We start from the raw sequence: 56,756 nt of genomic DNA, 5'->3' as shown, positions 1-56,756 counted from the left end.
CTTGCGAGATTTTCTTCTCTGCCATGCCCTAGCCTCCTGCTTCCACGATCACCGCGCCAAGCGCGATCAGCGCCATCAATGTCAGTCGGCGCGGGCCGACCTTTTCCCCCAGTACCAGCCAGCCGATCAGGGCGGCAAACACGGTCGAGGTCTCGCGCAATACCGCAGCCTCCCCTACATTGTCGAGCCGTGTGGCCATCATGATTGCGCCAAACGAGAAAAACGCCACGAACGCGCCCAGCACACCCCGCCGCATCAGCGGTCCCAAGGTAGGGCGGTCCGCCATGTGCCACCAGCGGATTGCGGCGATGGGCGGGATGAAGAACAACCCGTCGATGAAGAAGAACCACGCAAGGAAAGTGAACGGGTCCGCCGTGGCGCGGATGCCGTAGGCGTCATAGGTGGTGTAAAGGGCGACGAACATCCCCGTGGCCACCGCCAGCCACAGCGCCGAGACCAGCGTGTCGCGGTTCACCGTGATGGTGCGCAGATTATACACCGCCAGCCCGTAAATGCCCGCCAGCAAGGTGGCGACGCCAAGCCATTGAACGAGGTTGAAGGTCTCGCCAAAGAAGAAATACGCGGCGATGACGGCGAAAAGCGGGCCGGTGCCACGGACGACCGGATAGACGACGGTATAGGCGCCGCGGCTATAGGTGAAGGCTTGCAGAACCTTATAGACGGAATGGATCACGAAGGCGGTGGCGAAGATCAGCCACATATGCGGTTCGGGCCACGGGACGACGAACAGCGCGAAAGGCGCGGCGATGAGGCCGTAGCTGAAGTCGATGGCCCCGCGTGACAGCCACGGATCATGACGGCCCTTTTGCAGCGCGCCGAAAATGGCGTGCAGGAGTGCGGCCATCAGGGCGAGGATCAGAGCAAGCTGGTGTCCGGCCTCGGTGCCTTCCAGCGAGAGAAGCCAGGCGCTCATCCGGCGCGGTCAATGCGGTTTGGCAAGGCGACCCTCCGGGGGGAATATTTTTGCCAAGATGAAACCATGGGAGCGCGTTAACCTTAATGCGGAGTTATTCGGCGGCAGCGCCGGTCAGGGCTTGTGCGAATTCCTCGGGGTCGAACGGCGCGAGGTCGTCGATCTGCTCCCCCACCCCGATGGCGTGGATCGGCAGGCCGAACTTGTCCGCAAGCGCCACCAGCACGCCGCCCTTGGCAGTGCCGTCGAGCTTGGTCATCACAAGGCCCGACACGTCGCTGATCTGGCGGAACACATCGACCTGATTGAGCGCGTTCTGCCCTGTGGTCGCATCGAGAACAAGTAGCGTGTTATGCGGCGCGGTTTCGTCCTTTTTGCGGATAACGCGGACGATCTTGGCAAGTTCTTCCATAAGATCGGCGCGGTTTTGCAGGCGGCCAGCGGTGTCGATCATCAAAAGGTCCGCGCCATCGGCCTCGGCCTTGGTCATCGCATCGAATGCGAGGCTGGCAGGGTCCGAGCCCTCCGGCGCGGTCAGAACCGGCACGCCCGCCCGCTCGCCCCAGACTTGCAGCTGTTCGACCGCCGCCGCGCGGAACGTATCGCCCGCCGCGATCACCACCTTCTTGCCCGCCTGAGAGAATTGCAGCGCCAGTTTGCCGATGGTCGTGGTCTTGCCGGAGCCGTTGACGCCCACCACCAGCACCACCTGCGGGCGCTTGGGGTAGATCGGCATCGGCTTGGCCACCGGCTCCATGATCTTGGCTATTTCGGCGGCGAGCAGATCCTTGATTTCCTGCGTCGACAGCTTCTTGCCGAAGCGCCCTTCCGCCATGTTTGCCGTGACGCGCAAGGCGGTATCCACGCCCATGTCCGACGCGATCAGCAGCTCTTCGAGCGCTTCCAGCATGTCGTCGTCCAACTCGCGGCGGATAACGGTCTTTTGCTCCTTGCGCCCCAGAAGGCGGCCAAAGAGGCCCGGCTTCTTCGGCTCGGCGGCGACCGCGGCCTCGACCGCCGTAGTGATCGGCGCGGCGGTGGCTTGCAGCGGGATCGCCTCGGGCGTCAGGGTTTGTGGCAGTTCCGTCGGCGGCTCGGGCTGGATTTCAGGGTCGGAGTCCGGTGCGGGCACTTCTGTGGGCGGTGCGGGTGGTACTTCGACCTGCTCGGGCTTTGGTACCTCCACGGGGCGCGGCTCCGGCACCTCCACGGGGGATGGCGACGCAGGCGTAGGTTCGCGGGTTGGCTCTGGCTCTGGCTCTGGAGCAGGGTCCACATCCGGCGCGGTTGCAACCGTTTCTTCCACATCCGCAAGCTCTTCCTCTACGCCGCCGTCTTCGACGATCGCATCCAGCCCTTCCTCCAGTTTGGAGGATGATTTGAACAGCTTGCTTTTGAGCTTGTTGAAAAACGACATGTCCGGTGCGGGCACTTCTGTGGGCGGTGCGGGTGGTACTTCGACCTGCTCGGGCTTTGGTACCTCCACGGGGCGCGGCTCCGGCACCTCCACGGGGGATGGCGACGCAGGCGTAGGTTCGCGGGTTGGCTCTGGCTCTGGCTCTGGAGCAGGGTCCACATCCGGCGCGGTTGCAACCGTTTCTTCCACATCCGCAAGCTCTTCCTCTACGCCGCCGTCTTCGACGATCGCATCCAGCCCTTCCTCCAGTTTGGAGGATGATTTGAACAGCTTGCTTTTGAGCTTGTTGAAAAACGACATGAGGGTCTGCAAAGCCTTGATTGGTGGGACTCTGCCTCACCTAAACCTTCATGATGGCAGATGGAAGGTCCGTTGCCCTATAAGCGCGGCCATCAATGCGACCTGCCCTGTGTAGTAGAGCACCCATAGCGCAATCTGACGCGGGGCGGAGGGGGCTCTTGCGCGGAACAGATGCCACGCCAGAATGACGTCGGAGGCAATGAACAGGCTGGCGCCCATGCGCAGCAGCCAGTTGCCGTCATGCCCCCAAGCCGCAAGCCCCATGGCCGTTATGAGCAAGACATAAATTGCCACAGGCAAGCGGAGCGGGCCTGTGTAGGGCAAGAGCCACCACATGCTGGAAAGCGCCAGGAGGCCCAATGTGATTATCGCGGCAAGCGGAGGCATTCCCGCGCCCGCCATCAGCGCGATATAGACCGCATGGGCCAGCGCGAAGGCTGTCAGTCCGACCATGAACCAACGCTCGCCCTTGCGCGACAGGGCGAAGTCGCCCGCCGCGGAGAAAGCAAGCGCCAATGTCAGGCCGAAATTCAGCGATGCAAAGGCGATCAGCGCCAGAATGGCGGTGGATGCAGTCTTGGTGACACCGCCGGCCCAATGCGGCTCGCGGTAGCAGAACAGCGCCGCGTAAACCGCTGCGCAGAGAATAGAGACATTCAATAACAGCGACTTACACCTCGTCGTTGAAGTGCTTTATCACCAGCCGGATTGGATTTGGCGCGGCTTGACCCAACCCGCAGATTGACGCGTCGGCCATGGCCGTGCACAGCTCCTCCAGCAGCGGCTGGTCCCATGTATCGGCCTGCATCAGCTTCACCGCCTTCTCGCAGCCGACGCGGCAGGGGGTGCATTGCCCGCAGGATTCGTCCTCGAAAAACCGCAGCATGTTGAGCGCCGCCGCGCGGGCGGAGTCCTGATCCGACAAGACCACCACCGCAGCCGAGCCGATGAAGCTGCCCAAGGGTTGCAACGTGTCGAAATCCAGCGGCACGTCGTCGATGCTGGCGGGCAGCAGGCCGGAGGACGGCCCGCCCGGCTGGTAGGCCTTGAACACATGGCCCTGCGCCATGCCGCCCGCCGCGTCAATGATGTCGGTGATGGTCGAGCCCGCAGGCAGCAGATACACGCCCGGCTTGGCAACGCGGCCGGAGACGGAGTAGCTGCGCAGGCCGGTGCGCCCGTTCTTTTCGGTGGCGTTCAAAACCTCCGGCCCCTCGCGGCAGATGCGGGCGATCCAGTGCAGGGTTTCAACGTTGTGCACCAGCGTCGGCTGCCCGAACAGGCCCACCTGGGCCACGTATGGCGGCCGATGGCGCGGCAAGCCGCGCTTGCCTTCGATGGATTCGATCATCGCGCTTTCTTCGCCGCAGATATAGGCGCCTGCGCCGCGGCGCAGGTCGATATAGCCTTCCGGCACCAGCCCCGCCTGCTCCAGCGCCGTGATCTCGCGGCGCAGGATTTCCAGAACGGCGGGATATTCGTCGCGCATGTAGATGTAGCAGCGGTCGGCCTCGACGGCCCAAGCGGCGATCAACATGCCTTCAAGGAACAGATGCGGGGTGCGCTCCAGATAGTAGCGGTCTTTGAAAGTGCCGGGTTCGCCCTCGTCGCCATTCACGGCCAGATAGCGGGGGCCTGCATTGCCGCGCACGAAGCCCCATTTGGTGCCGGACGGGAAGCCCGCGCCGCCCAGCCCACGCAGCCCGCTTTCCTTGACCTGCACCTGCACCTGCTCCCAGTCGCCGCCTTCTCGCAACTTCAACAGCGCATCGTAACCGCCCGATTCTTGGTAACTTTTCAGAGTTTCATAATCAGGAATATGCGCGTGCGTATTGCCTGCGGAAATCGCGGCTTCCACCTTCTCGACCGTCGCGTGGTCCACATGGTTATGCCCCAGCTCCAGCACCGGCGCGGTGTCGCAGCGGCCCATGCAAGGCGCGCGCAGCACGCGCACCTGTGACGGGTCCAGCCCGTCTTCCAGAGCGGCCTTGAGCGCCTGAGCGCCCGCCAACTCGCAAGACAGCGAGTCGCAAACACGGATCGTCAGCGCGGGTGGCGGGGTTTCGCCTTCCTTCACCACATCGAAATGGGCGTAGAACGTGGCGACTTCGTAGACCTCTGCCTGCGACAGGCGCATCTCCTCGGCCAGCGCGCGCAGATGCGCGGCGGACAGATGACCGTGCTTGTCCTGAACGAGGTGCAGGAATTCGATCAGCAGGTCGCGGCGGCGCGGGCGGTCGCCCAGCAGCGCCTGCACCTCGGCCAGAGCGGCGTCGTCATACTGACGGCCCTTGGTGAACTTGCGCCCCCGCCCCTTGCCCGATTTCCACACGCCCTTGCGTTCATCCAGCGCCATGATGCTCTCCCGATCCTGCTTGCGGCAAACCTATGTCGGGAGCACCCAAAGCGGATAGGCAAAAACGACCTCCGGATGCATGTCCGCGCAGCCTTGGTCGCAAATCTGCGGAGAATTTCCATGATTTGGGCACATTCCTGTTATTTAGCGGTATAACTCGCGCCAAATCAGGGACCAATTGCCTAATGCCACGCTCGTTTCTGGCCTTCACGCTGGCCACATTGTTTCCGCTGCCGTTTCTGGTGGCAGGTGCGCTGTTCGGCGGCTGGGCAAGCTATGTGGCGCTGCTCTATATCACCTTGTTCGTCGCAGGCGTGGACGAGTTCATCCCCGCCCTGACCCGCGACGGCGAAGCCGCCGAAGACGAGGAGGCCGATCTGCTGTCGCTGATCCTTGTGGGTGCGCATTTCGTTTTGCTGTTCCTCATGATCTGGTCGCTGTCCGGCAAGGGCACGGGGCTGCTATCGGTCAACGGGCTGGCCCTGTTTGCCGCCACGGGCCTGTTCATGGGGCAGGTCAGCAATTCCAACGCCCACGAGCTGATCCACCGCGGCACCCGCGGACTGAGGTGGGCGGGCAAGTGGGTCTATATCTCGCTGCTGTTCGGACATCATGTCTCGGCCCATCCGCTGGTGCACCACACCCATGTCGGCACGCCAAACGATCCGAACACGTCCCGTATGAACGAAAGCTTCTACCGCTTCGCCCGCCGCGCCTGGGTCGGCAGCTTCAAGGCGGGCCTGCGCGCCGAGCGCAAGCGTCTGGACCAGATCAGCGCGGGCCGCTGGGACCGGCGCAATCCCTATCTGCTCTATGTGGGCGGCGCGGGGCTGATGCTGCTGCTGTCGTTCCTGATCGCGGGCTGGCGCGGGGTTCTGGTGCATCTGGCGCTGGCGGGGTTCGCGCAAACGCAACTGCTGCTGTCGGACTACGTGCAGCATTACGGGCTGGAGCGCTCCCGCCGCGGCGATGGCAGCTTCGAGCCGGTAGACGCCCGCCATTCATGGAACGCCCCGCACTGGCTGTCCTCGCTGTGGATGCTGAACGCGCCGCGCCATTCCGACCATCACGCGCACCCCGCGAAACCCTACACCGCGCTGGAGATCCCCGCCCGGGGCGAGGCCCCGATGCTGCCCCACGCGCTTCCGGTCATGGCCTGCATCGCGCTGTGGCCGAAGCTGTGGAAGAAAGTGATGAACCCTCATGCCCAGGCGTGGCGAAACGCTTGACGCAAGACCGCGCTGCCCTCATCGTAGTCGGATGAAATGGTTTGCCTTTCTCGCGCTGCTCGCCCTGCCTGCCGGGGCCGAGACCAAGATGTCCGCGGCGCAGTTCGACGCATTCACCAAGGATACTACCGTGTTTTTCAACCGCCACGGCGCACCTTACGGGGCCGAGCAATATCTGAGCGACAGGCGGGTTATCTGGAGCTTTCTGGACGGCACCTGCCAGCGCGGCATCTGGTTCGGCGAACGCGACGAGATCTGCTTTCTCTACGACGACCAGCCCGATGCGCTGTGCTGGTATTTCTTCGATGACGGCACCCGCCAAACTGCGCGGGTTGTGGGCGACGATCCGGCGGACGATCTGGTGGTGGTCGGCAAAAGCCCCGAGCCGCTGGTCTGCCCGGGGCCGGATGTAGGGGTCAGTTACAGGCCTTGAGTTGCGCCTGCCTGCGGCAGTCGCCAGAGCGGGGGCCAGCCCCCGCACCCCCGACTCTAGTGGGGCGCTGCCCCACACCCCGAGGTATTTTTGAAGCAATGATGGGGGTCAGTCGTCGAACAGGCTCGGTTGGCCGGATTTCGGGGGCTTTGGTTTTGGTGCGGCTTTGGCCGCGGCGCCCACAGGGATGCGAGCATCCTTGAATTGCACCTCCAGCATCGTGGCCTTCTTTGCCGCCTTGCTGTCGGTAACGACGGTGTCGCCATCCCACACGACGGCGTAGCCGCGCTCCAGCGTGGCTTGGTAGCCCAGCGTTTCGCGCAAGCGGTCGAGCTTTTCGAGATGGTCGCGCCATGCCCTCACCTGAGCACCCGCCACCTGGGATGCGGCGCGGGTCGTGCGACTCAGGCGGTCGCGTTCAGATGAAAGGTTACGGGCGATGCCCTTGGTCGTAAGCCCTGCCGCGATGCGGTCGAACTTCGCGCGGGAGCGTTCCGCCCTGCGGTCCAGCGCGATATCGAGACGCCCCGCGATCTGGTCCAGCCGCGCCTGCATCCGGTCGCCCTGCCGCGCCAGTATCGACGGGCGCAAGGGCGCGGCCGCCTTCTCGAAGGCCAGCCGCTTGGCAGCTGTCCCGGCCTTCAAAGAGGTATCGAGCCGACTGCCCGCGATGTCGTAGCGCTGCCGCGCGATCTGTGTCAGCTCGCCCGCCCGTGGCAAGGCGCGCGACAGGTCCGCCAGCCGTTGCTTGCGGGCGCTGACCGCGCCGCTGAGCGCCTGCGCCATGCGTGCGCCGTAGCTGTCGACGCCTGCCAGCAGATCCAGCCGCACCGGCACGGCAATCTCGGCGGCGGCGGTCGGCGTCGGTGCGCGTATGTCGGAGACGTAGTCGATAAGGGTCGTGTCGGTCTCGTGGCCCACCGCCGAGATCAGCGGTATATCCGACGCCGCCGCCGCGCGGGCGACGCTTTCCTCGTTGAAACCCCACAGGTCTTCGATGGAGCCGCCGCCGCGGGCGACGATGATCAGGTCGGGGCGCGGCAAGGCACCGCCTGGCGTCATTGCGTTGAACCCTTCGATGGCCGCCGTCACCTGCGGCGCGCAGCCCTCGCCCTGCACCGCGACGGGCCAGATCAGCACCTTGCGCGGGAAGCGATCGCGCAGGCGGTGCAGGATGTCGCGGATTACCGCTCCTTGCGGCGAGGTCACCACGCCGATGATCTCCGGCAGGTAGGGAATGGGTTTCTTGCGGGCGGGGTCGAACAGACCCTCGGCCTCCAGCGCCTTCTTGCGCTTCTCCAGCATCGCCATAAGCGCGCCGACACCCGCAGGGCGGATATCCTCGATGACCATCTGGTATTTCGACTGGCCCGGGAAGGTGGTCAGCTTGCCGATGGCCACGACCTCCATCCCTTCTTCGGGCTGCACCGCCAATTTGGCCGCCTGCCCTTTCCAGATGATCGAAGCCAGCACCGCGCGGTCGTCTTTCAGGTCCAGATAGACATGGCCCGAGCGCGCGATCATCACCCGACCGACCTCGCCCTTGATGCGCACGCGGCCGAACTCGCCCTCGATGGTGCGTTTCACCGCGCCGGAAATTTCCGAGACCGTGTATTCCGGCTCGTTGCGCCCCGGTTGATCGTCTTCCAGAAGGTCCATGTCGTCGCTCTTGTGATGCCTGCCCGCCCAGCTTAGAACGCCCCAAACCGGAGGGAAAGCAGCGATGAACATATTGATCCTTGGAAGCGGCGGGCGCGAGCATTCTTTGGCGTGGGCCGTGATGCAGAACCCCAAATGCGACCGGCTGATCGTGGCTCCGGGAAATGCCGGGATCGCAGCCATCGCGGAATGTGCGACGCTTGACCTGATGAACCCCGACGCGGTGGTGGATTTCGCCCAGAACCATTCGATTGATTTCGTCATCGTCGGCCCAGAAGACCCGCTGGCCGCAGGGGTTGCAGACGCGCTGCAGGATGCTGGTTTGTTATGCTTCGGCCCCACAGCTGCGGCGGCGCGGCTGGAGGCCTCCAAGAGCTTTACCAAGGAAATTTGCGATGCGGCAGGCGCGCCGACCGCGGGCTACGCCCATTTCACCGATCTGGAGGCCGCAAAAGCCTATGTCGCAGCCCAAGGTGCGCCAATTGTGATCAAAGCCGACGGGCTGGCCGCAGGTAAGGGCGTTGTAGTAGCGATGGATCTTCCCGAGGCGTATGCGGCCTTGGACGACATGCTGGGCGGCGCTTTCGGCGCGGCGGGCGCCGAGGTGGTGGTCGAGGAATTCATGGAGGGCGAAGAGGCCTCCTACTTCCTGCTGTCAGACGGCAAGACCGTGCTGCCTATCGGTACCGCGCAGGACCACAAACGCGCCTTTGACGGTGACGAGGGCCCGAACACCGGCGGCATGGGGGCGTATTCCCCTGCTCCGGTGCTGACCGACGAGATTGCCGCCAAGGCGGTCGCCGAAATCGTACAGCCGACGATTGACGAGATGGCGAAACGCGGCACCCCCTATCAGGGCGTTCTCTATGTCGGCCTGATGATCAAGGATGGCCAGCCACGGCTGGTGGAATACAATGTGCGCTTCGGTGATCCGGAATGTCAGGTGCTGATGATGCGTCTTGGCGCGCAGGCGCTGGACCTGATGCTGGCCTGCGCCGAGGGGCGTCTTGACCAGACGCGGGTCAACTGGGCCGACGATCATGCGATCACGGTGGTGCTGGCGACAAAGGGCTATCCGGGGGCGTATGGGAAAGGCTCCGTCATCGGCGGGCTGGATGATCTGCCCGAGGACAGCGCCAACATGGTGTTTCATGCGGGAACGAAGCTCAGCGGCGGTCAGGTTACGGCCGCGGGCGGACGGGTGCTCAACGTGACGGCCCGGGGCGCGTCCCTGAAGGACGCGCGGGAGCGGGCCTATGCAATGGTGGAACGGATCGACTGGCCGGACGGGTTTTATCGCACCGATATTGGCTGGCGCGCGCTTTAGGCGTGTGGTGGAGGGGGCTCTGCCCCCGCCTGCGGCCCCCCGGAATATTTTTGCCAAGATGAAGCGCAAGCTTAGTTACACGACAGTGCGGCATTCAGAGACTGGCGGCTTTTATGTGGGCCCAGATCGCGAACGGTAAAGGCCGTGCCGTCGAAGCTCGTGGCAATGACGCGGGTCCAGTCGGCGGAGGCGGTGATCATTTCGGGCGTGTCGTCGCACAGGCGCAGGCCGCCGCCGATGTCACGCTCTCCGATGCGATGGTTGGTCAGGCCGGGCTGGTCGGCGACATGCATCAGAGCGCCATCGCGGAAGCGCCAGATGCGCAAGGTTTTCGCCAGATGCGGGCGGTCGATATAAGCCAGCTCGACAAAGCCGTCGCCGTCCAGATCGGCCACTCCGACAGGCGCGAGCCAGCGGTTCGCGCGGCCGATATGGGGCGTGGCGGCAATCTTGCCGGTCTCATCGTAGATCGCCAACTGCGCGCCGGTGTCGATCTGCGTCTCCACCACCACCACTTCGGGGAAGCCGTCGCCGTCGACATCGGCAAGTCGCGGGGCCACGTCTTCAAACACGCGATCCTTCGGCAGACGGATTTTCAGCGTGGTTCTGTTCGCCGCGTCCTCGATCACCAGCTCTAGCGCGCCCCACTCAATTGCATCACCAAGAATGCCATGGGCGTAGCGCGTGGTGGGCTCGGCGTAGCGCGCCTCGACTATTGTCTCAGCCGCGGCAGCCCCGCTTACAACAAGGCACGCGGCCAGCCACGCGCGGCGCACGAGACGGGGCAGCAAGCGCGACGGGAGACGCCGCGCCATCGCCTAGATCTGCTTTTCAGGCATGCGCACCACAAGACCGTCCAGCGCGTCGGAGACTTTCAACTGGCAGGTCAGGCGGGATTTCACCTCGTCCGGCTCGTAGGCGAAGTCGAGCATGTCCTCTTCCATCGCCTCCTTGGCCGGCAGTTTCGCCACCCAGGCCTCGTCCACATAGACGTGGCAGGTCGAGCAGGCACAGGCACCGCCGCAATCGGCCTCGATGCCGGGAATATTGTTGTCGCGGGCGCCTTCCATGACGGTCAGTCCGTTGGCCACATCCACGACATGCTCGGTGCCGTTATGCTCGATATAGGTGATTTTTGCCATCTGTCGGCCCCTGTCTTAGCGTTTGGTCAACAGCCATGTAGTGCAAGTATCACGGTTTTGCCAGACCCCGCGTCGCATGGCCCTGCGACCCGAAAGCCGCAATGATCCGCCTGCCGCCGCATCGGCGCTTGGCGCGCGGGGATAAGATGCGCTAACTTGCGTCAAACGCGGCGCAAGACCGCACCAATATAGGGCCGAGCAGCCATGTCCCGCATAATCCAGTTCCGCAGCCTTGCCGCTGCCCTTTTGCTTGCCGCACTCGCGGGCTGTGCGCCCGGAAACCCGGGGCCCGACGTGACCAAGCTGATATCGCCTACCCAGATCTTGGCGATCGACATGAAGCCCCCTGCCGACATGCCCGGCGTGTGCTGGGGGCATGTGCCGGGACCACAGGTGACCGAGATCGTGTCCGATATCGTGCTTGCCACGCCCGCCAAGATCGGGCCAGACGGCAACGAGATCGCCCCCGCCATCTACCGCGAGGTTACCCGCCCGCAGACCTTCAACGAGGGTGACGGGCGCTGGTTTACCCGCACCTGCGACGCCGACATGACGCCGGAATTCGTGATGACCTTGCAGCGGGCCTTGGCCGCACGCGGGCTATACAGTGGCGCGGTCAACGGCGTGATGGACCAGCGCACCCTGCGCGCGGTGCATGACTACCAGACGCCACAGGGTCTCGACAGCGCGATCCTGAGCCTGAGCGCCGCACGCCAGCTTGGACTGATCGCAGTGGAGCTGGAGGCCGGGCAAGACGCAGGCTAGAGCGGGTCAGGCAGTCGCCTGCAGCGCGTCATTGTCCGACGGGACGCCACATGCCCCGCAATACTTGTAGAACGAGTTTTCGCGTGTCCCGCAGCTGGAGCACCGGCTGAACAGGCAAAACCCGCAATGGACGCAGTAATCTTGGTGGGCTTCTGGCTGACTATCGCGCCCGCGCGGTTGCTTGGGGCCGAACTGGCGGTCGCAACTGGGACAGATGCCGCCGGAGATCTTCTTCACCGCGGTCTCGTATTCGATCAGCTGGCGCTTCTCGTTCTCGGGCCGTTGCTCCTCGGTCTTCTTGTTTTGCAAATAGCGCGTCATGCCCTTGATGGCGAAATGTGCCACCAGCAGGGCGAGAGCGATGCCCACCCCATACCTGACATAGCCGCCATAGGACGGCAGGTATGGCACCAGTTCGACGAAAAAGGCGAACAGCGAGAAGATGATAAAGCTGCGGTAGACCGGCCAGTAGCTGGACCCGCGTTTCTTCAAGATCAGCCATGCGGAAATCAGCAGCAGCGGCAGGGTCAGTGCCAATCGCAGGGCGAATACCTTCAAGACCTCAAGGTTGCGGGCCTGTTCATATGGGGCGATGGCGTCGGCACGGATGTCCTGTCGCTGCGCCCGCAGGTCCTGCAAGGCCCGCGTCTGCTCTGTCCTTGTTTGCTGAAGCTCCTCGATCACCCTTTGCGCCTTGCGTTCTTCGAGCTTGAGCAACTCGATGGCCTGCACCCGCTCGATCACCTCGGGGTTTTGCGCATCCGACCGGGTCGCGGAGCGGGTCTTGATCCAGTTCTCGAAATTCGCGCGCTGGTTCTGGTAGTCCAGCGTGCGGGAGTCGAGCCGGAACCGCGCATCCTCAAGGTCGTTCTGGTTGGCCCGCAAGGACGCCTCGAGCGCGTCGATTTCGGTCTCGACCGCGTTTAGCCGTTCGGTGTCGACGAACTCCTCCTGCGTGACCAGTTTTCCGGCGGTGGGCACGTCGGACATGATCAGCCCGCCCAGCTGGATCAGGAGCGACGCGATCACGATGGAGACCAGCCACATGGCCAAGCCATACCAGAACATGGGGCGGCGGATGGCTTTCATGGTGTGTCCAATACGTCTTGGGTCTGAATGAAACGATCGCTAGCAAATCGGCGGGCGTGCTGCAACAGAGGCGTGGCGCATCGCGCAAACGAAAAAGGGCGCCCAGATCGGGGCGCCCTTCTAAATCATCTGAAGTGGTGCTTACTCTTCGAGGCTGAGCGCCACGAAGCGCGGGTCGCCTTCACGCCGGATCAGCATCAGGAAGGACTTGCGGCCACCCTCCCTCGCCTCTTCGATGCGGGCTTCCAGATCATCTACGGAGGTGATCTTTTGCTGGCCCGCTTCCACGATCAGGTCACCTGCACGCAGGCCCTTCTCGAAGGCGTCACTGTCCTCGGCGACTTCCTTGACCACCAGACCCTCAACGCCTTCGTCCAGCGCCAGTTGCTCGCGCAGCTCGTCGTTGAGGACCGCGACAGTCATGCCAAGCACGGTGCTCTCCTCGGCGTCGGCCTTGTCCATCGCCACGGGAACGGCGGTGGCTTCGGCTTCCTCACGGCGGCCAAGGGTGACCTTCAAAGTTTCCGACTTTCCGTCGCGGATCACGACCACGCGGACCGCTTTGCCGACGGTGGTGTTACCCACCAGACGGACCAGCTCGCGGGTGTCCTCGACCTCTGCGCCGTCGAAGGTGGTGATGACGTCACCTGCCTTGATGCCGGCTTCCTTGCCGGGGCCTTCCGGCACGTCGGTGACCAATGCGCCCTTGGCGGATGCCAGTTCCAGCGCTTCGGCCACGTCCTCGGTCACGTCCTGAATGCGAACGCCCAACCAGCCACGGCGGGTTTCACCGAACTCCTTGAGCTGGTCCACAACCTTGGTGACCACGTTGGACGCCATCGAGAAACCGATCCCGATGGAGCCGCCCGACGGCGACAGGATCGCGGTGTTCACGCCGATGACTTCGGCATCCACGTTGAACAGCGGACCGCCGGAGTTGCCCCGGTTGATGGCGGCGTCGGTCTGGATGAAGTCGTCATAGGTGCCGGACAAGGCGCGGCCACGCTGCGACACAATCCCGGCGGAAACCGAGAAGCCCTGCCCCAGCGGGTTGCCAACGGCCACGACCCAGTCGCCCACACGGGCGGCGTCGCTGTCACCGAAGGACACGAAGGGCAACGGTTTGTCGCTTTCGACCTTCAACAGAGCAATATCGGTTTTCGGGTCGGTGCCGATCAGTTCCGCGTCCAGCTTCTCGCCGGAGAAGAACTCGACCTCGATCTCGTCGGCCTTGTCGATCACGTGATTGTTGGTGACGATATAGCCGTCCTCGGAAATCACGAAACCGGAGCCAAGCGCGGAGGACCGGCGCGAGCGCTGGCCGTCTTGCTGGCGATCAAGGAAGTCCTTGAAGAAATCCTCCAGCGGCGAGCCTTCGGGAACGATCGGCCGCGGGCCCTGATCCATGCCTGCCACGGTGGTGGAGGTGGTGATGTTTACAACTGCGGGGCTGACCTGATCGGCCAGATCCGCAAAGCTTTCGGGCATCTTGGCATTGGCGGAAATGGCCTGTGCGAAGACCAGCGCCAGTCCAAGCATCAACGCGGACACGCCCCGCGTCAGGCCCGTCTGCCTGTTTGTTTGAGTGAGAATATTTGCTTTCACGTTTTCGCTCCTCTGCGAACTCTGCCTGTTCATTGCTGCGCCGCCCCCACCCTGAAACAGGCTGGCTGCGCTGATGCACGCAATCTGTGCGTCTGCGCGGGGGTTATCAACCGCTGGTTCCGTCGCAATGCTTCAACTCACTGTGAGAGTTGTGACAGCGACGCGCAAGCGGGCATGGCGGACTGCCTGCACAAGGTCGGCGATTTCACGCTGCCGATTGGGGCCAATACACTCGAAAAGGTCCGCGCCTCGTCAAATGTCAGGATCAGCGTATCGTCATCGCAGTTGCGGATTTCTCTGCGCGGCCCTTGAAAGCGCCAGCGCAATCGCCAACCAGAATCCGGATCGCAGGACCATCGCCCCGACGGTGCGCCATTCAAAGGGCGTTCCACTCAAGGCCATTACCGCAAATATGGCGAAGACCAACAGCGTAGATGCCGCGATCAGCCATGCGACCAGCCGCGCCCAAGGTGCGCGAATAAACATCGCTACGGCCCCCAGAATATAGGCGAAACCCGCTAGAAAGTTGAACCAGAGCACAAGGGGAACCGCGTCGCCGACCGCTTCTCTTGCCGCAGCGCCGCCAAATAGCGCCGTGCCGCCGGAATATATCGTCGCCACGCCAAACAGCGCGGCGGGGATTGCAACAGGTCGAATCCATCTTGGAGACTGGGCCATCGGTAAACCCTTTCGGGGGGGGCGAGGACGTAATCCAGCTAGTCTGCATCGTTCTGGGCGAGACCGAATTGACCGGCATCAATACCCGCCCTCAATCATCCCGCGCCAAACGCCCCCTTGGCCAGCCAGACGCACAGAACACCCAGCGCCACGGCGACGAGGCCCATCATGCGGCGGGTGTCAGGCGGGATTTCCGCCAGCGCCTTCACGATGTCCTCCATACGCGAAGGGGCCAGTGCAAGCACCAGCCCCTCGACCACGAGCACAAGACCGATGGCCAGTGCAATATGGGTCAGCATCAGTTTGCCGCCGCGCCTTGATCGGACTTCAGGTAGTCGAAGAAGGCGTTGTCGGGGTTGATCACCAGCGTGGAGTTATCGCTTCGGATTGCCTTCTCATAGGCGTCCAGCGAGCGGCGGAATTCAAAGAATTCCTCGTCCGCGCCATAAGCGTCGGCAAAGATTGCGTTCCGGCGTGCGTCGGCTTCACCGCGGGTGATATCAGCGGTTTTCTGTGCCTCCGATACCAGCTCCACCTTGGTCCGGTCGGCTTGGGCACGGACGCGCAGGGCCGCTTCCTCACCACGGGCGATTTCGTCCGCGGCTTCGCGTTCACGCTCTGCGCGCATCCGGCTGAAGGTCGCGTCAAGGTTCTGCTCCGGCAGGTTTGTCTGCTTCAGGCGCACGTCGACGACCTCAAGGCCCAACGGCATGGCGCGGGCACGGGCCTGCGCGGTGATGCGCTGCATCAGCGAGGACCGGTCAGCCGACAGGATGGTGTTCGACGTCACACCGTCGGAACCCAGAACTTCCCGGATAACGGGGTTCAGGATGCCTTCCAGACGGTCCTCGGCGGCGCGCAGGCCACCGACACCAACAGCTTGGCGGAATTGCACGACATCGGCCACGCGGTAGCGGGCGAAGGCGTCGACCACCAGACGGCGGTCATCGGAGGGGGTCACCTCGGTCGGCACGGTGTCCAGCGCAAGGATACGGTCGTCATATTTGACCACGTCCTGGATGAACGGCACCTTGAAAGCCAGACCCGGCTCTTCCTTGACGGACTTGATCTGCCCGAATTGCAGCACCAGCGCCTTTTCCCGCTCGTCCACGATGAACACCGAGGACAGGATCACGAACAACACGCCGACGAGGGCGATCAGGGATATGGTTCCTTTGGTCATCAGTTAGACCCTCCGGTGGTAGTGGTGGTGGTGTTGGAGCCGGACCGGCGCAGCTCGTTCAGGGGAAGGTAAGGCACGACGCCCTGCCCCCCGCCGTCGGTTGGGCTGTCCAGTATGATCTTGTCGGCACCGCCATAAACGCGTTCGACTGTTTCCAGCCACAGACGCTTGCGCGTCACTTCCGGCGCTTTTTCGTATTCCTCCAGGATGGCGCTGAAGCGTGAAGCCTCACCTTCGGCCTGGTTGACCTGCTGGGCGCGGTAGGCTTCCGCTTGCTCCAGTAGCTGCGCGGCCTCACCACGGGCGCTGGCCAACACGCGGTTGGCATAGGCGTCGGCCTGACGTTGCAGGGTGTCACGTTTCTGCTCGGCGGCCTGCACTTCGCGGAAGGCGTCGATTACCTCGCGCGGCGGGTCGGCCTTGTCGAGGTTGAGACGCACGATATTCACGCCCGCATCATACTGGTCCAGCGTTTCCTGAATGAGCGTTTGCGTGGTGTCGGCAATCGACTGACGATCCCGGTTGAGGATCGGCGCCAGTTCGGAGCGGGCGATCACCTCGCGCATGGCCGACTCGGACACGGCGCGGATGGTTTCGCGTGGTTCTGCCAGATTGAACAGGAACTTGGCGGGGTCGTTGATGTTCCACACCACCTGAAAGTCCACATCCACGATGTTTTCATCCGTGGTCAGCATCAGCCCGCTCGAGGCGCTGCCACCGACACCGATGTCTTCGGTCTGCTCGCGGGTCACGGGCAGCACTTCGGCAGTGACCACAGGCCACGGCGCAAAGTTCAGGCCGGGGCTTCCCGTCGAGGAGTATTCGCCAAGGAACAGCTCGACCGACTGCTCTTCGGGCTTGACCGTATAGAACGACTGGAACAGCCAAAGCGCAACCGCGCCGAGACCGATCAGCACGAAGGTGCCTTTCGAGAAACCGCCGCCGGAGCCGGGCGTGCGCCCGCCGCCATTGTTGGAGCCGCCACCGCGGCCGCCCATCAGCACGCGCAACTGCTCCTGACCTTTTTTCATCAGCTCGTCGATCTCGGGGATCTGCGGGCCTTCTCCGCCGGGCTTGCGGCCACCGCCGCCCCCGCCAGAACCGCTCGATCCACCTCGATCATCTCCTCCGCCGCGGTTTCCACCGCCGCCCCAAGGTCCGCCATTGTTACCGGCCATGCAGCATTTCCCCTTATCAATTTCTCTTGTGTCTTGTGTTACGTTGTAAGTGGGCGTCTTGCCCTGAAAATCAAGCGCCTACGAGATGGTTCTGATCGGCTCTTTCATGGTGACCATCTCCTCCGCCATGGTGGGATGGACGGCGCAGACCTGATCGAACTGCGTCTTGGTCGCCCCCATCTTCACGGCGATGCCAGCCAGCTGGATCATTTCGCCCGCCGCGGGTGCCACGATATGGCAGCCCAGCACGACATCGGTCTTCTTGCAGACCACCAGCTTCATCAGCACCCGCGCGTCGCGGCCGATGAAGGCCTGCTGCATCGGCTTGAACGAGGTGGAGTATATATCGACCGGCCCCTTGCTCGCCGCCTCTTCCTCGGTCCAGCCGACGGTGCCCATTTCAGGCTGCGTGAAAACGGCGGACGGGATCAATTCGTGATCGACCGGCGTGGGGTTGCCGTTGAACACGGTTTCCACAAACGCCATGCCTTCGCGGATGGCCACCGGTGTCAGGTTCACGCGGTCGGTCACATCACCGATGGCGTAGATGGAGGGCTGGCCGGTCTGGCTGTACTCATCCACAAGGATCTCGCCCTTTCGGCCCAGCTTCACGTCGGTGTTCTCGAGGCCCAGCCCGTCGGTATTCGGCAGCCGGCCCGTGGCGAACAGCACTTTGTCATAGACCGCTTCCGACCCGTGAGAGCCCTTGACCCAGACGCCGCCATCCTTGGCCTTCATCTCCAGCACATTCGCGCCGGAATGGATGTCGATCCCCCCTGCCCGCATCTGGTCGGCCACCAGCCCGCGCGCCTCGTCGTCGAAGCCGCGCAACACTTGGGCGCCGCGATAGAAGATCGTGGTCTCGACCCCGAGCCCCTTCATGATGCAGGCGAATTCGCAGGCGATGTAGCCGCCGCCGACGATCAGCATGGATTTCGGCAGCTTATCGAGTTTGAAGATGTCGTCGGACACCATACCAAGACTCTCGTCGAAATTCTCGGAAGGCTTCATCGGGCGGCCGCCGGTTGCGATCAGGATATGCTTGGCGGTGATCTTGGTGCCGTTGGAGGTCAGCTTGACCGTGTGAGGGTCTTCGATGACCGCGCGACAGGCGTAAGTCTTGACGCCGGAATTATCGAGCAGCTTTTGATACACACCCTCCAGCCGGTCCAATTCACCATGCAGACGCTTGGAAAAAGACGACCAGTCGAAATCGCAACTGGTATCCACGTCCCAGCCGTAATCCTTCGCCTCGCCCAGCGTTTCACGATAGCCCGACGCGAAGACCATCAGCTTCTTGGGCACGCAGCCGCGGATCACGCAGGTGCCACCCAGACGGCTTTCCTCAGCCAGAGCCACCTTGGCCCCGCCCGCCGCCGCGACCCGCGCCGCGCGCACGCCACCGGAGCCGCCACCGATCACGAAGAGATCATAGTCGAATGTCATGTAAAGCCGTCCTTCTCAGTCTGCGATGTCGACGAACAGGTTGTCCGTCTCCGGCACGTCGATCTTCTCGTGTTCCACAGCGCCGTTGTTGATATCGCGAACTTCCACGGAGCCGTCGCCATGACCAATCACAACCACGTCACAAATGTCGATGAACAGCCCGTTCTCCACCACGCCGGGGATCTGGTTCATCACCAGCGCCAGCTGTCGCGGGTTGCCGATACGCTTAAGGTGCAGGTCCAGAATGAAGTTGCCTTCATCCGTCACATAAGGGGTCGCGCCGTTCATCCGCAGCGCGGAGGTGCGGCCCAGCACGTCGAGATTGACCAGCGTTTCCTCAACCAGCGCCTTGGTGGTCTGCCAGCCGAACGGGATCACCTCGACAGGCAACGGAAACGCGCCGAGCGCTTCGACCTGCTTGGACAGGTCCGCGATCACGATCAATTCGTCCGACGCGGTGGCCACGATCTTTTCCATCAACAGTGCGCCGCCGCCACCTTTGATCAGGTTAAGGTTGTGGTCATATTCATCCGCCCCGTCGATGGTCAGGTCCAGCCACTTGGCCTCGTCCAGCGAAACGACCGGCACGCCGACCTTTTGTGCCAGCTCCGCCGTGCGGGTGGACGTGGCAACGCCGGTGATCCTCAAGCCGTCGTCGCGGATGCGCTCGCCCAGGCATTTCACCATCCACGCCGCGGTGGAGCCGGTGCCAAGGCCCACCTTCATGCCGTCCTCCACATAGTCCACCGCGCGTTTGGCAGCGACGAACTTGGCCTTGTCGATGGGGGAAAGCGTGCCTGACATGGAAGTGTCCTCGAATAGTGTCCGACGCGCTTATACGCGCTAAGCGCGTGGGGGGCGAGACTTAAAGGGGCGAAAAATGCGGCTGGGCGTCAGGTAGTGCGTCGCCTCTCAATCTACACGCCGGTGCGCGGCGTAATCGTGCGATCATAGGCTGGGTTTCTCGGACACCAAGGCAAGGCTGCGCGGGGATGGCGGCATGGTAGACCAACACGTCAGGCGCATATGTATGAAAGCTGTAGTCGGGCATCTCGCTCGCTCGGGCAGCATCTGGGGGCAACCTGACAAGCGGAGGTTAATTCACAATCTCAGCCTGCGGATTAGTGCAAGGCATTCGCGCCAAGTTTTACGGAGTTCCGGTCAGACATTCCAACACTTCCGCGATATACTCGACCGGAAGCATAACCAGCATCAACCGCGCAGGCAGGGTAAGCGACACCGGACCCGTCACCTCGTTCGACGTGCCGACCCGCGTGGCGGGCGACATCGCGATACCCTCGATAGGATAGAGAAGCCCCGTGCTGCGCCCCTCGACCTGCCCCATGGGATAGAGAGAAAGCCGCGTGCCGACCGGCAGCTTGATCTGGAATTCCAAGGGCGCGAGGAAGCACAGGTCTTCCTCCCCCATCAGTATGCAGCGCTGGTCGGGGTGGCGCACCAGCGTCGTGCAGGCCGCAAGCTGGTGATCCAGCCGTCCGCCGGTGAACCCGTGCGCCAGAATGGCGCGGGCCGTGACCGAGCGCAGGCATTTGTCGAAATCGGTGCTGTCCTGCTCGGCGATATGATGCACCCGCGCCGGATCAAGCTTGGCCAGTGTCGCGTCGCTGAGACTATCCATGTCCCCGATCACCGCCTCGGGCTGCAAATTGTGTTTGACCGCAAGGTCAGCGCCGCTATCAGCGCAAACAAGAATCGGAGCTTTGATAAGCGATTGTTTTACATGGCGAAAATGTGTCGGCCCCCCACCCAAAAGTGTCATAAATAAGGGGGTCTGAACAATTTGTGCCATACTGTGTGTATTAATGCCCACACTGGAAACAAACGGCAACATTTCTAAGTATAAATCATCCTGAGTCGACGGTTTTTGTTTTGGTTCGGGAAATACCGGGTGGTAGTTTCATCAGGTGGTTGGGGAGAAAGTGAGTTTGCCGTGGTTGGTGAAAGTAAAATTCTAACAGTCTCGTATGGGACGTTTTCTTGTACGTTGGAAGGGTTCGATGAGCCGTTTTCGACGATGAAGGCCATTGCGGAATATTTCCGCGATTTGGCGGCTGATGACCGTTACTTCGGCGCGGAGCCTCCGACGCCGGATACCGAAATGCTGCACCAGATTGCAGAGCGCACGATCCAGCGCCGTGTCGCTGCCGAACTGGCAGAGAACGGGGTGATCCTGCGCCAGACCGAGGCCAACCAGAAAGCCGCCCCGGACGCCCCCGCCCTTGCGGTGGAAATGCCCAAGCCCGAAGCACGCGAAGAGCAGAGCGCGCCGCAACAGGCTCAGGTTATGCGGTCGGTTTCGGACGTGCCGAACGCGCCGCAGCAAACCCCTGTCCGCGCGGTGGTCGCCCCAACCATGGCCGCGCCGGAATTTGGCGGCGGTGATACGGTTGCCGAAAAACTGCAACGCATCCGCGCCGTGGTTGCCCGCGAAAACGCGGCCCCCGCCCCGTATAGCGAGGACCAGCACGCAGTGGAATTCAGCGCGTTGGACTATGAAGATGAGGACAAGGACACGCCGACCTCAGCGGTCGGCACATTCGCAGGCACGGGATTCGAGGACGAGGAAACGCTCGACTCCGTTGCAGCGGGCCTGACCGATTCCGACGCGTCCGAAGGCGTGGCGGAAGATGCGGCCTCTGACGAGGTGGAAGCCGAACAGCCGACCCAGACCGAGGCTATTGAAGAAGACCAGCCGAAGGACGAAGGCGAAGTCGCGCAAGAGATGGACGAGGCAAACACAGTCTCCGACGTCGAAGCAGACGATGCGACTGCTGCGGATGCAATTGAGGTTGCCGCCGACGCAGAGGCAGTCGCACCCGCTGACGAAGCCGACGACGCACAAGAGGCCGACGCCATCGATGAAGCCACCGAATCCGAGGCCTTGCATGACGCCGTTGCCAAGGAGTCGAGCGCCGAAGATATTAGCCCACTGCGCACCCAGCCTCGCCGCCGGATCGTCGTGGAGAAGATCTCGCGCGCCGAGATAGAGGCCGCTCAGGCCACCAAGGACGCAGAACTGCCGCCAGAGATGGAAGCCGAACTGTTGGCGGAACTGGCCGAGGTCGAGGCCGAGGTCACAACATTCGACTCCGCCGCCATCGAGAAAACCGAAGCGGAAGGCCCCGAGGCGGCTAACACCAAAGAAGAGTCGCAGGGTGACGACGCAGACGACATCCTGTCGCGTCTGAGCGCGTCTTTCGACGTGCCCTCCATGGAAGCGGACGATACAGCAAAAGCGCTTGATCTGGACAATGATGACAGTGCGGAAGACGTGCTGAAATCACTGATGAGCGACGATAGCGCTGATGTCGATCTGGACGAGGTGGAAACCGAAGTCGAAGCTGAAAGCGACGTCGAAGTCAAAGCGGAAGATCAGGACGACGCGGAACCCGAGGCTGAGGTCGCGGCAGAAGCGCAGCTGGAGGACGATGCGGACGCCGAAACTGAGGTCGAGGCCGAGGCGGAAGTCGACGCGCAGGCGGCGACTGACACTGACGAGACCGAAGCTCCACATCACGATGAGCCGAAGCGCAAATCCTTCGCCGCCATGGCAGAGGATGACGCGATCGAGCGGTTGATGAGCACCACCAGCTCGCGTCTGGAAAGCGATGAAAGCTCGGTCCGCCGCGCCTCCATCGCACATCTGAAAGCCGCCGTCGCTGCCACCAAGGCCGACAGAAGCATTGCGGAAGCCGCCGACAAGCGGGAGGAAGAGGAGCTTGACCAATACCGTGACGATCTGGCCCGTGTCGTGCGCCCCAGCCGCCCTGTCGCGTCGAGCAGCCGCTCGGACCGTCCGTCACCGCTGGTGCTGGTCAGCGAGCAGCGCATCGACCGTCCGGAGGAAGCCCCCGATGCTGTAGCGGCTTCCGCTGCCAGCGCCGACATCCGCCCGCGCCGCGTGACCCGTGGCAACCTAGCCTTGCAGGAAGAGATGGAAGAGGAGTTCGAAGACGAAAACCTTTTCGCGGAAAACAGCCAGATCACCTTCGCGGAGTATGCCTCGAAAGCCGGTGCGCTGGAACTTCCCGACCTGCTGGAAGCCGCCGCCGCGCATTACACCGAAATCGAGGGGGCTGAGCACTTCACCCGCCCGATGCTGATGCGCAAGCTGGCGCAAGTCTCCTCCGGTCCTGAAGGCCCCTCGCGCGAAGATGGCCTGCGCGCCTTCGGCACGCTGTTGCGGACCGGCAAGATCGTCAAAACCGACAACGGCAAGTTCCAGCTCTCCAAGAGTTCGCGCTTCGCCTAAGAGGCCCGCTGGCCGGGTCTGCTCCCGGTTGGGCACCAACCACGGGACGGGGGATGCAGCAATGCGTCTCCCGTTTCGCGTTCTCAGGCACGGGTTTTGCCGCGTCGGGGGAGATCCCCCACGCGGTGTGTTGTATCTCGGTGCTGGAGTTAGAAAAGGCGGCGCCGCCGATATGGCTCTGCCGGACAGGGTTTTACCCCCGCATGTCCTTTAGGGCATGACAGCCCCTGCTCACCGGTGATTTTCGGACTGCCCCACGAGACCGGAGCTTTTCCGGCGCGCAGGATCCTGAACCACTTTGTTTGACGTCGAGCGGGGGTATAGCCCCCGCACGGTTAACACAGCCCTAGGGCAGCGTTCGCAGCCTACTCGTCCGCGTCGGGGTCGGCTTGGCCGACGCCTTTGAAGATGAACTTGAACGGCAGCGCCCAGACGATGCCGAGGCCCAGATAGATCGCAAGCTCCACCAGCACGTTGGGCCGCTCCAGCAAGGAAACCGCCCACCACGCCACGGCGATATAAAGCGGCAAACCAATCACCAGGATTACCAGCGCCCAACGGCGGCGGGCTTTATAACTTAGGGCCACGCGGGAGCCTCCTTAGTCAGCGAACGGGTCGGTTACCAGAATTGTGTCCTCACGCTCCGGCGAGGTGGAGAGTAGCGCGACGGGGCAGTCAATCAACTCTTCCACGCGGCGGACGTATTTGATCGCCTCCGCAGGCAGGTCGGCCCAGGACCGCGCGCCTTCGGTCGATTGCGACCAGCCGGGCATCTCCTCGTAGATCGGTTTGCAACGCGCCTGCGCCTCGGCGGCGGTCGGGAGGTAATCGAGCCGCTCCCCGTCCAGATCATAGGCCACGCAGATTTTCAGCGTCTCGAACCCGTCCAGCACATCGAGCTTGGTCAGCGAAATTCCGTTGATGCCCGAGGTCGCGCAGGTCTGGCGCACCAGACAGGCATCGAACCAACCGCAGCGCCGCTTGCGGCCGGTCGTGGTGCCGAATTCGTGGCCACGCTCGCCCAGCCGCTGGCCGTCGGCGTCCTCAAGCTCGGTCGGGAACGGCCCCTCGCCCACGCGGGTGGTGTAGGCCTTGACGATGCCCAGCACGAAATCAATCGCCCCCGGCCCCATGCCGGAGCCCGTCGCCGCCTGCCCCGCGATCACATTCGACGAGGTGACGAACGGATACGTGCCGAAGTCGATATCCAGCAGCGCCCCCTGCGCGCCCTCGAACAGGATGCGTTTGCCCGCCTTGCGCTTTTCGGCCAGCACCTTCCAGACAGGCGCGGCGAAGGGCAGAATCTGGGAGGCGATGCCGCGCAGATCGGCCAGCAGCGCGTCGCGGTCCACAGGCTCTATGCCAAGGCCTTTGCGCAGCGGGTCGTGGTGTTGCAAGGCGCGGTCCACGCGGGCGACCAGCGTGGCATCATCGGCCAGATCGGCCACGCGGATGGCACGACGGCCGACCTTGTCCTCGTAGCATGGCCCGATACCGCGGCCGGTGGTGCCGATCTTGGTACCCTTGCTCGCGGCTTCCTCACGGGCGCGGTCCAGCTCGCCGTGGATCGGCAGGATCAGCGGCGTGTTCTCGGCGATCATCAGCGTATCCGGGCTGATCTCGACGCCCTGCTCGCGCACCGTGGCGATTTCCTTCATCAGGTGCCACGGGTCCAGCACCACACCGTTGCCGATGACCGACAGCTTGCCGCCGCGCACCACGCCGGAGGGAAGCGCGTGCAACTTGTAGACCTTGCCGTCGATGACCAGCGTGTGGCCCGCGTTGTGACCGCCCTGAAAGCGCACGATCGTGTCTGCACGCTCCGACAGCCAGTCGACGATCTTGCCCTTGCCTTCGTCGCCCCATTGCGCGCCGACAACTACCACATTGGCCATGCTGAATTCCTTGTCCCGGAGATTAAACCCGCGCCCGTATACAAGCGCCGCCCGATGGGGGAAAGCCTCAATTGGCGGGTTGCGCCACGACGCCGCCCCTACTACATACCACCAAACAATTGCGTCATAGGCCCCTGCCCCATGGAAAACATCGTTCTCACCGTCCATCTGATCATCGCTTTGTGCCTGATCGGTATCGTGCTGATCCAACGCTCCGAAGGCGGTGGCCTTGGCATGGGTGGCGGCGGCGGTGGCGGCGCGATGTCGGGTCGTCCTGCGATTTCCGCTCTGGGCAAGCTGACATGGCTTTTCGGGATCGCCTTCGTGATTACCTCGATCAGCCTGACGGTTATTGCCGCGCGCAATGCCGATGGCGGCTCGGTTCTGGATACCGGTGCGGTCACCGCGCCTGCGCCGACCGACGCGCCCGCAGGCGATGCGTTGCTGCCACCCACGCTGCCGTCGACGGGTGATGCCCCGCTGGCCCCGCCCCGCGTCGACGAGTAACGGCAAATACCCACTAGTTCTGGGCGGTTAAGCAAAACCGCCCACATAATGTTGCGGCACGCGGTTGCGGGAGTGCTGCGAATCCTTTATGGCTTAAATCCCGTGAGTAAGGGCATCTTGATGCCTTGAAACACCAATAATTTCAGGTAACGCGGGACATATCCAGCCATGGCAAGATTCGTATTCATCACCGGCGGGGTGGTCTCCTCCTTGGGCAAAGGTCTGGCCTCCGCGGCCCTTGGCGCCTTGCTGCAAGCCCGTGGCTATTCCGTGCGCCTGCGCAAGCTGGACCCCTATCTGAACGTCGATCCCGGCACCATGAGCCCGTTCGAGCATGGCGAGGTGTTCGTCACCGACGACGGGGCGGAGACAGATCTGGACCTTGGCCACTATGAACGCTTCACCGGCGTGGCGGCGCGCAATACCGATTCCATTTCCTCGGGGCGCGTCTATTCCACCGTGCTGGAAAAAGAGCGTCGCGGCGACTATCTGGGTAAAACCATTCAGGTGATCCCGCACGTCACCAACGAGATCAAGGATTTCATCGCCATCGGCGAGGACGAGGTCGATTTCATGCTCTGCGAAATCGGCGGCACCGTGGGCGATATCGAGGGCCTGCCCTTCTTTGAGGCCATCCGCCAGTTCAGCCACGAGCGTGATCGTGGGCAATGCCTGTTCATGCACCTGACCTTGCTGCCTTATCTGGCCGCGTCCGGCGAGTTGAAGACGAAGCCCACGCAACACTCCGTCAAGGAATTGCAGTCCATCGGCATTGCGCCCGACATTCTGGTCTGCCGCTCCGAGCATCCGATCCCCGAGAAGGAACGCGAAAAGCTGGCGCTGTTCTGCAACGTGCGCCCCGACAGCGTGATCGCGGCCTACGACCTGGACTCGATCTATGACGCGCCGCTGGCCTATCACAAGGAAGGGCTGGATCAGGCCGTTCTGGATACGTTCGGCATCGCCCCCGCGCCGCAACCGAAGCTGGGCGTCTGGGAAGACGTGTCCGACCGCGTCCACAATTACGAGGGCGAGGTGCGTATCGCCATCGTCGGCAAATACATCCAGCTTGAAGACGCCTACAAGTCGATCAAGGAAGCCCTGATGCATGGCGGCATGGCCAACCGCGTCAAGGTCCGCGTCGACTGGGTCGACGCGGAGGTGTTCGACCGCGAGGACGCGGCCCCGCATCTGGAAGGCTACCACGCCATTCTGGTGCCCGGCGGCTTTGGCGAGCGGGGCACCGAAGGCAAGATCAAAGCGGCGCAATTCGCCCGCGAGAAGAAAATCCCCTATCTGGGCATCTGCCTTGGCATGCAAATGGCGGTGATCGAGGCGGCGCGCAATCTGGCCGGGCTGGTCGATGCGGGGTCGGAGGAATTCGACCACGAGGCGGGCAAGAAGCGGTTTACGCCGGTGGTCTACCACCTCAAGGAATGGGTGCAGGGCAGCCACAAGGTCAAGCGCTCCGAGACCGACGACAAGGGCGGCACGATGCGGCTGGGCGCCTACAAGGCCAAGCTGCTGGAAGGCTCCAAAGTGGCGGAGGTCTACGGCACCACCACGATCGAGGAACGCCACCGTCACCGCTACGAGGTGGATATCCAGTACAAGGAAGAGCTTGAGAAAAACGGGCTTATCTTCTCCGGCATGTCACCTGACGGCAAGCTGCCCGAAATCGTGGAGGTCAAGGACCACCCGTGGTTCATCGGCGTGCAGTTCCACCCCGAACTGAAATCCAAGCCTTTCGCGCCCCACCCCCTGTTCCGCGACTTCGTGCGCGCCGCCAAGGACAATTCAAGGTTGGTTTAAGGGGCGTTCCCTACCCCTCAGAATGTCAAACCGAACACCAGACGGCCGATCAGCGCGAACGCCCCGAATGTCACCGCGATTGCGATGATATTCAGCATGAACCCCGCGCGTACCATGTCCGAAAGCGTCATGCGTTCATAGGAGAAGACAATCGCGTTGGGGGGCGTCGCAACCGGCATCATGAACGCCATCGACGCCCCAAGCGCCACTGGTATCGTCAGCACGCGCGGATCGAGGCTGAGACCTATCGCAACCGCGCCCAAGATGGGCAGGAAGGTCGCAGTCGAGGCGGTGTTGGACGTGATCTCGGTCAGGTAGACCATCGCAATCGTCATCACCAGCACCAGCAGCATCGTGCTGATCTTGATGCCTCCGACCGCATTGCCGATCCACTCGGCAAGGCCGGACGACCCGAAGCCGCTGGCAAGGGCCAGACCTCCGCCGAACAGCAACAACACGCCCCAAGGCACGTTGCGCGCCGCTTCCCAGTCGAGCGCGAATTCCCCGCGTTTGGCCGAGATCGGGATGGCAAACAGCAGCATCGCCGCGGTGAGCGCGATGATCGTGTCATGGATAGGAAGGCCGGTCATATCGGCCAGCAGCGAGCGGAAAATCCAGCTGAACGCCGCCCCGAGGAAGACGATACCCACCAGCTTTTCACCCCGGCTCATCGGCCCCAAGGCGGCAAGCTCGCGGTCAACGACGCCACTCGGGTCCTCGATTGCGATCTTGTGCGACGGAAACAGGAAACGGGTGAGCAGGAACCACGCAATAGGCAGCATGATCACGACCACTGGCACCCCGAGCAGCATCCACCGGAAGAAGGTGATCTCGATGTCGTAGGTGCTTTGCAGGAAGCTCGCCAGCAGCGCGTTGGGCGGCGTGCCGATCAGGGTGCCCACCCCGCCGATTGATGCCGCGTAGGCGATCGAAAGCATCAAGGCGACACCGAAATTGCGCACCATTTTGTCGTCGTCGGTCTTTTGCTCAACGAAGTCGATCACCGAAAGGCCGACGGCGTACATCATGATCGTCGTCGCCGTGTTGGATATCCACATCGACAAAAATGCGGTCGCGATCATGAACCCCAGAATGATCTGCGCGGGCGATGCCCCGATGGCGGCCACAATTCTCAGCGCGATGCGCCGGTGCAGCCCCACGCGCTGCATTCCTGCCGCCAGAAGAAAGCCGCCCAAGAAGAGATAGATCAAGGGATTGGCGTAATTGGCCGATGTCGCCTTGATGTCGGCAATCCCCAGCAGCGGCATCAAAACGATCGGCAGAAGCGCGGTTGCGGGAATTGGCACCGCTTCCGTCAGCCACCACACGACCATCCAGACAGTCATGGCGACCAGCCTCCAAGCCTCCAGAGGCATTGAGTCCGGCGCAGGAAGGAAAAGGATCAAAAGCGCAAGAAGCGGGCCACCGATCAGGCCGATCAGCCTGATACCGGTGACAGGAACGTCGGCGGTCGGCTCTCGGTCTGCATAATCCGGATCGCGGCGGTCGCCCGGCGCCAGGTAATCTTCGTCATGCGCATGTGGTGTGGGTTTTTCCTGAGTCACGACGCCATCCTTCAATAAATGTTAGCAATGATACCGTTCTACACCCAAATCTAGACCGCACCAAATGACGGCTGGCAAGCAGTGTTATCTTCATCAGCAGACCTGCGCAGCTCGCAGCCGCACGCCTTCCCCCTTTGACATCTCCCTCAAGGCCTCGCTTAATACGCCCGTTGTCACAGGAGGACCCGCATGCCCAAGGCCTATTGGATCGCCCATGTGGAGGTCTCGGACCCAGAGACCTACGAGAAATACAAAGCCGCCAACGCCGCTCCATTTGCTGAATACGGCGCACGGTTCGTCGTGCGTGGCGGGGCGCAGGACGTGCGGGAAGGCGAGGCGAAATCCCGCACTGTGGTGATCGAGTTCCCGTCGCTTGAGGCGGCAAAAGCCTGCTATGACAGCGCGACCTATCAGGCGGCCAAGGCGATCCGCGACCCGATCTCGCAAGGCGATCTGGTGATCGTCGAAGGCTATGACGGCTAACTCTTGACACCACTCGCGCCGGACTATCCTTTAGCCCCATGTTAGCAGATTTTTTCAAACGCCTCACCGCCGCCAAGGACGAAACGCTGGAACCAAGCGACGCCCGCCTTGCGCTTGCCGTGTTGCTGGTCCGCGTGGCCCGCGCCAATGACGACTATGCCCGTAGCGAGGTCGCTAAGATCGACGTTATCCTGATGCGCCACTATGATGATCTGGACGCAGACGGCGCCGCTCAATTGCGCGCGCAAGCGGAAGAGTTGGAAAACACCGCGCATGACACGGTGAAATTCACCCAAGCGGTGAAAGAGGCGGTGCCGCTTGAAAACCGCACCGAAATCGTTGAATCGCTGTGGGAACTGGTGCTGGCCGACGGCGAGCGCGACCATGAGGAAGAAGGCGCCTTGCGCCTGATCGCGCCGCTTTTGGGGATCAACGACCGCGACAGCGCGCTTGCCCGCCAAAGGGTCGAAGCGCGGGAGGGATGATTGCCAGCCTGCCGATGTACGACCGGCCGGAAACGGCTGCGGTCAATGACCGGCTATGGCAGTTGATCCGCGAGTACCTGCCCTTCGACGCGCCCGACGCCCTGACCCGCAACATCCCCGACCTGATGGCGCACTGGCAATCGCCCGACCTGCTGCTGTCGCAAACCTGCGGCTTCCCATACCGCGCCTTGCTGGCGGGCAGGGTCAAGCTGGTGGCAACGCCTGTGCTGGCGCTCGACTGCCCTGCGGGGCACTACCATTCAGTCATCATCGCGCACCGACGCCGCAACGGCGCGGCGCTGGCGGAGTTCGACGGTGCTGTGGCGGCATATAACGACCCGATGTCGCAAAGCGGCTGGGCCGCGCTGCATGGGCATTTCACGGATGCGGGCCTGTCTCTGGGCCAATTGCTGGAGACAGGCGCGCACCGTGCCTCCGCCAAGGCAGTAGCAGAAGGTCGCGCCGATATTGCCGCCATCGACGCGCTGACATGGCAGATGATCCGCAGATGGGATACCTTCGCAGAGGAGTTATGCGAGATCGCCCGCACCACGCCGACGCCGGCCCTGCCCTATATCTGCGCCCCACGTTTCGACGCAGCCGCGATCGCTCATGCGCTGAGCCAGGCGATCACGATGCTGGCTCCGGAGGACCGGACGCGGCTGGGGCTCGTCGCGGTCACGCAGTTGGGGCGGGATGCCTATCTGGCGGTCCCGACACCTCCGCCGCCTGCAAGCTAACCCAGCGTCATGGGCCAAAACCCCATTGCAAACCCAGCAAAATTCGGCCCTACTGCACAACTGTTAATCAATCTGCGAGTTTACGTGTCTGCCAACACGCCCCCCGTTCTGGAAATCCGCGACCTGCACAAGGCCTATGGTGCGCTGGAGGTTCTCAAAGGCGTGTCGCTCTCCGCGCAGGCCGGGCATGTGGTGTCGCTGATCGGCTCTTCCGGCTCCGGCAAGTCCACCTTGCTGCGTTGCGCCAACCTGCTGGAAGACAGCCAGCAGGGCGAGGTGTTGTTCTGTGGTGAACCGGTGACGTGGAAAGGCCACGGCATGAACCGCCGCCCCGCCGACCACAAGCAGGTGACCCGCATCCGCACCAACCTGTCGATGGTGTTCCAGCAGTTCAACCTGTGGGCGCATATGACGATCCTGCAAAACGTGATGGAGGCCCCCTTGACCGTGCTGGGAGAGGACCGCGCGGTGGTAGAGCCCCGCGCCCGCGCCCTGCTGGACAAGGTGGGCATCGGCGACAAATGCGACGTCTACCCCGCCCAGATGTCGGGCGGGCAGCAGCAACGCGCGGCGATTGCACGGGCGCTTTGCATGGAGCCGAAAGCGCTGCTGTTCGACGAGCCGACCTCCGCCCTGGACCCTGAGCTGGAGCAGGAGGTGGTCAAGGTCATCAAGGACCTCGCCAACGAGGGCCGCACCATGATTATCGTGACCCATGACATGCGCCTTGCGGCCGATGTCAGCGATCACGTGATCTTCCTTCACGAAGGCAAGATCGAAGAAGAAGGCGCGCCGGATGAATTGTTCGGCAAGCCCAAAACGGAACGGTTGCAGCAATTCCTGAGCGCCACCGTTCCGGCCTGAACCCTAAAAAACGACCTACCAACAAGGAGAACCCAACATGAAAAACCTGATCCTCGCCACGACCGCTCTGGTCCTGTCCGCAGGCGTTGCACTGGCCGACGGCCACGGCAAGACCATCCGCATGGGCACCGAAGGCGCCTACCCTCCCTACAACTTCATCAACGACGCCGGCGAAGTCGACGGGTTCGAGCGCGAGCTGGGCGACGAGCTGTGCAAACGCGCGGAACTCACCTGCGAGTGGGTCACCAACGAGTGGGATAGCATCATCCCGAACCTCGTGTCCGGCAACTACGACACCATAATCGCGGGCATGTCGATCACCGACGAGCGTGACGAAGTCATCGACTTCACCGATCCCTATACCCAGCCCGACCCGTCCGCTTACTTGGGCATGTCCGACGACATCGACCTGTCCAGCGCCGTGATCGCGGCGCAGGCTGCGACCATTCAGGCCAGCCACGTCGCCTCCATGGAAGGCGCGACGCTGGTGGAATTTGCCACCCCCGAGGAGACCGTCGCAGCCGTCAAGAACGGCGAAGCTGACGCGGTTCTGGCCGACAAGGCCTTCCTCGAGCCGATCGCAGAAGCCGAGGCCGACCTGACGCTGATCGGTGACGACGTGCTGCTGGGTGGCGGCATCGGTCTGGGCGTGCGCGAAAGCGACACCGAGTTGAAAGAGACCTTCAACAAGGCCATCCAGTCGATGAAGGCCGACGGCTCGCTCAACGCGCTGATCGAGAAGCACCTGCCCGGCTCCGCCACGTTCTAAGTGACCCTGTTGGGGTGAGGCACATCGCTTCACCCCATCACTGCTTCAAAAATACCTGAATCCAGACCTCTCGACAGGCTCCCCCATCTTTAGCTATTGCGCCGACCCATCAACCCTTGAGGGCCTGTCCTGGCTCAGCTGCTACCTGACGACAGGCAAGCATATGGGGTTCTATTGGGCGTTCGGCACCGTGCTGATCCTGCTGGCCATCACCGCCCCCGCCGCGCTGGTGTTCGGCTTCGGTGGCGCCATGGCGGCCCGGTCCAAAATCCTGCCTCTGCGCTGGTTCGGCAAAAGCTACATCTCTATCGTGCGCGGCGTGCCGGATATCGTGTTCTTCCTGTTCTTCGTCATCGCGTTGGATCAAGGGTTCGAATGGCTCCGCCACCAGTATCTCTGCCCGGACTGGGACCAACCGATCCGCCAGGGCAACGACTTCGTCGTGTGCCAAGCCGCCAAGCTGCCCCAAGGCAACGCGCCCCAATGGGTGCATGAGGTCTACGGCTTCTTCACCGCCGTGCTGACCTTCGCGATCGTGTTCGGGGCCTTTGCTGCCAACGTGCTCTACGGTGCGATGAACGCGGTCCCCAAGGCGCAGATCGAGACCGCGCATGCCTATGGCATGACCGCCGCGCAAACCTTCCGCCGCGTGACCGTCCCGCAGATGTGGGTCTACGCCCTGCCCGGCCTGAGCAATCTGTGGATGGTCCTGATCAAGGCCACGCCACTCTTGTTCCTACTGGGCGTCGAGGACATCGTCTATTGGGCGCGAGAGCTTGGCGGCACCAAGACCCCGCGCTTCACCGATTACCCGCATGGCGATTGGCGGCTGTGGTATTTCCTTGCCCTGCTGGTGTTCTACCTCGCCTTTACCAAGGTCTCGGAAGTCGTTCTGGAACGGGTCATGAAGCGCCTCACCCACGGCCAGGCCACCTTGGGTGGCAGCCAATGAGCTGCTGGGACACCGTTCAGGCCTATGCCTTCCGCAGCCTCGGCTATGGCGAGCGCCTTCTGCCGCGCGACGATTTCACCATTTGCCAGCAGATGACCCTGATCGGCTCCGGCTTGATCTGGAACATCTATTTCGGTGTGCTGGCCCTTATTGCAGGCTTCTTCCTCGCCAACGCTTTGGCGATGGCCAAGGCGTCGGCCAACCCGTGGCTGCGCAAACCGGCCAACGGGTTCATTCTGGTCTTCCGTGGCTCGCCCCTGTTCATCCAGTTCTTCCTCGCCTATTTCCTGTTCCTCAACCTCAAGCAGTCCACCGGCGGCTTTGCCTGGCTGACATCCGCTTGGGCGGGTGCGCTGGTCGTGCTGTTCCTCAACACCGCCGCCTATTCCGCCGAGATCCTCTACGGCGCCCTGCGCTCGGTCCCCAAGGGCGAGGTCGAGGCCGCTGACGCCTATGGCATGGCCGGCTGGACCCGCTTCCGCCGCGTGGTGTGGCCGACAATGCTGCGGCTGGCCTGGCCCGCCTATACCAACGAGGCGATCTTCCTGTTTCACGCCACCACGCTGGTCTTCTTCTCGGGCTTCCCCGCTTTCCAGCAAAAGGGCGACGCGCTTTACTATGCCAGCTACTTCGCGGACAAGACCTTCAACCCGTTCATCCCCTATCCGATCGTGGCCGTGTATTTTATTATTCTGACACTGGCCCTGATCGGGGTTTTCGGGCTTGTAAACAAGTATCTGAACCGCCACCTCCCACAAGAACAACGGCGCAAGCTACGCTTCCGCCCCCAGATCATCAGGTAAAACATGGACAGCTGGCTCCGCGACAACCCTACCGTGCGCAACATCCGCGCCGCGGTCGCAGATTTGAACGGTCAGGCGCGGGGTAAACGCATGCCCGCCCGCTTTGCCCATAAGCTGTCGACCGACGGCTCGCGGATGCCTATGTCTGTGCTGAATGTCGACATCTGGGGCGAGGATATCGAGGACAGCCCGCTGGTCTTCGCGACAGGTGACCGCGACGGCGTCCTGATGCCGACCGAGCGCGGCTTCGTGCCGATGCCGTGGCTCGCCAACCCGTCCGCATTGCTGCCGATGTGGATGTTTCTCGAGGATGGCACCCCGTTCCAAGGCGACCCGCGCCACGCGCTGAAATCCGTCATCGACCGCTTCGCCGCGAAAGGGCTGCGTCCGGTGGTGGCGACCGAGCTGGAGTTCTACCTGATCGACGACACCGGCGACGACTTACAACCGCCGCCCTCACCCCGCTCCGGCAAGCGCCGTTTGGGCGGCGAGGTCCTGTCGATGCGCGCGCTGGATATGTTCGACGACTTCTTCACAGAACTCTACGACGCTTGCGAAGCGATGGACATTCCCGCCGAGACCGCGATCTCAGAGGCAGGCATGGGCCAGTACGAGATCAATCTGGTTCACTCCGACGACGCGATGAAAGCCGCCGACGATGCATGGCTGTTCAAGCTGCTGATCCACGGTCTGGCCCGCAAACACGGCTTCGCCGCCAGCTTCATGGCCAAACCCTATGCCGAGCATACGGGCACCGGAATGCACACGCATTTCTCGGTCCTTGATACGGACGGCAACAACATCTTCGACAATGGCGGCGAGGACGGCACCCCCGCCCTGCGCCACGCCATCGCGGGCTGCATCGCGGCGATGCCGGCCTCCATGCTGATCCTCGCGCCTCACGGCAACAGCTACGAGCGCTTCACGCCCGGCGCACACGCCCCCACCGGGATCGCCTGGGCCTACGAGAACCGCACCTCGGCCATCCGCGTGCCTGCGGGCGCGCATCAGGCCCGCCGGATCGAGCACCGGGTCGCAGGCGGCGACATCAACCCCTACCTGATGCTGGCCGCCGTGCTTGGCGCAGCTCTGGTGGGGCTTGAGGACAAGATGGACGCCCCCGCGCCGATCACCGGCTCCGCCTATGACGCGGACTTGCCGCAACTGCCTACGACCTGGGACGGCGCGATCGCGGCTTTCGAGGCCTCCGAGTTGATGCACCGCATTCTGCCGCGGGAGTTGATCCGCAACTACCTGATGACCAAGAAGCAGGAGGCTCAATACTACGAGGAGTTGACCGAGGTGGAGCGCATAGACCTCTATCTCGACACGGTTTAACCCGCCATTAAGGTTAACGCGCGTCTGCGGTTTCATCTTGGCAAAAATATTCCCGCCGGAGGCTCCGACCCTCTATTCAGTCCCGACCGGCTCGGATAGCGTGGCACAAACACTCTACATGAGGCCCTTATGAAAATCGGCATCCTGACCTGCGGCCACGCCGCTGCGGAAGTGCTGGACGAACATGGCGACTATCCAGAGATGTTCCACACTCTGCTCGACGGTCACGGGTTCACCTTCAAGGACTACGACGTCGAACATTTGCAATTCCCCGCCAACATCCGCGACTGCGACGGCTGGCTGCTGACCGGGTCGCGCCACGGGGTCTACGAAGATCATGCCTTCATCCCGCTACTCGAGACCTTCATTCGTGAGGTTTATGCCGCCCACATCCCAATGGTGGGCATATGTTTCGGACACCAGATTATCGCGCAGGCCTTGGGCGGCCATGTTGAGAAATTCAACGGCGGCTGGTCCATCGGCGCAACCGACTATCAGTTTGACGATCTGGGCCGCGTGACCCTCAACGCGTGGCATCAGGATCAGGTGATCACACCGCCCGAAGGGGCGATGCCCGTCGCCTCCAACGATTTCTGCGCAAACGCGGCGCTGGTCTATGACGACCGCATCTACACGGTGCAGCCGCATCCCGAATTTTCAAATTCGCTGATCGCGGAATATGTCAGGCTTCGCGCAGGCGGCTCAGGCTATCCCGATGACGTGATGGCGCGCGCCGCCGAGCGCGTGACCTGCCCCACCGACAGTCAAATGATCGCCGACAAGATCGCGGACTTCTTCAAGCAACCCCGAGAGGCCAGCCGTGCCAGCTAAACCCAAAGCCAAAGACATCGACTGGATGGAGCACCTGCCAGAGTCCGCAGCGGAATATCTGCAAGGCCACCGCCTCGATGAAGTGGAGTGCATCGTCTCCGACCTGCCGGGCATTGCCCGCGGCAAAGCGGTGCCTGCGTCCAAATTCGCGCGGCAGGCGCAGTTTTTCCTGCCCAACTCGATCTACTTCCAGACGATTACCGGCGGCTGGGGCGAGGCCGCGGGCGAGGACGGCTTTACCGAACCGGACATGGTGCTGAAACCCGACATGAGCACCGCCAGAGCCGCCCCGTGGACGGCCGACTGGACGCTTCAGGTCATCCACGACGCGTTCGATCAGGCGGGCGAGCCGATCGCATTCGCCCCGCGCAACGTGCTCAAACGCGTGGTCGAGCTGTACCGCAAGGAAGGCTGGGAGCCGGTCGTGGCCCCCGAGATGGAATTCTACCTTGTGGCCCGCAACATCAACCCTGCCGAGGAAATCGCGCCGATGATGGGCCGTTCCGGCAGGCCCGCCGCCGCGCGGCAGGCCTATTCGATGAGCGCCGTGGACGAGTTCGGCCCCGTCATCGACGATATATATGATTTCGCCGAAGACATGGGCTTCGAGATCGACGGCATCACGCAGGAAGGCGGCGCCGGGCAGTTGGAAATCAACCTGCGCCACGGTGATCCGGTGAAGCTGGCCGACGAGATCTTTTATTTCAAACGCCTGATCCGCGAAGCCGCCCTGCGCCACGATTGTTTCGCCACCTTCATGGCCAAACCGATCGAGGGCGAGCCGGGCAGCGCCATGCATGTGCACCACTCCGTCGTGGACACCAAGACCGGCAAAAACATCTTCACCGGCGCGCGCGGGGCGGAGACGGACGCGTTCTTCCACTTCATCGCGGGGCTGCAAAACCACATGCCCTCGGTCGTGGCGCTGATCGCGCCTTATGTGAACAGCTATCGCCGCTACGTCAAAGACCACGCCGCGCCGATCAATCTGGAATGGGGCCGCGACAACCGCACCACAGGCATCCGCGTGCCGATCTCCGACGCCGCATCGCGGCGGGTGGAAAACCGGCTGGCGGGTATGGATTGCAACCCGTATCTGGGCATCGCCGCCTCGCTGGCCTGCGGTTATCTGGGCCTGAAAGAGCGCAAGCGTCCGACCAAGGAGTTCAAGGGTGATGCCTATGAAGGCGTGGAGGAAATCCCGCGAGACCTGTTCTCCGCGCTAGATTTGTTCAAGGATGCCAAAAAGATACATGACGTCCTTCACCCGGAATTCGCGCGCGTCTACCGGATCGTCAAGACCGCCGAATATGACGAATTTCTGCAAGTCATCTCCCCATGGGAGCGCGAGCACCTGCTCTTGAACGTATGAACCTGCTCGACGCCAACGACCGGCGCGGCGCGTATCCGGACGGCTGGTATGCCGAGACGGCGCACCTTCTTGACCCGTTCGAGCCGCTCAGAGGTGAGCAACGCGCTGACCTGTGCGTCATCGGCGGCGGCTACACGGGCCTGTCGGCGGCGCTGCATGCGGCGCAAGCGGGTTTGGACGTGGTACTGATCGACGCGCAAAGGGTCGGCTTCGGGGCGTCGGGGCGGAATGGCGGGCAGGTGCAATCGGGCTTTAACAAAGGCCAGCAAGCTCTTGAAAAGTTGGTCGGAGATGCGGATGCAAGGCGGCTTTGGGAAATGTCTCAAGAGGCCATGGCACTGACCAAAGACCTATGCGCCACGTATGCGCCGGACGCCCGTTTCAGAGCAGGCATTGCCCATGCCAACTGGCACGCAAGCGAGACCCGCAACGACCACGCCGAGGCGGCTTATCTGGCGGAGCATTACGGCTACGACAAGATAGAGCCCCTGTCGCGCGACGCGCTCTACGACATCCTCCGCGCGCCCAAGTATCAGGGTGGCACGCTGGACCACGGCGGGGGCCATCTGCATCCGCTGCGCTACGCCTTGGGGCTGGCGCGGGCCTGCGTGGCTGCGGGCGTTCGCATATTCGAGACCACCCGCGCGCACGAGATAAAGGGCACCACCGTGCGCTGCGATCAGGGGCGGGTCGTGGCGTCTCATGTTATTCAGGCAACGAACGGCTATGGCACGGGCCTGAGCCGACAGACCGCTGCCCGCGTCATGCCGATCAACAATTTCATCGCCGCCACCGCCCCGCTCGGCGACCGCGCGGCAGACGTCCTGCGCCGCGACATTGCCGTCTCGGACAGCAAGTTCGTGGTGAATTACTACCGCCTGAGCGAGGACAACCGGCTACTGTTCGGCGGCGGCGAAAGCTACGGTTACCGTTTCCCTAAGGACATCGCGTCCACCGTGCGCAAGCCGATGGAGCAGGTGTTTCCGCAACTCAAAGGCGTCGAGATCACACATGCGTGGGGCGGTACGCTGGCGATCACCATGTCCCGCCTGCCCCATATCTCCCGCCCGCAACCCGGCGTGCTTTCGGCGGCGGGTTATTCGGGTCACGGGGTCGCGTTAGCGGGCTTCACCGGCAAGGTGCTGGCCGACGCGGTGCGGGGCGACGCGGACGGGTTTGACCGGCTGGCCCGCCTGCCCACGGCGCGGTTCCCCGGCGGGTCCGCCTTGCGGTCCCCGCTGCTGGCGCTGGCGATGACTTGGTACGCCACGCGCGACAGGTTGGGCATCTGATACCTTTCGGATTACCGAAAACTACGCTACAGCTTTTCCGAAGGTTAATTTTGGAAAAACGGAACCCGCCATGCGTGACCTACCCCAGCAAGCCCCAAACACCTACGACGCCGAACCTATCCCCGAGACCGCACGTGCAGCCATTGATGCGCTGCTGAGTTCGGGTGACCTGTTCCGCTACACCGCGCCGGAAAATGCGCCTGTCGCCCTATTGGAGCAGGAGTTCGCGCAACTTCTGGGGTCAAAATTCGCGTTGGCGGTGTCGTCCTGTTCGGCTGCGCTGTTCCTTGCCCTGAAAGCGCTGGATTTGCCGCACGGGGCGAAAGTGCTGATCCCTGCGTTCACCTTCGCCGCTGTCCCCTCGGCGGTGGTTCATGCGGATTGCCTGCCGGTGCTGGTCGAGGTGGGCGACAACTACCGCGTTGATCTGGACGATTTCGAGCGCAAGATCGCCACGGCCGACGCCGTGTTGATCAGCCATATGCGCGGCCATACCTCGGATATGGATGCGATCCTGCGACTGGCGGAGGCGCATGGGCTTCCCGTTATTGAGGACGCCGCACATTCGCTTGGCACTACTTGGGGCGGGCGCAATATCGGGACGCTGGGCAAAATCGGCTGCTTCTCGTTCCAGAGCTACAAGATGATCAATGCGGGTGAAGGCGGTATTATGGTGACAGATGACGCGGAGCTTGTGGCACGCGCGGTGATCATGTCGGGGGCCTATGAGGCGAACTGGTCGAAGCACGCGATCGTCGCGGCGGAGGCCGAGAAATGGCAAAACAAGCTGCCGCTCTACAACATGCGGATGCAGAACCTGAGCGCCTGTGTCATCCGGCCCCAATTGCCGGAACTGGCGCGGCGGGTACGCGACGGGCGTTCGAACCACGACTATGTCGCGGCGCGGCTGGAGGCGAGTGGCTATTTCACCGTGCCTGCCCCGCTGGAGAAGGAGGTCCGCGCGCCGGACTCGATCCAGTTCAACCTGAACGGATTTTCTCAGGCGCAGGCCCGCGCCTTCATGGATGCCACCAAGGCCCAAGGCGTCAGCACGCAGGTGTTCGGGCTGTCCGACAACAATGCCCGCGCCTTCTGGAACTGGCAGTTCCTGCGCGGCGAGGTCCCGGACCTGCCCAAAACCCGCGCCATGCTGGCGAAGGCCTGCGATACGCGCCTACCCGCGCGGCTGACCCGTGAGGAGTTGGACTATATTGCAGACGCGCTGATCATCGCTGCGGCAGAGGTGCTTGGCTGAGCGACCCTCCGGGGGGAATATTTATCGAAGCAATGAAGCCGGGAGCCGTGATTAACTCAGGATGCGCATCTGGCTTTTGAGCCATGGCATTTTGTGGGTGCAGTATTCGACGATGTCGCGCTGGAATAGCGGGCGCATCTCATCCGCGACGCGGGCGGGCATGTCCTGGGTGGCGCCATCGCGTGCCATGAGCGAGATGCGGCGGGACAGAGGCTCGAACGGCGGCTCGAACACGTCGACACGGTCGATAAAGCGTTTGGCCCGCATCACGCCGAGCGGCGTCAGGATGGTCCAGCCTTCACCCCGCGCGACCATGGCCATGATGGCATGATAGCTGTCGAGCTCGAACCGGTGCGATGCCTTCAGCTTCACGCGTGACAGGTGCGAGGCGATCTGGCGGCCCATGACGTGCCGCGTGGTGTACTGGATCAGCGGGTTGGCCCTGAGGCTTGCCATAAGATCGTCGCCCTCGCGCACCATACGGCGCGGGGTGACGACGACGAACGGGTCGTCCATCAGCGGATGCACCTCGTAGGACGGCGGCAGATCCCCCGGCTCGGCGGCGACGGCCATGTCGAGTGCGCGGGCCTCTAGCTGGTCGAGCAAACGGTGCGACGCGCCGGTTTCCAGCAGGAATTGCGCCTTGGGCATCTGCCCTGCCAGCCGGGTGAGCAGCGCGGGGGTGACGTCGGCGTCGAAATCCTCGATCACGCCAAGGCGCAGGCGCATCCGCGCGGACAGGTCTTTCAGCGCAAGCTCCGAGGTGGCCAGTGCTGCCTCGTGCAAAATGGTCTGGGCGCGGCGCAGGAACAATTCGCCCGCTTGGGTTAGCGGCATGGGGCGCTCGGTCCGGGTCAGCAGGCGCGCGCCAAGGGCGGTTTCCAGATTGGAGAGTTGCTGGCTGACGGCGGACGGGCTGGCCCCCAGCCTGCGGGCGGCGGCGGTGATCGACGGCTCCTCCGCGGCGGCGACGAAGATTTCCACCTGCCAGAGCGTGATTTTTCCAGGCGTGTCGACCATTTCAAATCCCTGATACGCGCCGGAATCCCGATTGCCGAGACCAGACACCAAGCGTAAGCTAGCGCCAACTCAAAGCGGAGACCAGAGACATGCGTGACGACAGCCCCAACAGCTGGGAGGCCCGCGCGGACGCCCATTCCTTCTACGGCTTTACCGACCTGCCCTCGATTGCGGAGCGCGGAACGGTGGTGCTGACCCATGGCGAGGGGCCGTATGTCTTCGACGTACACGGGCGCAAATTTCTGGATGCGAATTCCGGCCTTTGGAACATGGTCGCCGGCTTCGACCATAAGGGAATGGCAGAGGCCGCTAAGGCGCAATATGACCGCTTTCCGGGCTATCACGCCTTTTTCGGGCGGATGTCTGACCAGACGGTGATGCTGTCTGAAAAGCTGATCGACGTGTCGCCATTCGAGCGGGGCAAGGTGTTCTACACCAACTCCGGCTCTGAGGCGAATGACACGCTGGTCAAAATGCTGTGGTTTCTGGGCGGTGCGGAAGGCAAGCCGGAACGGCGCAAGATCCTGACGCGCAAGAACGGGTATCATGGCGTCACGGCCGTCTCGGCGTCGATGACCGGCAAGCCTTATAACGATGTATTCGGCCTGCCACTGCCGGGCTTCATCCACCTGACCTGCCCGCATTACTGGCGCGAAGGCCGCGACGGCGAGTCCGAGGCAGAGTTCACTGCCCGCATGGGCTCTGAGTTGGAAGAGGTCATCGCCCGCGAAGGCGCGGACACGATTGCGGCCTTCGTGGCGGAGCCGGTGATGGGTGCAGGCGGCGTGATCCCACCGTCGGAGGGCTATTTCCAGACCGTTGCACCGATCCTGAAAAAGCACGGCATCCCGCTGGTGGCCGACGAGGTTATCACGGGCTTCGGACGGACAGGATCGGACTGGGGCTGTCAGGCTTACGATTTCATGCCGGATGCGATTATCTCGTCCAAGAACCTGACTGCGGGATATTTCCCCATGGGGGCAGTGATCCTCGGGCCGGAGATGTCCGACAGATTGCAGGCTGCCGTGGATGAGATCGAGGAATTCCCGCATGGCTTCACCGCATCGGGCCATCCGGTCGGCTGCGCGGTGGCGCTGAAGGCGATCGAGGTGATTATGGACGGCTCTGACGGGGCCGCGCCGCTGATCGACAATGTTCGTGCGCTGACGCCGAAATTCGAGGCGGAAATGGCGCGACTGGCGCAGCACCCGCATATCGGTGAAGCGCGCGGCAAGGGGCTGATGGGCGCTCTGGAGGCGGTGAAGGATAAGGCGACGAAGACGCCGTTCGACGGCTCTCTGAGCGTGTCGGAGCGAATTGCCAACACCTGCACCGATCACGGCTTGATCTGCCGCCCGCTGGGTCAGGCTGTCGTGCTGTGCCCTGCGTTCATCATGACCGAGCCGCAAATGGACGAGATGTTCCAGAAACTGGAAGCGGCCTTGAACCGTGTGTTCGAGGACGTCGTCTAGGCCGAGACAGCCAAACTGACCGCTGCGAAAAAGAAGCCTGACGCCGCCACGACGAAACCGTGCCAGATAGCGTTGGAAAAGCGCAGGCTTTCCCATTTGAAGAACAGGATTCCGGCAGTGTAGAGAATGCCGCCGGCCGCCGCACACCAGCCTGCGGCGGCTGACGTCTCGAACACCGACCACATCAGCGCAACGCTAATCCAGCCCAGCCCGACATAGAGCGCGGCGTTCCAGCGTCCGGGCGCCGACCAGCGGAAGAGCTTGGTGATTGCCCCGAACGCGGCCAAGGCCCAGACGATTGCCAGCACCGCGTATCCGAATGCGGTGCCGATGGTGACGACAAACGGCGTGTAGGTTCCGGCGATTTTCAGGAATATCGTCGCGTGGTCCGCGCGGCGCAGATGGGCGCGAAAACGCTCCCACGGCGTCATGTGATACGCGCCGGAGACGGTGAACATCGCAATGAGGCCTACCCAGTAGACGCAAAGGGCGACCAGCTGGCCGGTCGAGATATGATCCCACCGATAGGCCAGGAACAGCGAAATTCCGATGACGGAAGCCGCCAGCCCAAGCGCGTGAACCAGACCGTCGGCCAAAATCTCGGCACGCGAGTATTTGGGATAAGAAGTGTTGTGATCGGCCATGGCGACCAACTTAGCCGCAATTCTCTAAAATTCGATAGCCACGTTGCGGAGCCTGCCGCGACGTCAGCCCTTAGGTTTACCCATTTTTGAAACAGCGGCTTGCATTTCGGCCAGTTGTTTCTTGATTGCTTCAAGTTCGGACTGGTCTTTAGCTGCGTCGTCACCCGCTTCATCATCAGGCTCACCACCAGTGCCTGGGCTTTTCCAGCCGCCCATCATAGTTTTCAGGAAGGCTTCTTGCTGCGCCTTGATCTGCTCGAACCCCGGTACGGCGGTCATCGGGCTGGCCATGCTCTCGACCATCTTGCTCTGGCCTTCGCGGAGCATTTCGAAGCTGGCCGCAAGGAAGTCCGGTACCATGCTCTGCGCGTTGGTGGTGTAGCTGCGCACGAGGTCGGTCAGCACGTTGATAGGTAAGACGCTTTCGCCTTTGCTCTCGTTGTCCGCGATGATCTGGAGCAGATATTGACGCGTCAGGTCGTCGCCGGATTTCAGATCGACGATCTGGACGTCCCTGCCCTCCTTGATGAAGCCCGAAATGTCATCAAGGGTCACGTAGTCGCTGGTCTCTGTGTTGTAGAGACGGCGGGACGCGTAGCGTTTGATGAGCAATGGTGTCTTCTCAGTTTTTGCCACGAAAAACCTCCCAGTATTGCAGCGCAGAAAAAACGCTAGCGCAGGTGCAGCAAAAAAGAAAGAGCAGACGTTCGCGCGATCTTGGACTTGCCAAAGACCCACGCTCTGCGCAAATCTGTGAGAGTAAAAGCATTTTAGTTTAAGACATTCGAGAAAGGGAGCTGCATCATGCAGAATTTTGAAGGTCAGGTGATCGCCATTCGCCGACTGTCTGGCGAGGTCGATGTCGAGTTGACCAAGCTGCTGGGCCGTACAGAACCCGTCAAACCCGGAACTGCTGCGCACGCCGATCTGGGGCGCAAGATTGACCTGTGGCGCGGCCGTGCAGAGAACATGCAAAAGGCCATCAAATCGCAAGAAGGCCTGCTGACTGTGTCTCATTCCAGTGTTCTGAACAAGCACGGGAATTACGAGGCCAAACAGAGCTACAAAAGCAAGATGGGAAACATGAAGCGCCTGCGGATGGACCTGTTGGGGTTGTCGCGCAAGATCCTTGATCTGATCGAGGCAGCCAAAGGCCCCCAAAGCGACGAAGTGGCTATCATGGAAGGGCTGAAATCGGCGCTGAAGGCTCTCACCGAGGAAGGTGACGACATCACGCTGTCGCCGCAGCAATCGCAGAAACTGACGGCCGAGATCAGCAAGGCCAGTGGTCCGATGCAACCGATCGAGGGCTACAATCCTAATCAACCTATAGGACTGCTCACGCTTGTCTTGGTGTTGTTCGTTACGGCCAAGAAGGTGATCGGCCGAAGCAGACAAGCTTGACCAGCCAATAAAAAAGGGCGGGCACAAGGCCCACCCTCTAAACCTGCACGCTGTTGGGAGGATACAGCAGCAGTTTTTAAGTCCGAAAGCTTACGAAACTTTCGCAGCTTTCTTTGCGGAAGCAGCCAGCTCGTCCGTTGCTTTTTTCACAGCGGCGGTGGTGTCTTCTTGCATGTCTTTGCCAGCAGCCATCAGCAGCTCAACAGTTTCCATTTGCACTTTTTTCGCAACTTCAGCGAAAGCAGCCATGTGCTCTGCGGAAGATTCAGCTTGTGCGGAAGCGAAGTCGGTGACTGCTTTTGCGTAGTCGGCAGGCTCTGCTTGGGCTTTGGTCACGCCGGACATTTTTGCCAGAGTTTCTTTGGTCCATTTGGAGGACAGGTCAGCGGAAGTCGCTGCGGCGTCCAGAGCAACTTTGGACATTTTTTCGCCCAGAGCAGCGGAGTTTTTCATTGCTTCGTTGTAAGCGGACATATCAACCGGGAAAGCAGCTGCCATGTCGGAGAATACTTTTGTGAAGTCTTGAGTTTTGTTAGCCATTGTCTTGGTCTCCAGTGTGTGTGGGCCAGATCAGGCCCGTTATCTTGTTTGCGTCTGCAGCATATATACGTGCCGCAGCGCAGCATTGCAAGTATTATTCTGCACTGCAGCATAATTTTTTTTACCCAAGGTCAAACACCCCCTGAGGCGCAAAAGGCGCGGTGCGATATCTCGCCTCCGCGCCTTGCAGATAAGGGCTATTCGCCGACCTAAGCCTTGTTGGATTTAACCGTCACATAGGTGCCGGGTGCCGGTCCAAGTATCGGAAATTCCTTACTTCCTGGCTCGCGGGCAGGCACTTTCTTGGAGGACTTATCCGTAAGCCACTCGTCCCACCGCGGCCACCAGGACCCCTCGTGATGGGTGGCCCCTGCCCACCATTCATCCTGCGTACCGGTCATGTCGGGGTTGGTATAATGGCCGTATTTCTTTTTGCTCGGCGGGTTGATGATGCCCGCAACGTGCCCCGACTCGGAGACGATGAAGGTTTTGTCCTTCGATCCGAACTGCCTGATTCCCGTGTAAGAGCCACGCCAAGCCGCGATGTGATCGGTCTCGCAGGCGATTGCGCAAATTGGCAGGTCGATGTCGGACAGAGACAGCGTCTCCCCCAGTATCTCCATCGTGCCTTTGGCAAGCTTGTTGCCCTGACACAGCTCGCGCAGATACTCGACGACGAACCGTCCCGGCAGGTTGGTGCTGTCGCCATTCCAATACAGCAGGTCGAACGCCGGAGGCGCCTCCCCCATCATGTAATTGCGAATGGCCGGGCCGTAGACCAGATCGTTTGCGCGCAGATAGGAGAAGGTGCGCGACATGAAGAACGAGTGAAGGAACCCCTTTTCCGCCACTTGCCGCTCGATCCCGTCGACAAAATCGTCTTCAAGGAACACGCCCATCTCGCCGGGGTCTTCGAAATCCGAGAGCATGGTGAAGAAGGTTGCGGATTTGACCGTCTTGTCCTTGCGCTTTTTCAGCAGTGCCAGCACCAGTGACAGCGTGGTCCCCGCAATACAGTAGCCAACCGCATTGACCTGCTTTTCACCGGTGATCTTCTTTACGGTTTCAAGAGCCGTCAGGTAGCCGTCGTCAATATAGGTGTCGATCCCCACATCGGCATAGCTGGCATCGGGGTTGACCCAAGACACGACGAACAGGGTGTGGCCCTGATCGACGATCCATTTGATCAGGGAGTTCTGCGGCTTCAGGTCCATTATGTAGAACTTGTTGATCCAAGGCGGGAAGATCACCACCGGCGTGGCATGGACCTTTTCCGTGGTCGGCTTGTATTGGATCAGTTCGAACATATGGTTGCGGAACACGACGGAGCCTTCGGTCGTGGCGATGTTTTCGCCCACCTTGAAGGCCGTTTCGTCCGCGAGGCTTACCAGCAAGTCGCCCTCGTTGGCTTCGATGTCACGGACGAGGTTCTCCAACCCTTTTACCAGCGACGCGCCGTCGGTCTCTACGGCTTTGGCCAGCGCTTCGGGGTTGGTTGCAAGGAAATTGGTGGGCGCAAACATATCCACGATCTGCTGGGCGAAGAATGACACCCGGCTTTTTTCATGGTCCGAAAGCCCGTCGAGATTCTTCATTGCGTCGGTGATGGCTTCCGACGAATACATGTATTGCTGCTTGATGAAGTTGAAATAGGGATGCGTGTCCCACAGCTCGGATTTGAAGCGACGGTCTGACGGACCCTTGTTCTCTGGCGGGGCGATCTTGCCCTGCGCGAATTGCTGTTGCGCCTCTACATAGTGTTTTAACGACTTTCCCCAATAATTGACCTGCTGCTCAAGGATTTTGGAGGGGTTGTTCATCATTTCGGCCATATATGCCGCTGCGGCTTGCATATAAACGTCCTGCCCGGGGGCTTGCAAACCCGGATCTGCGGACTTCTTTTTGCCCATGGCCGCGACCAAGCGCTTCGAAAGCTCATCTATCTTGGTGAGATTCGCATTGAGGCGTTCAAGCTTCTCCGCAGCGTCATTCTCGTCCGGTGTATCAGTTTTGGTTGTCATTTTGAGCTTTCCACAATACCTTGATGCTGCACCTGCGAAGTATCGTCCGCCAGCTTGGGAGGCAAAGCGACGAATTGACGTAGGGACAAGTTTACGCTCGAAAGGAGCCTCCTGTGAAGTATATGGCAACATATGACCTGATGGAAACGATACGCGTCACCAACCAGTGGTTGGGTGCGACAGCGGAAGCCATCGGTGCCAACCCTGCCGTCGCCCTGACGCCAAACCCCTTCTTTAAAATGCTAGGCGCGTGGGGGGAAGTTACCGAGCGGACATTCGCCCGAATGGTTGCGAAACCTGCGTGGAACATCGCCTCCGTAGTTGGCGAGGACGGTCGTGACCATCTGGTGCGAATCGAGCGGCCCGTGGTGAAGCCTTTTGGCGACCTGATTCACTTTCATGTCACCGATCGCCCGCAAAAAGACCGCAAGATTCTGTTGGTGGCCCCGATGTCGGGACACTACGCGACACTTTTGCGCTCGACTGTGATAAGTTTGTTGTCGGAGGCCGAGGTTTACATAACCGATTGGCACAATGCCCGCGATATACCGGTCAGCGACGGCAAGTTTGATATCGAGGATTACACCTCGTACCTTGTTGATTTCATGAAAGAACTGGGCCCGGACACACATGTGATCGCAGTTTGCCAACCCGTTCCGCTCGCGCTCGCGGCGACGGCGTATCTGGCGGAAGAGGACCCGAAAGCGCAACCAAGGTCCCTGACGCTGATCGGCGGTCCGGTCGATCCGGACGCAGCAGCCACGGACGTCACCGACTTTGGACGCCGCATCACTATGGGTCAGCTGGAAGAATCGGCAATCCAACGTGTCGGCTTCAAATACAATGGCGTGGGCCGGATGGTCTATCCCGGCTTGCTTCAACTGGCGTCGTTCATGTCCATGAACGCCGACCGCCACGGTGACGCATTCCGCAACCACATCATGGCGGTATCGCGGGGCGATATCGGTGCGCAAGCGAAGCACAACAAGTTCTATGACGAGTATCTTGCAGTCATGGATATGACCGCAGAATTTTACCTGTCGACGGTCGAGCGCATCTTCAAAGGCCGCGAAATCGCAGAGAATCGGTTCACGGTGAACGGCAAGCCGGTCGACATCGGCAAGATCACATCGGTTGCTGTAAAAACCGTGGAAGGGGCAGAAGACGATATTTCGGCCCCTGGTCAGTGCATCGCAGCATTGGATCTGTGCACCGGCCTGCCGGACAGCAAGAAGGCATCGCACGTAGAGCCGGGCGCCGGTCACTACGGTATCTTTGCAGGCAAAAGCTGGCGCAACAATATCCGCCCGCTTGTTCTTGAGTTCATCGACGCGAATTCCGACGCGCCGAAGGCCGCCAAAAGCAACGTGGCTCAGCTGACAAAGAAAAAAGCCTAGCTCTCAAGCCATTGCACCAAGGCGGCATTGACCGCCTCGGGCTGCTCCAGCGTCGGCAACAGGCCGGCCTCCGGGATCACAGCCAGCTTTGCCCCGAAAATAAGGTCCGCCATGAACTGATGGCGGGCCACGGGGTACTGTCGGTCCTCCGCGCCACATAAAATCAACGTTGGCAACCGCATCTTGCGTAACACTCCTTGCTGATCGGGCCGCCGCTGCAAGGCACGCGATTGGCGCAGGAAAACGCCCTCCCCAAGCTCCAGCGCCATATCGAGGACAAGGTCGAGCACAGACTGTCTGGCCGCACCCGCTGCGAGATCGTCCGGCGCGACCTCTTCGCGGATCACATCGACCAGAGAGCCCGCCATGACCCGCGCGATCTTAGGCTCGCGCATGGCGGCGAAGGCGGGCGTTTCGGCAAGTGCGCTGGTATCCATCAAGGCCAGCCGCGTGACGCGGGTCGGTGCGCGCCTGACGATTTCCATCGCAACCATGCCGCCCAAGGACGTGCCGGCCAACGCAAAACGCTCGGGCGCTCCGGCAAGGACATTTTCGGCCAGAGCCTCTACCGTTTCATGCCCCGACACAGGCGCGATATGCATCGCCCGTTCCCGACCGAGCGCCTTGATTTGCGGGCCGAAGATACGCGCATCGCACATCGTTCCCGGCAGCAAAACCAGCGGTTCACGCATGGAAGTTGTCTTTCATTTCACGGCTCTCCCTGACTTCGCCATGTTGTCGGCGAAACCGCATGGCGATGCAATCGCTAACGCTGTCTCTGCCAGTCACAGCCGCCATCTGTCAGGCGTGGCAGGCTGCACGACACAACGAAAGGGCGGGAAATCCGCGTAGCGCGCGCGGCGGGCGGCGAGGTTTTCGGGCGGCGCAGCACCTGCCGCGACCAGTTTGCCACGCGGGGCGATGTAGCTTGAGATCGTGCGCCGCGGGACCGGCTCCCAAGTGAGATTGAACGCCGCCAGCTTCGGAAAATACCACTGTTCCGAATAGGGCAGATGGTCGTGTATCCAGTAAGCCAGATCGCGCCAGTCACGGCCCTGCGCGTATTGGTCGGCGAACCATGGGATCACGATCGTCGCGCCGCCGATCTTGAGCTCGGAGGAGCGATCCCAGATGTGACACTCGCCCGGGTAGTCGTTTCGTGCGCAGTTCAGCTTGTTCTCGTTGCCAAACCTGTTGAGCGACGGTGAACGGTAGCCGGACCGCACGCTGACGCACCCAAAGGTCTCGTGCAGCGGGTCTAGCAATTGTGTGCAAAACGCCCGCCCGACCTCCAGCGTCAGTTCGACATCCTCGGGGATGTTCTGGATCTGGTGGAAGTTGGCAATCTCCGAATACAGGAACTCGCGCATGAAGAAGTATTTGGACAGCCGTTCCCGCCCCAAGGTCTCCAGCGACCACATTGACGCGGGCTTGCGTCTCATCGGTGCGGCAAGCCGGACGTCATAGACCGTCCACCCATGACCGTAGCAGCGCCACGGTGGCGTCTGTCTGTCCGGGACTGAGGATATCGCCTGCGATCACGTGATTGAAGGGATCGTCCCCTTCCCCTAATTCGCGCGGGGCAAGCTGAACCGGCCCGCCCCATTTCGTGGACACCGCACGGGTGGTTTCCGCCGACACCACCCCGTCCTCGTCGGAGAAGATGAACAAGGCGGGCGTGGTCACCTGAGAATAGTCCGCCTCGCGCGCGTGCCTGACCAATGCCGCCATGGGGATGAGTGCGCTCGTCGGGTAGAGCGTTGTCCAGTATTTTCCGTGCGCGTCGTTGATCGGCGCGAAGCTGCGTTCGGCACCGGCAACCATCGCGGCCCAACTGCGCGCCAGCGGCCAGTCGAGAATGACCGCCGCCGGAGAGCGCACGCGGAAGTTCGGCGACACCATCGCGATGCTCTTGACCCGCTCCATCAGTGCCGGATCGGTCGCGGCGATAGCCGCAGCGGTGCCGCCGGTTGATGTGGCGATCACGATGACCTCCTGCCCGATGCGCCGCCCGATTGCCAAAGCCTCGGCGGTATCCTCAAGCCAGTCACCCGCGACCGGCTCTGCCATGGCCAGCCCGCCACGTCCGTGGCCTGTCAGGCGGGTATAAAACAGGTTGGCACCAAGCTGGTCGGCCAGCTTGTCGGGAACGGGCCGGATTTCCTCGGACGTGGCGGAGAAGCCGTGAATGTAGACGATGGACAGCGGCGTCTGCTCGGCCACCTCATCGGCCCAGATCACCCGCTTTTCGACGCCTTCGGTTATGTCGTCAAATTGCGCCTCTTCACGCGCCAGATAAGCATCAATGTCGTCACCTATAACACTGGGATCAAATGATATTTCCGTATCGACCGGTTCGCGGGGCACGAACAGCCAGATCACAACACCAAGGATCACCAGAGCGAGCAGTATCCGCCCCAGCCACTTCCCGAAGGTTTGCATCAAATTCTCTCCAGCACGTCGCGGATTGCGGTCTCGATCAACTCAAGCGCAGCTGCGTCCGAGAAACGGTGATCGGCACCTTTCAACAGCGTCAGCCGCATATCCGGCCCTTCGGCGTGGTCCAGCAATCTTAGCGCCACGGACATGTCCACGTCTGCGTCAGCCGTGCCTTGCAGGAAGCGCACCGGAAACGGCAACGGCAGCGGCGCGCGCAGCACCAGATTGTTACGCCCCTCTTCGATAAGCCGCTTGGTAATAATATAGGGCTCGCCGTAGTCGGACGGCAGGGCCACCTGCCCGCCTTGCAATTCGGCTTTCTGGGCATCGGTGAAGCCCGCCCACATGCTGTCCTCGGTGAAATCCGGCGCGGCAGCGATCGTCACCAGCCCGCCTATGCGTGGGGCGATGCGTTGGGTCAGCAGCAAGGAAATCCACCCGCCCATGGAGGAGCCGACCAGCAGCTGCGGCCCGTCGGTCAGCGCCTCAATCGCGGCTTGCGCGTCATCCGCCCAGTCGCCGATGGACCCGTCCGTGAACTCACCCGACGACTGGCCATGGCCCGAATAATCAAAGCGCAAAAAGGCGCGGCCCTGCGCCTTGGCCCATGCCTCCAGATGAATGGCCTTGGTGCCCTCCATGTCGGATTTGAAACCGCCCAGAAACACCACGCCGGGGCCTTGCCCTTCCGTGCGATGATAGGCAATGCGGCGACCGGCGGTGGTGTCAAGATAGTCAGGCATGGCCCCTCCTTAGATGATGCCGCGCCAAGCTAGCGGTTGTTTCCAGCAGTGCAACCGAAACGCTACGCGTGTTCGGCCTCTTCAAGCCCGTAGGCCACGAAGGCGGCTCCGGCAGCCATGAGTGCAAAAGCCAGCAATGTCACGGCTGGCCCCACCACCCCCGCCAAGGCACCGAACGCACCGGACGCCAGCAGCAACACCCCGATCACGGTGTTCGACACCGCTGTATAGGCCGCGCGCTGCCCCTCTGGCGACATGTCTACGAGATAAGTCGATCGCCCCTGCCTGACCCCGTGATAGGCGATCATCAGCGCGAATAACGCCAGCGGCAAGGCCCATATGGTTTCCAAAAGGCCAAGCGCCGAAAATACAAGCGTTGCGACAAGCGCACCGGAGCCGGAAACCCCTGACAACAGCAACACCAGGCGCGAGGAGCGGTCCGACAACCGCCCCCACACGTAAGAGCTGAGAAGCGAAGCCAGCGCCGAGGCGAGCACCAGTGCACCTAGCTGCGACAGCGCCCCTTCGCTGCCCGCCAGCAGGATCATGTAGGGCGGTGCCAGCGCGGTGGAGACCAGCAAACCGCGCGTCACGATGAAGCGCCGCAACTGGGCATCCTCGCGCAATATGCGGAACTGGGCCAGCGGGTTGAACGACTGGTCCGACGATTTGGTCTCCTCCTCATGCAGGCTGGCCATGACCAGCGCCGCCAGCCCCCACAGGCAAGCGGCAAGGCCGATGGACACGAGCACCAGCCCTTCCCGCGCGAAAACGCCGCTCATCAACAACAGCGCGAAGACGATGACACCGGCAGATGCGGTGGAACTGGCGATGCCGGTCGCGCTGCCACGGTGGCTTTGGGCGACGGTTTCGCCCAAAATGTCCTTGTAGGACACGCTGCACAGGCTTCGCGACAAGGCCAGCACCGCAAGGGCCACGCAGATGAGGCCACCTGCCAGCGCACCTTCAAAGCTCAGGGCGACCAGCACAATCGCGAGCGCCGACGCCCCCTGCCCGACCGCCCCCGCAACCCACGCCCATTTGCGCTGCGCCATGCCTTCGACCCAGGACGCGAGCGCCAGTTGCGGCAACAACGCACCTGCCTCGCGGATCGGCACCAGAAGACCGACATAAAAAGCAGGCGCACCGAGCGTCGTCAGAAGCCAGCTCAACACCAGCTTCGGGTCGATCAACCCGTCGGCCAGCTTGGTCATGCCCAAAGCCGCCGCATGACGCAGAAAACTGCGGGGCTCGTGCTTTTTGGCGCCTTCGGTCAGGCCACCGTCCGCTTCCGGATTTTCTACCAGCAGCTCGAAGAGCGTGGATTGCAGACTTTCGGATTTCATGACGACTCCTGTATTTTGAGGCTTAAGCTACTGCAAACCCACCGATTGTCACCCCAACGCGCGAACTGGTGGGTGGTTCATGCAAACCCTCTTGCCCCGCGACGTCTTTGCCGTAATCTAGAGATCGGACTTCGGGGGCACGAAAAGAATCTCTGCACGTTTTGACACCGACGCGAAACGCGGGCTGGCGCTGATAAGCCCGACCGCTATCTACGTGCTGTTGCTGCTGGCCGTGCCGCTTGCGACCATCTTCGCGTTCAGCTTCTGGACGCAGGACTTCCTGAACATCGACCACACCTTTACGCTGAAAAACTACCAAGAGGCGTTTTCCGACCCGATCTACCGCGCGATTATGCTACGGTCGGTGACTATTGCGGGCGCCGTCACCGTGGTCACGGTCGTGCTGGCCTTCCCCATTGCCTATTTCGTGTCCTTCCATGTCCGCCCGGAGCGCAAGGCGTTCTGGGTTTTCCTCATCACCATCCCGTTCTGGACCAGCTACCTGCTGCGGGCGTTCTTGTGGAAAGTCATCCTTGGCTTCAACGGCGTGCTGAACTCCGGCCTGCTGTGGCTTGGGCTGATCGACGAGCCGTTGACCTTCATCCTCTACAATTCCAACGCGGTGGTCATCACGCTGGCCCACGCCTTTGCGCCTTTCACCATTTTGCCGATCTATGTCGCGCTGGAAAAGATCGACCGTTCGCTGCTGGAGGCCTCCCAAGATCTCGGCGAAGGCACCGTGCGCACCTTTTTCCGCGTGACCTTGCCGCTGGCGATGCCCGGCGTCATTGCGGCCACGTTGATCGTGTTTATCCCGACCATCGGTGACTACGTCACGCCCCGTCTTGTCGGCGGACCGGACGGGCTGATGATCGCCAACATGATCCAGACGCAATTCCTGAAGCTGAACAACGCCCCCATGGGAGCGGCGCTATCGGTGCTGGCGATGACAGCTGTGACGCTGATTTCTCTCGTCTTCCTGTTCGCCAACCGAAGGTTCCTGAAATGAACTGGTTGCGCCTTTACGCCATCGTCTATCTGGTATTTCTCTACCTGCCGGTGCTGCTGCTGCCCGTGTTTTCGTTCAACGATGCAACGGTCATCGCGTTCCCGCTCAACGGCTTCACCACCAAGTGGTTCGTGGAACTGGCCGGGATCGACGCGCTGCACGGGGCCTTGAAAAACTCGCTGTTCATCGGGTTGTCATCTGCCACCTTGTCGACCCTTCTGGGCATCTGCGCCGCCCGCGCCTCCACCCGTTACCGCTTTCCGTTCAAGGCACCGATCATGGGCACGATCATGCTTCCGCTGGTCCTGCCGGAGATCATCGTCGCCGTGTCCCTGCTGGTTGTCCTGATGCAGCTGGGCTTCTCGCTGACCTCGTGGACGGTCATCATGGGCCACACGCTGATCTGCACCCCCTTCGCCATCGCCATCCTGTCGTCGTCCTTCCAGGGACTGGACCAGTCGCTGGAGGAAGCCGCCGTCGATCTGGGCGAAACCCGCTGGGGCGCGTTCAGCAAGATCATCCTGCCGTTGGTCACGCCAGGCATCGTGGCGTCGTTTCTGATCGCCTTCACCATCTCGATGGACGAGTTCATCATCGCCTTCTTCCTGACCGGCGCGGACCCGACCCTGCCCGTCTATATCTGGTCGCAACTGCGCTTCCCCAAACGCCTGCCCTCGGTCATGGCCCTTGGGACGCTGCTCATTCTGGCCTCACTGGTGCTGCTCAGCATCGCCGAATATTTCCGCCGCCGGGGCATCCGTCGCACCGGCGCCAAAGACAGTGGAGGGTTCCTGTGAGCTCCATCATCTCGCTTTCCGGCATCCACAAATACTACGGCGACTACCACGCCCTGCGCGGCATCGACCTTGAGATCAAACAGGGCGAGTTCTTCTCGCTGCTCGGCCCATCGGGCTGCGGCAAGACCACCTTGTTGCGGGTGATTGCGGGGTTCGAGGACGTGTCGGAAGGCGTCCTGCTGCTCGACGGCGCCAACATGGCCCGCGTGCCCGCCAACAAGCGCCCGACGAATATGGTGTTTCAAAGCTACGCCATTTTTCCGCACCTGACCGTGGGCCAGAATGTGGCATTCGGCCTGCGCAAGAAGGGCCTGAGCAAGGCCGATATGGCCGCTGCGGCGGATGAGGCGCTGACGATGGTGGGGCTGGCGGGCTACGGTTCCCGCGCCGCACACGCGCTGTCGGGTGGGCAACGGCAAAGGGTGGCACTTGCCCGTGCGCTGGTCTTGAAGCCCAAGGTGCTGCTGCTGGACGAGCCGCTCTCGGCGCTCGACAAGAAGATGCGCGAGCAGATGCAGTCAGAGCTGCGCCGCCTGCAACGCCAGGTGGGCATTACATTCATTCTGGTCACTCACGACCAAGAGGAAGCCCTGATCATGTCCGACCGCATCGCGGTGATGTTCGAGGGCGAAATCGCCCAAATGGCCTCCCCGCAGGAACTCTACCGCCGCCCCGCCACCCGCCGCGTGGGGGAGTTCATCGGCGTGATGAACTTCCTTGAGGCCAAGCAAACCGGCACCACCGAGAAAGCCGTTAGCTTCGACGTAGAAGGCCTTGGAAACGCTGAAATTTCCGTCGACCAACTCCCCGAAGGTGCCCGTGCAACTGCCGACGTCGTGGGGCTGCGACCGGAGGCCCTGTCGATCCTGTTCGAAGGGCAGAATCCCACCGGCCGCGTGGCCGATGCGACCGTTCAGGACCTCGCCTATTATGGCGACATGACCTATTATGAGGTCACGCTGGAAGGCTCCTCAACACCCGTGACCATTTCCATGAAGAACCTGATCTCCCGCCCCGTGCTGGAGCGTGGCACAAAAACACGGGTTCAGTGGGACGAGCGGTCGCTGGTGATTTTCGCCGCTTGACCTTCGCGCTTTAGGCCGCCATTTACCCCCTACACATAACCCGCAACCGGGCGTTCCGTGGGCGCCAAACTGACGAGGAGCCAAGACAATGGCCTCAATCTCCCTGACATTTCCCGACGGCAATTCGCGTGACTACGACGCAGGCGTTACCCCTGCCGAGGTCGCCGCCTCCATCGCATCGTCGCTGGCCAAGAAAGCCATTTCCGCGACTGTCGACGGCCAGCACTATGACCTGCAATGGCCGATCAACGCGGACGCCTCCATCGCGATCAACACCATGAAGGACGAGGCCCCCGCGCTGGAGCTGATCCGCCACGACCTTGCTCATATCATGGCCCGCGCGGTGCAGGAAATCTGGCCCGAGACGCAGGTCACCATTGGGCCCGTCATCAAGGACGGCTGGTATTACGATTTCGACCGCGCCGAGCCGTTCGTGCCGGAAGACCTTGCGCTGATCGAGAAGAAAATGCGCGAGATCATCAACAAGCGCGACGACGTGCGCACCGAGGTCTGGGACCGCGACCGCGCCATCCAGCACTACAAAGACAATGGCGAACCCTACAAAGTCGAGCTGATCGAAAGCATCCCCGGCGACGAGCCTCTGCGCATGTACTGGCATGGCGACTGGCAGGATCTATGCCGCGGTCCGCACTTGCAGAACACCGGCCAAGTCCCTGGGGATGCGTGGAAACTCATGTCCATCGCCGGTGCCTATTGGCGCGGTGACAGCGACCGTGCGCAGCTGCAACGCATCTATGGCGTGGCGTTCCAGAACAAGGAAAAGCTGAAGGAGTACCTGCACTTCCTTGAGGAAGCCGAGAAGCGCGATCACCGCAAACTGGGCCGCGAAATGGACCTCTAC

56 protein-coding genes (2 of these 56 only partly in view) are annotated in these 56,756 nt (G+C 62.1%); 26 read left to right on the top strand and 30 right to left on the bottom strand.

Going from position 1 to position 56,756, the window contains the following annotated elements:
- From THALAR_RS02820 to THALAR_RS02800, 5 genes are all read right to left on the bottom strand, one after another.
- Positions 1–25, bottom strand: the 5' end (the start) of a protein-coding gene (locus THALAR_RS02820) for an inner membrane-spanning protein YciB (RefSeq protein WP_021099964.1). Its footprint begins 581 nt before the window's first position; the window shows 25 of its 606 coding nt (coding positions 1–25); it begins with the start codon at positions 23–25; its stop codon lies off the left edge, out of view.
- 3 nt (positions 26–28) lie between these two features.
- Positions 29–934, bottom strand: coding sequence for a DMT family transporter (locus tag THALAR_RS02815; RefSeq protein WP_021099963.1), 906 nt, complete (start codon positions 932–934; stop codon positions 29–31).
- 94 nt (positions 935–1,028) lie between these two features.
- Positions 1,029–2,651, bottom strand: coding sequence for a signal recognition particle-docking protein FtsY (gene ftsY / locus THALAR_RS02810; protein WP_021099962.1), 1,623 nt, complete (start codon positions 2,649–2,651; stop codon positions 1,029–1,031).
- Positions 2,652–2,699: 48 nt separating this feature from the next.
- Positions 2,700–3,311 carry a lysoplasmalogenase gene (locus THALAR_RS02805; protein WP_021099961.1) on the bottom strand — a complete coding sequence of 204 codons (612 nt, stop codon included), beginning with the start codon at positions 3,309–3,311 and terminating at the stop codon, positions 2,700–2,702.
- 10 nt (positions 3,312–3,321) lie between these two features.
- Entirely contained in the window at positions 3,322–5,007 is a 1,686-nt protein-coding gene (locus tag THALAR_RS02800) for an NAD(P)H-dependent oxidoreductase subunit E (protein ID WP_021099960.1), read from the bottom strand.
- Positions 5,008–5,192: 185 nt separating this feature from the next.
- On the opposite strand from THALAR_RS02800, the gene THALAR_RS02795 reads away from it, so the two are divergent.
- A complete protein-coding gene (locus THALAR_RS02795) occupies positions 5,193–6,236 on the top strand; it encodes an alkane 1-monooxygenase (RefSeq protein ID WP_021099959.1) in 1,044 nt (347 codons plus the stop codon).
- Between the two features lie 31 nt (positions 6,237–6,267).
- Positions 6,268–6,669: a hypothetical protein gene (locus THALAR_RS02790; protein ID WP_021099958.1), complete on the top strand. Its 402-nt coding sequence runs from the start codon at positions 6,268–6,270 to the stop codon at positions 6,667–6,669.
- 108 nt (positions 6,670–6,777) lie between these two features.
- Here the strand turns inward: THALAR_RS02790 and xseA are convergent, their stop codons facing one another.
- Complete coding sequence (xseA, locus tag THALAR_RS02785) at positions 6,778–8,328, bottom strand: exodeoxyribonuclease VII large subunit (protein ID WP_040817089.1); 1,551 nt, start codon at positions 8,326–8,328, stop codon at positions 6,778–6,780.
- A 64-nt stretch (positions 8,329–8,392) separates the two neighbouring features.
- Here xseA and purD point away from each other — a divergent pair, with 64 nt between their 5' ends.
- A complete protein-coding gene (gene purD / locus THALAR_RS02780) occupies positions 8,393–9,655 on the top strand; it encodes a phosphoribosylamine--glycine ligase (RefSeq protein ID WP_021099956.1) in 1,263 nt (420 codons plus the stop codon).
- A gap of 71 nt (positions 9,656–9,726) precedes the next feature.
- Here the strand turns inward: purD and THALAR_RS02775 are convergent, their stop codons facing one another.
- On the bottom strand, positions 9,727–10,470 hold the full coding sequence (locus THALAR_RS02775; RefSeq protein ID WP_021099955.1) for an FG-GAP repeat domain-containing protein: 744 nt from the start codon (positions 10,468–10,470) through the stop codon (positions 9,727–9,729).
- A gap of 3 nt (positions 10,471–10,473) precedes the next feature.
- The gene (locus THALAR_RS02770; protein ID WP_021099954.1) at positions 10,474–10,797 is read right to left on the bottom strand and encodes a 2Fe-2S iron-sulfur cluster-binding protein; all 324 of its coding nucleotides are present in this window, start codon (positions 10,795–10,797) and stop codon (positions 10,474–10,476) included.
- A gap of 204 nt (positions 10,798–11,001) precedes the next feature.
- Here THALAR_RS02770 and THALAR_RS02765 point away from each other — a divergent pair, with 204 nt between their 5' ends.
- Complete coding sequence (locus THALAR_RS02765; protein WP_021099953.1) at positions 11,002–11,562, top strand: peptidoglycan-binding domain-containing protein; 561 nt, start codon at positions 11,002–11,004, stop codon at positions 11,560–11,562.
- A 6-nt stretch (positions 11,563–11,568) separates the two neighbouring features.
- On the opposite strand, the gene THALAR_RS02760 is transcribed toward THALAR_RS02765, so the two are convergent.
- From THALAR_RS02760 to THALAR_RS02720, 9 genes are all read right to left on the bottom strand, one after another.
- The gene (locus THALAR_RS02760) at positions 11,569–12,651 is read right to left on the bottom strand and encodes a hypothetical protein (RefSeq protein WP_021099952.1); all 1,083 of its coding nucleotides are present in this window, start codon (positions 12,649–12,651) and stop codon (positions 11,569–11,571) included.
- A 141-nt stretch (positions 12,652–12,792) separates the two neighbouring features.
- Complete coding sequence (locus tag THALAR_RS02755) at positions 12,793–14,289, bottom strand: DegQ family serine endoprotease (protein ID WP_051153556.1); 1,497 nt, start codon at positions 14,287–14,289, stop codon at positions 12,793–12,795.
- A gap of 243 nt (positions 14,290–14,532) precedes the next feature.
- Entirely contained in the window at positions 14,533–14,934 is a 402-nt protein-coding gene (locus THALAR_RS02750) for a hypothetical protein (RefSeq protein WP_021099949.1), read from the bottom strand.
- 95 nt (positions 14,935–15,029) lie between these two features.
- A complete protein-coding gene (locus tag THALAR_RS02745; RefSeq protein ID WP_021099948.1) occupies positions 15,030–15,233 on the bottom strand; it encodes a DUF2065 domain-containing protein in 204 nt (67 codons plus the stop codon).
- Positions 15,233–16,117, bottom strand: a complete 885-nt coding sequence (hflC, locus tag THALAR_RS02740) for a protease modulator HflC (RefSeq protein WP_021099947.1) — start codon at positions 16,115–16,117, stop codon at positions 15,233–15,235. The genes THALAR_RS02745 and hflC overlap by 1 nt, the downstream gene beginning before the upstream one ends.
- The gene (gene hflK / locus THALAR_RS02735) at positions 16,117–17,295 is read right to left on the bottom strand and encodes an FtsH protease activity modulator HflK (protein WP_021099946.1); all 1,179 of its coding nucleotides are present in this window, start codon (positions 17,293–17,295) and stop codon (positions 16,117–16,119) included. The genes hflC and hflK overlap by 1 nt, the downstream gene beginning before the upstream one ends.
- A 78-nt stretch (positions 17,296–17,373) precedes the next feature.
- A complete protein-coding gene (gorA, locus tag THALAR_RS02730) occupies positions 17,374–18,741 on the bottom strand; it encodes a glutathione-disulfide reductase (protein WP_021099945.1) in 1,368 nt (455 codons plus the stop codon).
- 15 nt (positions 18,742–18,756) lie between these two features.
- Positions 18,757–19,545 (bottom strand): ribose-5-phosphate isomerase RpiA, encoded by a 789-nt coding sequence (gene rpiA, locus THALAR_RS02725; RefSeq protein WP_021099944.1) that lies wholly within the window; start codon positions 19,543–19,545, stop codon positions 18,757–18,759.
- 343 nt (positions 19,546–19,888) lie between these two features.
- Positions 19,889–20,521 (bottom strand): thiamine diphosphokinase, encoded by a 633-nt coding sequence (locus THALAR_RS02720; RefSeq protein WP_021099943.1) that lies wholly within the window; start codon positions 20,519–20,521, stop codon positions 19,889–19,891.
- Between the two features lie 225 nt (positions 20,522–20,746).
- Here THALAR_RS02720 and THALAR_RS02715 point away from each other — a divergent pair, with 225 nt between their 5' ends.
- On the top strand, positions 20,747–23,014 hold the full coding sequence (locus THALAR_RS02715; protein ID WP_021099942.1) for a midas domain-containing protein: 2,268 nt from the start codon (positions 20,747–20,749) through the stop codon (positions 23,012–23,014).
- Positions 23,015–23,379: 365 nt separating this feature from the next.
- On the opposite strand, the gene THALAR_RS02710 is transcribed toward THALAR_RS02715, so the two are convergent.
- Positions 23,380–23,601 (bottom strand): DUF2842 domain-containing protein, encoded by a 222-nt coding sequence (locus THALAR_RS02710; RefSeq protein WP_021099941.1) that lies wholly within the window; start codon positions 23,599–23,601, stop codon positions 23,380–23,382.
- A gap of 12 nt (positions 23,602–23,613) precedes the next feature.
- On the bottom strand, positions 23,614–24,909 hold the full coding sequence (locus THALAR_RS02705; protein ID WP_040817083.1) for an adenylosuccinate synthase: 1,296 nt from the start codon (positions 24,907–24,909) through the stop codon (positions 23,614–23,616).
- A gap of 141 nt (positions 24,910–25,050) precedes the next feature.
- Here THALAR_RS02705 and secG point away from each other — a divergent pair, with 141 nt between their 5' ends.
- A complete protein-coding gene (secG, locus tag THALAR_RS02700; RefSeq protein ID WP_021099939.1) occupies positions 25,051–25,416 on the top strand; it encodes a preprotein translocase subunit SecG in 366 nt (121 codons plus the stop codon).
- A gap of 168 nt (positions 25,417–25,584) precedes the next feature.
- Positions 25,585–27,228, top strand: coding sequence for a CTP synthase (locus THALAR_RS02695; RefSeq protein ID WP_021099938.1), 1,644 nt, complete (start codon positions 25,585–25,587; stop codon positions 27,226–27,228).
- Between the two features lie 17 nt (positions 27,229–27,245).
- Here THALAR_RS02695 and THALAR_RS02690 read toward each other — a convergent pair whose 3' ends face one another.
- On the bottom strand, positions 27,246–28,793 hold the full coding sequence (locus tag THALAR_RS02690) for an SLC13 family permease (protein WP_021099937.1): 1,548 nt from the start codon (positions 28,791–28,793) through the stop codon (positions 27,246–27,248).
- Positions 28,794–28,982: 189 nt separating this feature from the next.
- On the opposite strand from THALAR_RS02690, the gene THALAR_RS02685 reads away from it, so the two are divergent.
- From THALAR_RS02685 to THALAR_RS02630, 12 genes are all read left to right on the top strand, one after another.
- Positions 28,983–29,276 carry a DUF1330 domain-containing protein gene (locus THALAR_RS02685; RefSeq protein ID WP_021099936.1) on the top strand — a complete coding sequence of 98 codons (294 nt, stop codon included), beginning with the start codon at positions 28,983–28,985 and terminating at the stop codon, positions 29,274–29,276.
- Positions 29,277–29,314: 38 nt separating this feature from the next.
- The gene (locus THALAR_RS02680) at positions 29,315–29,761 is read left to right on the top strand and encodes a tellurite resistance TerB family protein (protein ID WP_021099935.1); all 447 of its coding nucleotides are present in this window, start codon (positions 29,315–29,317) and stop codon (positions 29,759–29,761) included.
- The gene (locus tag THALAR_RS02675; protein ID WP_021099934.1) at positions 29,758–30,501 is read left to right on the top strand and encodes a phosphate/phosphite/phosphonate ABC transporter substrate-binding protein; all 744 of its coding nucleotides are present in this window, start codon (positions 29,758–29,760) and stop codon (positions 30,499–30,501) included. Before THALAR_RS02680 ends, THALAR_RS02675 begins: the two co-directional genes overlap by 4 nt.
- Before the next feature lie 84 nt (positions 30,502–30,585).
- Positions 30,586–31,365 (top strand): ABC transporter ATP-binding protein, encoded by a 780-nt coding sequence (locus THALAR_RS02670; protein ID WP_040817566.1) that lies wholly within the window; start codon positions 30,586–30,588, stop codon positions 31,363–31,365.
- A 37-nt stretch (positions 31,366–31,402) separates the two neighbouring features.
- Positions 31,403–32,134, top strand: coding sequence for a transporter substrate-binding domain-containing protein (locus tag THALAR_RS02665; protein WP_021099932.1), 732 nt, complete (start codon positions 31,403–31,405; stop codon positions 32,132–32,134).
- 85 nt (positions 32,135–32,219) lie between these two features.
- Positions 32,220–33,086, top strand: a complete 867-nt coding sequence (locus tag THALAR_RS02660; RefSeq protein WP_040817080.1) for an ABC transporter permease — start codon at positions 32,220–32,222, stop codon at positions 33,084–33,086.
- Positions 33,083–33,889: an ABC transporter permease gene (locus THALAR_RS02655; RefSeq protein WP_021099930.1), complete on the top strand. Its 807-nt coding sequence runs from the start codon at positions 33,083–33,085 to the stop codon at positions 33,887–33,889. Before THALAR_RS02660 ends, THALAR_RS02655 begins: the two co-directional genes overlap by 4 nt.
- Before the next feature lie 3 nt (positions 33,890–33,892).
- Entirely contained in the window at positions 33,893–35,227 is a 1,335-nt protein-coding gene (locus tag THALAR_RS02650) for a glutamine synthetase family protein (protein ID WP_021099929.1), read from the top strand.
- Between the two features lie 129 nt (positions 35,228–35,356).
- Positions 35,357–36,058: a type 1 glutamine amidotransferase gene (locus THALAR_RS02645; protein WP_021099928.1), complete on the top strand. Its 702-nt coding sequence runs from the start codon at positions 35,357–35,359 to the stop codon at positions 36,056–36,058.
- Between the two features lie 25 nt (positions 36,059–36,083).
- Entirely contained in the window at positions 36,084–37,430 is a 1,347-nt protein-coding gene (locus THALAR_RS02640) for a glutamine synthetase family protein (protein ID WP_040817076.1), read from the top strand.
- Positions 37,427–38,722, top strand: coding sequence for an NAD(P)/FAD-dependent oxidoreductase (locus tag THALAR_RS02635; RefSeq protein ID WP_021099926.1), 1,296 nt, complete (start codon positions 37,427–37,429; stop codon positions 38,720–38,722). The genes THALAR_RS02640 and THALAR_RS02635 overlap by 4 nt, the downstream gene beginning before the upstream one ends.
- Before the next feature lie 70 nt (positions 38,723–38,792).
- On the top strand, positions 38,793–39,977 hold the full coding sequence (locus THALAR_RS02630) for a DegT/DnrJ/EryC1/StrS family aminotransferase (protein WP_021099925.1): 1,185 nt from the start codon (positions 38,793–38,795) through the stop codon (positions 39,975–39,977).
- 51 nt (positions 39,978–40,028) lie between these two features.
- Here THALAR_RS02630 and THALAR_RS02625 read toward each other — a convergent pair whose 3' ends face one another.
- Entirely contained in the window at positions 40,029–40,997 is a 969-nt protein-coding gene (locus THALAR_RS02625; RefSeq protein WP_021099924.1) for a LysR family transcriptional regulator, read from the bottom strand.
- Positions 40,998–41,086: 89 nt separating this feature from the next.
- Between THALAR_RS02625 and THALAR_RS02620 the strand changes: the two genes are divergently transcribed.
- A complete protein-coding gene (locus THALAR_RS02620) occupies positions 41,087–42,469 on the top strand; it encodes an aminotransferase (RefSeq protein ID WP_021099923.1) in 1,383 nt (460 codons plus the stop codon).
- Here THALAR_RS02620 and trhA read toward each other — a convergent pair.
- Complete coding sequence (trhA, locus tag THALAR_RS02615) at positions 42,466–43,113, bottom strand: PAQR family membrane homeostasis protein TrhA (protein WP_040817073.1); 648 nt, start codon at positions 43,111–43,113, stop codon at positions 42,466–42,468. The genes THALAR_RS02620 and trhA overlap by 4 nt on opposite strands.
- Before the next feature lie 63 nt (positions 43,114–43,176).
- On the bottom strand, positions 43,177–43,749 hold the full coding sequence (phaR, locus tag THALAR_RS18760; protein ID WP_021099921.1) for a polyhydroxyalkanoate synthesis repressor PhaR: 573 nt from the start codon (positions 43,747–43,749) through the stop codon (positions 43,177–43,179).
- A gap of 168 nt (positions 43,750–43,917) precedes the next feature.
- Between phaR and THALAR_RS02605 the strand changes: the two genes are divergently transcribed.
- Entirely contained in the window at positions 43,918–44,517 is a 600-nt protein-coding gene (locus tag THALAR_RS02605; RefSeq protein WP_021099920.1) for a hypothetical protein, read from the top strand.
- A 90-nt stretch (positions 44,518–44,607) separates the two neighbouring features.
- Here the strand turns inward: THALAR_RS02605 and THALAR_RS02600 are convergent, their stop codons facing one another.
- Positions 44,608–45,057, bottom strand: a complete 450-nt coding sequence (locus THALAR_RS02600; RefSeq protein ID WP_021099919.1) for a hypothetical protein — start codon at positions 45,055–45,057, stop codon at positions 44,608–44,610.
- Positions 45,058–45,266: 209 nt separating this feature from the next.
- Entirely contained in the window at positions 45,267–47,078 is a 1,812-nt protein-coding gene (locus tag THALAR_RS02595) for a PHA/PHB synthase family protein (protein WP_021099918.1), read from the bottom strand.
- Between the two features lie 113 nt (positions 47,079–47,191).
- On the opposite strand from THALAR_RS02595, the gene phaZ reads away from it, so the two are divergent.
- Complete coding sequence (gene phaZ, locus THALAR_RS02590; RefSeq protein ID WP_021099917.1) at positions 47,192–48,475, top strand: polyhydroxyalkanoate depolymerase; 1,284 nt, start codon at positions 47,192–47,194, stop codon at positions 48,473–48,475.
- On the opposite strand, the gene THALAR_RS02585 is transcribed toward phaZ, so the two are convergent.
- The 5 genes from THALAR_RS02585 to THALAR_RS02565 form a co-directional block, all read right to left on the bottom strand.
- A complete protein-coding gene (locus THALAR_RS02585) occupies positions 48,472–49,167 on the bottom strand; it encodes an alpha/beta fold hydrolase (RefSeq protein WP_021099916.1) in 696 nt (231 codons plus the stop codon). The two genes, phaZ and THALAR_RS02585, sit on opposite strands and share 4 nt — an antisense overlap.
- 93 nt (positions 49,168–49,260) lie before the next feature.
- Positions 49,261–49,896 carry a hypothetical protein gene (locus tag THALAR_RS02580; RefSeq protein ID WP_021099915.1) on the bottom strand — a complete coding sequence of 212 codons (636 nt, stop codon included), beginning with the start codon at positions 49,894–49,896 and terminating at the stop codon, positions 49,261–49,263.
- A 40-nt stretch (positions 49,897–49,936) separates the two neighbouring features.
- Positions 49,937–50,917, bottom strand: coding sequence for an alpha/beta hydrolase (locus tag THALAR_RS02575; RefSeq protein WP_021099914.1), 981 nt, complete (start codon positions 50,915–50,917; stop codon positions 49,937–49,939).
- A complete protein-coding gene (locus THALAR_RS02570) occupies positions 50,917–51,657 on the bottom strand; it encodes an alpha/beta hydrolase (RefSeq protein WP_021099913.1) in 741 nt (246 codons plus the stop codon). Before THALAR_RS02570 ends, THALAR_RS02575 begins: the two co-directional genes overlap by 1 nt.
- A gap of 62 nt (positions 51,658–51,719) precedes the next feature.
- On the bottom strand, positions 51,720–53,003 hold the full coding sequence (locus THALAR_RS02565) for an MFS transporter (RefSeq protein ID WP_021099912.1): 1,284 nt from the start codon (positions 53,001–53,003) through the stop codon (positions 51,720–51,722).
- A gap of 148 nt (positions 53,004–53,151) precedes the next feature.
- Between THALAR_RS02565 and THALAR_RS02560 the strand changes: the two genes are divergently transcribed.
- From THALAR_RS02560 to thrS, 4 genes are all read left to right on the top strand, one after another.
- Positions 53,152–54,012, top strand: coding sequence for an ABC transporter permease (locus tag THALAR_RS02560; protein WP_040817070.1), 861 nt, complete (start codon positions 53,152–53,154; stop codon positions 54,010–54,012).
- Positions 54,009–54,809 (top strand): ABC transporter permease, encoded by an 801-nt coding sequence (locus tag THALAR_RS02555; protein ID WP_021099910.1) that lies wholly within the window; start codon positions 54,009–54,011, stop codon positions 54,807–54,809. The genes THALAR_RS02560 and THALAR_RS02555 overlap by 4 nt, the downstream gene beginning before the upstream one ends.
- Complete coding sequence (locus THALAR_RS02550) at positions 54,806–55,894, top strand: ABC transporter ATP-binding protein (protein WP_021099909.1); 1,089 nt, start codon at positions 54,806–54,808, stop codon at positions 55,892–55,894. The genes THALAR_RS02555 and THALAR_RS02550 overlap by 4 nt, the downstream gene beginning before the upstream one ends.
- Before the next feature lie 88 nt (positions 55,895–55,982).
- A protein-coding gene (gene thrS, locus THALAR_RS02545; protein ID WP_021099908.1) for a threonine--tRNA ligase crosses the window boundary here: on the top strand, positions 55,983–56,756 show its 5' portion. Its footprint extends 1,173 nt past the window's final position; 774 of the gene's 1,947 nt are visible here — the first part of the coding sequence; the start codon lies at positions 55,983–55,985; the stop codon falls past the right edge of the window.

The organism is Litoreibacter arenae DSM 19593, from assembly GCF_000442275.2.
Taxonomy (GTDB): domain Bacteria; phylum Pseudomonadota; class Alphaproteobacteria; order Rhodobacterales; family Rhodobacteraceae; genus Litoreibacter; species Litoreibacter arenae.
The sequence above is the reverse complement of the archived record's forward strand: the minus strand, read 5'-3'. Positions and strand labels throughout refer to the sequence as shown.

What these genes read in the sequence shown, in the direction of transcription:
- THALAR_RS02600 (WP_021099919.1), bottom strand. Translation starts at nt 45,057, where the DNA reads ATGGCTAACAAAACTCAAGACTTCACAAAAGTATTCTCCGACATGGCA.
- THALAR_RS02755 (WP_051153556.1), bottom strand. Translation starts at nt 14,289, where the DNA reads ATGAACAGGCAGAGTTCGCAGAGGAGCGAAAACGTGAAAGCAAATATT.
- THALAR_RS02795 (WP_021099959.1), top strand. Translation starts at nt 5,193, where the DNA reads ATGCCACGCTCGTTTCTGGCCTTCACGCTGGCCACATTGTTTCCGCTG.
- THALAR_RS02570 (WP_021099913.1), bottom strand. Translation starts at nt 51,657, where the DNA reads ATGCCTGACTATCTTGACACCACCGCCGGTCGCCGCATTGCCTATCAT.
- THALAR_RS02640 (WP_040817076.1), top strand. Translation starts at nt 36,084, where the DNA reads ATGGAGCACCTGCCAGAGTCCGCAGCGGAATATCTGCAAGGCCACCGC.
- THALAR_RS02650 (WP_021099929.1), top strand. Translation starts at nt 33,893, where the DNA reads ATGGACAGCTGGCTCCGCGACAACCCTACCGTGCGCAACATCCGCGCC.
- THALAR_RS02765 (WP_021099953.1), top strand. Translation starts at nt 11,002, where the DNA reads ATGTCCCGCATAATCCAGTTCCGCAGCCTTGCCGCTGCCCTTTTGCTT.
- THALAR_RS02645 (WP_021099928.1), top strand. Translation starts at nt 35,357, where the DNA reads ATGAAAATCGGCATCCTGACCTGCGGCCACGCCGCTGCGGAAGTGCTG.
- hflK (WP_021099946.1), bottom strand. Translation starts at nt 17,295, where the DNA reads ATGGCCGGTAACAATGGCGGACCTTGGGGCGGCGGTGGAAACCGCGGC.
- THALAR_RS02585 (WP_021099916.1), bottom strand. Translation starts at nt 49,167, where the DNA reads ATGCGTGAACCGCTGGTTTTGCTGCCGGGAACGATGTGCGATGCGCGT.
- THALAR_RS02580 (WP_021099915.1), bottom strand. Translation starts at nt 49,896, where the DNA reads ATGTGGTCGCTGGAGACCTTGGGGCGGGAACGGCTGTCCAAATACTTC.
- secG (WP_021099939.1), top strand. Translation starts at nt 25,051, where the DNA reads ATGGAAAACATCGTTCTCACCGTCCATCTGATCATCGCTTTGTGCCTG.
- ftsY (WP_021099962.1), bottom strand. Translation starts at nt 2,651, where the DNA reads ATGTCGTTTTTCAACAAGCTCAAAAGCAAGCTGTTCAAATCATCCTCC.
- THALAR_RS02775 (WP_021099955.1), bottom strand. Translation starts at nt 10,470, where the DNA reads ATGGCGCGGCGTCTCCCGTCGCGCTTGCTGCCCCGTCTCGTGCGCCGC.
- hflC (WP_021099947.1), bottom strand. Translation starts at nt 16,117, where the DNA reads ATGACCAAAGGAACCATATCCCTGATCGCCCTCGTCGGCGTGTTGTTC.
- gorA (WP_021099945.1), bottom strand. Translation starts at nt 18,741, where the DNA reads ATGACATTCGACTATGATCTCTTCGTGATCGGTGGCGGCTCCGGTGGC.
- THALAR_RS02790 (WP_021099958.1), top strand. Translation starts at nt 6,268, where the DNA reads ATGAAATGGTTTGCCTTTCTCGCGCTGCTCGCCCTGCCTGCCGGGGCC.
- THALAR_RS02680 (WP_021099935.1), top strand. Translation starts at nt 29,315, where the DNA reads ATGTTAGCAGATTTTTTCAAACGCCTCACCGCCGCCAAGGACGAAACG.
- THALAR_RS02620 (WP_021099923.1), top strand. Translation starts at nt 41,087, where the DNA reads ATGCGTGACGACAGCCCCAACAGCTGGGAGGCCCGCGCGGACGCCCAT.
- THALAR_RS02815 (WP_021099963.1), bottom strand. Translation starts at nt 934, where the DNA reads ATGAGCGCCTGGCTTCTCTCGCTGGAAGGCACCGAGGCCGGACACCAG.
- rpiA (WP_021099944.1), bottom strand. Translation starts at nt 19,545, where the DNA reads ATGTCAGGCACGCTTTCCCCCATCGACAAGGCCAAGTTCGTCGCTGCC.
- THALAR_RS02630 (WP_021099925.1), top strand. Translation starts at nt 38,793, where the DNA reads ATGCGTGACCTACCCCAGCAAGCCCCAAACACCTACGACGCCGAACCT.
- THALAR_RS02605 (WP_021099920.1), top strand. Translation starts at nt 43,918, where the DNA reads ATGCAGAATTTTGAAGGTCAGGTGATCGCCATTCGCCGACTGTCTGGC.
- THALAR_RS02750 (WP_021099949.1), bottom strand. Translation starts at nt 14,934, where the DNA reads ATGGCCCAGTCTCCAAGATGGATTCGACCTGTTGCAATCCCCGCCGCG.
- THALAR_RS02675 (WP_021099934.1), top strand. Translation starts at nt 29,758, where the DNA reads ATGATTGCCAGCCTGCCGATGTACGACCGGCCGGAAACGGCTGCGGTC.
- THALAR_RS02655 (WP_021099930.1), top strand. Translation starts at nt 33,083, where the DNA reads ATGAGCTGCTGGGACACCGTTCAGGCCTATGCCTTCCGCAGCCTCGGC.
- xseA (WP_040817089.1), bottom strand. Translation starts at nt 8,328, where the DNA reads ATGGACCTTCTGGAAGACGATCAACCGGGGCGCAACGAGCCGGAATAC.
- THALAR_RS02665 (WP_021099932.1), top strand. Translation starts at nt 31,403, where the DNA reads ATGAAAAACCTGATCCTCGCCACGACCGCTCTGGTCCTGTCCGCAGGC.
- THALAR_RS02575 (WP_021099914.1), bottom strand. Translation starts at nt 50,917, where the DNA reads ATGCAAACCTTCGGGAAGTGGCTGGGGCGGATACTGCTCGCTCTGGTG.
- THALAR_RS02555 (WP_021099910.1), top strand. Translation starts at nt 54,009, where the DNA reads ATGAACTGGTTGCGCCTTTACGCCATCGTCTATCTGGTATTTCTCTAC.
- purD (WP_021099956.1), top strand. Translation starts at nt 8,393, where the DNA reads ATGAACATATTGATCCTTGGAAGCGGCGGGCGCGAGCATTCTTTGGCG.
- THALAR_RS02720 (WP_021099943.1), bottom strand. Translation starts at nt 20,521, where the DNA reads ATGACACTTTTGGGTGGGGGGCCGACACATTTTCGCCATGTAAAACAA.
- THALAR_RS02595 (WP_021099918.1), bottom strand. Translation starts at nt 47,078, where the DNA reads ATGACAACCAAAACTGATACACCGGACGAGAATGACGCTGCGGAGAAG.
- THALAR_RS02635 (WP_021099926.1), top strand. Translation starts at nt 37,427, where the DNA reads ATGAACCTGCTCGACGCCAACGACCGGCGCGGCGCGTATCCGGACGGC.
- THALAR_RS02760 (WP_021099952.1), bottom strand. Translation starts at nt 12,651, where the DNA reads ATGAAAGCCATCCGCCGCCCCATGTTCTGGTATGGCTTGGCCATGTGG.
- trhA (WP_040817073.1), bottom strand. Translation starts at nt 43,113, where the DNA reads ATGGCCGATCACAACACTTCTTATCCCAAATACTCGCGTGCCGAGATT.
- THALAR_RS02565 (WP_021099912.1), bottom strand. Translation starts at nt 53,003, where the DNA reads ATGAAATCCGAAAGTCTGCAATCCACGCTCTTCGAGCTGCTGGTAGAA.
- THALAR_RS02625 (WP_021099924.1), bottom strand. Translation starts at nt 40,997, where the DNA reads ATGGTCGACACGCCTGGAAAAATCACGCTCTGGCAGGTGGAAATCTTC.
- THALAR_RS02800 (WP_021099960.1), bottom strand. Translation starts at nt 5,007, where the DNA reads ATGGCGCTGGATGAACGCAAGGGCGTGTGGAAATCGGGCAAGGGGCGG.
- THALAR_RS02745 (WP_021099948.1), bottom strand. Translation starts at nt 15,233, where the DNA reads ATGCTGACCCATATTGCACTGGCCATCGGTCTTGTGCTCGTGGTCGAG.
- THALAR_RS02685 (WP_021099936.1), top strand. Translation starts at nt 28,983, where the DNA reads ATGCCCAAGGCCTATTGGATCGCCCATGTGGAGGTCTCGGACCCAGAG.
- THALAR_RS02770 (WP_021099954.1), bottom strand. Translation starts at nt 10,797, where the DNA reads ATGGCAAAAATCACCTATATCGAGCATAACGGCACCGAGCATGTCGTG.
- THALAR_RS02705 (WP_040817083.1), bottom strand. Translation starts at nt 24,909, where the DNA reads ATGGCCAATGTGGTAGTTGTCGGCGCGCAATGGGGCGACGAAGGCAAG.
- THALAR_RS02695 (WP_021099938.1), top strand. Translation starts at nt 25,585, where the DNA reads ATGGCAAGATTCGTATTCATCACCGGCGGGGTGGTCTCCTCCTTGGGC.